The organism is Stappia sp. 28M-7 (genome assembly GCF_014252955.1).
Classification (GTDB): domain Bacteria; phylum Pseudomonadota; class Alphaproteobacteria; order Rhizobiales; family Stappiaceae; genus Stappia.
Window position 1 is genome coordinate 2,213,834 of record NZ_JACMIA010000001.1, and the last position, 55,835, is coordinate 2,269,668.

The 55,835-nt window shown below is 63.8% G+C and carries 56 protein-coding genes and 1 tRNA gene (1 of these 57 cut by a window edge); 28 read left to right on the forward strand and 29 right to left on the reverse strand.

Annotation, left to right across the window (positions count from 1 at the left end):
• The 5 genes from lepB to rpoZ form a co-directional block, all read right to left on the reverse strand.
• On the reverse strand, positions 1–505 hold the 5' portion of the coding sequence (gene lepB / locus H7H34_RS09650) for a signal peptidase I (protein ID WP_067214747.1). The gene continues 248 nt to the left of window position 1, outside the view; the window shows 505 of its 753 coding nt (coding positions 1–505); the start codon lies at positions 503–505; its stop codon lies off the left edge, out of view.
• 225 nt (positions 506–730) lie between these two features.
• The gene (locus H7H34_RS09655; protein WP_185925067.1) at positions 731–1,480 is read right to left on the reverse strand and encodes a pyridoxine 5'-phosphate synthase; all 750 of its coding nucleotides are present in this window, start codon (positions 1,478–1,480) and stop codon (positions 731–733) included.
• Positions 1,481–1,598: 118 nt separating this feature from the next.
• On the reverse strand, positions 1,599–2,192 hold the full coding sequence (locus H7H34_RS09660; protein ID WP_120268081.1) for a DUF2062 domain-containing protein: 594 nt from the start codon (positions 2,190–2,192) through the stop codon (positions 1,599–1,601).
• 49 nt (positions 2,193–2,241) lie between these two features.
• The gene (locus H7H34_RS09665) at positions 2,242–4,455 is read right to left on the reverse strand and encodes a RelA/SpoT family protein (RefSeq protein WP_120268080.1); all 2,214 of its coding nucleotides are present in this window, start codon (positions 4,453–4,455) and stop codon (positions 2,242–2,244) included.
• Between the two features lie 115 nt (positions 4,456–4,570).
• Positions 4,571–4,978 (reverse strand): DNA-directed RNA polymerase subunit omega, encoded by a 408-nt coding sequence (rpoZ, locus tag H7H34_RS09670; protein WP_120268079.1) that lies wholly within the window; start codon positions 4,976–4,978, stop codon positions 4,571–4,573.
• Between the two features lie 453 nt (positions 4,979–5,431).
• On the opposite strand from rpoZ, the gene H7H34_RS09675 reads away from it, so the two are divergent.
• A complete protein-coding gene (locus tag H7H34_RS09675; RefSeq protein WP_120268078.1) occupies positions 5,432–6,025 on the forward strand; it encodes a LabA-like NYN domain-containing protein in 594 nt (197 codons plus the stop codon).
• A 7-nt stretch (positions 6,026–6,032) separates the two neighbouring features.
• The gene (locus tag H7H34_RS09680; protein ID WP_371811375.1) at positions 6,033–6,689 is read left to right on the forward strand and encodes a uracil-DNA glycosylase; all 657 of its coding nucleotides are present in this window, start codon (positions 6,033–6,035) and stop codon (positions 6,687–6,689) included.
• 10 nt (positions 6,690–6,699) lie between these two features.
• Here the strand turns inward: H7H34_RS09680 and H7H34_RS09685 are convergent, their stop codons facing one another.
• The 5 genes from H7H34_RS09685 to H7H34_RS09705 all read right to left on the reverse strand — a co-directional run bounded on the left by H7H34_RS09685 (position 6,700) and on the right by H7H34_RS09705 (position 11,960).
• On the reverse strand, positions 6,700–7,470 hold the full coding sequence (locus tag H7H34_RS09685) for an arginyltransferase (protein ID WP_185925068.1): 771 nt from the start codon (positions 7,468–7,470) through the stop codon (positions 6,700–6,702).
• A 25-nt stretch (positions 7,471–7,495) separates the two neighbouring features.
• Positions 7,496–9,331, reverse strand: a complete 1,836-nt coding sequence (locus H7H34_RS09690; RefSeq protein ID WP_185925069.1) for an SLC13 family permease — start codon at positions 9,329–9,331, stop codon at positions 7,496–7,498.
• 160 nt (positions 9,332–9,491) lie between these two features.
• A complete protein-coding gene (locus tag H7H34_RS09695; protein ID WP_245165027.1) occupies positions 9,492–9,986 on the reverse strand; it encodes an RDD family protein in 495 nt (164 codons plus the stop codon).
• Positions 9,987–10,073: 87 nt separating this feature from the next.
• A complete protein-coding gene (locus H7H34_RS09700) occupies positions 10,074–11,297 on the reverse strand; it encodes a threonine ammonia-lyase (protein WP_185925071.1) in 1,224 nt (407 codons plus the stop codon).
• A 42-nt stretch (positions 11,298–11,339) separates the two neighbouring features.
• Positions 11,340–11,960, reverse strand: coding sequence for a LysE family translocator (locus tag H7H34_RS09705; protein ID WP_185925072.1), 621 nt, complete (start codon positions 11,958–11,960; stop codon positions 11,340–11,342).
• A gap of 101 nt (positions 11,961–12,061) precedes the next feature.
• On the opposite strand from H7H34_RS09705, the gene H7H34_RS09710 reads away from it, so the two are divergent.
• Positions 12,062–13,456 carry an aminotransferase-like domain-containing protein gene (locus tag H7H34_RS09710; RefSeq protein ID WP_185925073.1) on the forward strand — a complete coding sequence of 465 codons (1,395 nt, stop codon included), beginning with the start codon at positions 12,062–12,064 and terminating at the stop codon, positions 13,454–13,456.
• A gap of 27 nt (positions 13,457–13,483) precedes the next feature.
• Here H7H34_RS09710 and hemB read toward each other — a convergent pair whose 3' ends face one another.
• Positions 13,484–14,452: a porphobilinogen synthase gene (gene hemB, locus H7H34_RS09715; RefSeq protein WP_245165344.1), complete on the reverse strand. Its 969-nt coding sequence runs from the start codon at positions 14,450–14,452 to the stop codon at positions 13,484–13,486.
• Positions 14,453–14,723: 271 nt separating this feature from the next.
• On the opposite strand from hemB, the gene H7H34_RS09720 reads away from it, so the two are divergent.
• From H7H34_RS09720 to H7H34_RS09785, 14 genes are all read left to right on the forward strand, one after another.
• A complete protein-coding gene (locus H7H34_RS09720) occupies positions 14,724–15,863 on the forward strand; it encodes an isobutyryl-CoA dehydrogenase (protein ID WP_185925075.1) in 1,140 nt (379 codons plus the stop codon).
• 84 nt (positions 15,864–15,947) lie between these two features.
• Positions 15,948–17,009: an enoyl-CoA hydratase/isomerase family protein gene (locus H7H34_RS09725; protein ID WP_185925076.1), complete on the forward strand. Its 1,062-nt coding sequence runs from the start codon at positions 15,948–15,950 to the stop codon at positions 17,007–17,009.
• 51 nt (positions 17,010–17,060) lie between these two features.
• Positions 17,061–17,471, forward strand: coding sequence for a DUF6163 family protein (locus H7H34_RS09730; protein ID WP_120268069.1), 411 nt, complete (start codon positions 17,061–17,063; stop codon positions 17,469–17,471).
• 123 nt (positions 17,472–17,594) lie between these two features.
• Complete coding sequence (mmsB, locus tag H7H34_RS09735) at positions 17,595–18,491, forward strand: 3-hydroxyisobutyrate dehydrogenase (protein WP_120268068.1); 897 nt, start codon at positions 17,595–17,597, stop codon at positions 18,489–18,491.
• A gap of 265 nt (positions 18,492–18,756) precedes the next feature.
• Complete coding sequence (gene ldtR, locus H7H34_RS09740) at positions 18,757–19,269, forward strand: transcriptional regulator LdtR (protein ID WP_120268067.1); 513 nt, start codon at positions 18,757–18,759, stop codon at positions 19,267–19,269.
• Between the two features lie 431 nt (positions 19,270–19,700).
• Positions 19,701–20,876: a L,D-transpeptidase family protein gene (locus H7H34_RS09745; protein WP_120268384.1), complete on the forward strand. Its 1,176-nt coding sequence runs from the start codon at positions 19,701–19,703 to the stop codon at positions 20,874–20,876.
• A gap of 97 nt (positions 20,877–20,973) precedes the next feature.
• Positions 20,974–21,177, forward strand: coding sequence for a DUF6898 family protein (locus H7H34_RS09750; protein WP_209006189.1), 204 nt, complete (start codon positions 20,974–20,976; stop codon positions 21,175–21,177).
• Between the two features lie 187 nt (positions 21,178–21,364).
• Positions 21,365–22,675 carry a serine hydroxymethyltransferase gene (gene glyA, locus H7H34_RS09755; protein ID WP_209006346.1) on the forward strand — a complete coding sequence of 437 codons (1,311 nt, stop codon included), beginning with the start codon at positions 21,365–21,367 and terminating at the stop codon, positions 22,673–22,675.
• A gap of 85 nt (positions 22,676–22,760) precedes the next feature.
• Positions 22,761–23,237: a transcriptional regulator NrdR gene (nrdR, locus tag H7H34_RS09760; RefSeq protein ID WP_067214791.1), complete on the forward strand. Its 477-nt coding sequence runs from the start codon at positions 22,761–22,763 to the stop codon at positions 23,235–23,237.
• A gap of 19 nt (positions 23,238–23,256) precedes the next feature.
• On the forward strand, positions 23,257–24,381 hold the full coding sequence (ribD, locus tag H7H34_RS09765; RefSeq protein WP_185925078.1) for a bifunctional diaminohydroxyphosphoribosylaminopyrimidine deaminase/5-amino-6-(5-phosphoribosylamino)uracil reductase RibD: 1,125 nt from the start codon (positions 23,257–23,259) through the stop codon (positions 24,379–24,381).
• Position 24,382: 1 nt separating this feature from the next.
• The gene (locus H7H34_RS09770) at positions 24,383–24,985 is read left to right on the forward strand and encodes a riboflavin synthase (protein ID WP_185925079.1); all 603 of its coding nucleotides are present in this window, start codon (positions 24,383–24,385) and stop codon (positions 24,983–24,985) included.
• 203 nt (positions 24,986–25,188) lie between these two features.
• Positions 25,189–25,635, forward strand: coding sequence for a 6,7-dimethyl-8-ribityllumazine synthase (ribH, locus tag H7H34_RS09775; protein WP_120268064.1), 447 nt, complete (start codon positions 25,189–25,191; stop codon positions 25,633–25,635).
• A 2-nt stretch (positions 25,636–25,637) separates the two neighbouring features.
• Positions 25,638–26,165 (forward strand): transcription antitermination factor NusB, encoded by a 528-nt coding sequence (gene nusB, locus H7H34_RS09780; protein ID WP_185925080.1) that lies wholly within the window; start codon positions 25,638–25,640, stop codon positions 26,163–26,165.
• A gap of 315 nt (positions 26,166–26,480) precedes the next feature.
• On the forward strand, positions 26,481–28,616 hold the full coding sequence (locus H7H34_RS09785) for a sodium-translocating pyrophosphatase (RefSeq protein ID WP_185925081.1): 2,136 nt from the start codon (positions 26,481–26,483) through the stop codon (positions 28,614–28,616).
• Positions 28,617–28,758: 142 nt separating this feature from the next.
• Here the strand turns inward: H7H34_RS09785 and H7H34_RS09790 are convergent, their stop codons facing one another.
• Positions 28,759–29,196 carry an outer membrane protein assembly factor BamE gene (locus H7H34_RS09790; protein WP_120268061.1) on the reverse strand — a complete coding sequence of 146 codons (438 nt, stop codon included), beginning with the start codon at positions 29,194–29,196 and terminating at the stop codon, positions 28,759–28,761.
• A 141-nt stretch (positions 29,197–29,337) separates the two neighbouring features.
• Between H7H34_RS09790 and H7H34_RS09795 the strand changes: the two genes are divergently transcribed.
• The 6 genes from H7H34_RS09795 (at position 29,338) to H7H34_RS09820 (ending at position 33,988) form a co-directional block, all read left to right on the forward strand.
• Complete coding sequence (locus H7H34_RS09795) at positions 29,338–29,877, forward strand: ubiquinol-cytochrome C chaperone family protein (RefSeq protein WP_120268060.1); 540 nt, start codon at positions 29,338–29,340, stop codon at positions 29,875–29,877.
• 24 nt (positions 29,878–29,901) lie between these two features.
• Positions 29,902–30,459 (forward strand): YceD family protein, encoded by a 558-nt coding sequence (locus tag H7H34_RS09800; RefSeq protein ID WP_185925082.1) that lies wholly within the window; start codon positions 29,902–29,904, stop codon positions 30,457–30,459.
• A gap of 318 nt (positions 30,460–30,777) precedes the next feature.
• Entirely contained in the window at positions 30,778–31,839 is a 1,062-nt protein-coding gene (plsX, locus tag H7H34_RS09805; RefSeq protein WP_120268058.1) for a phosphate acyltransferase PlsX, read from the forward strand.
• A gap of 2 nt (positions 31,840–31,841) precedes the next feature.
• Positions 31,842–32,813, forward strand: coding sequence for a beta-ketoacyl-ACP synthase III (locus H7H34_RS09810; protein WP_185926494.1), 972 nt, complete (start codon positions 31,842–31,844; stop codon positions 32,811–32,813).
• A 170-nt stretch (positions 32,814–32,983) separates the two neighbouring features.
• Positions 32,984–33,304, forward strand: coding sequence for an integration host factor subunit alpha (locus tag H7H34_RS09815; RefSeq protein WP_120268056.1), 321 nt, complete (start codon positions 32,984–32,986; stop codon positions 33,302–33,304).
• A 27-nt stretch (positions 33,305–33,331) separates the two neighbouring features.
• Positions 33,332–33,988, forward strand: coding sequence for a MerR family transcriptional regulator (locus H7H34_RS09820; protein ID WP_120268055.1), 657 nt, complete (start codon positions 33,332–33,334; stop codon positions 33,986–33,988).
• Between the two features lie 24 nt (positions 33,989–34,012).
• On the opposite strand, the gene H7H34_RS09825 is transcribed toward H7H34_RS09820, so the two are convergent.
• The 12 genes from H7H34_RS09825 to H7H34_RS09880 form a co-directional block, all read right to left on the reverse strand.
• Positions 34,013–34,645: a c-type cytochrome gene (locus H7H34_RS09825; protein ID WP_245165029.1), complete on the reverse strand. Its 633-nt coding sequence runs from the start codon at positions 34,643–34,645 to the stop codon at positions 34,013–34,015.
• A 2-nt stretch (positions 34,646–34,647) separates the two neighbouring features.
• Positions 34,648–35,901: a PQQ-dependent sugar dehydrogenase gene (locus tag H7H34_RS09830; RefSeq protein WP_185925083.1), complete on the reverse strand. Its 1,254-nt coding sequence runs from the start codon at positions 35,899–35,901 to the stop codon at positions 34,648–34,650.
• A gap of 225 nt (positions 35,902–36,126) precedes the next feature.
• Positions 36,127–37,698 (reverse strand): GMC family oxidoreductase, encoded by a 1,572-nt coding sequence (locus H7H34_RS09835; RefSeq protein WP_185925084.1) that lies wholly within the window; start codon positions 37,696–37,698, stop codon positions 36,127–36,129.
• 14 nt (positions 37,699–37,712) lie between these two features.
• Positions 37,713–38,237, reverse strand: a complete 525-nt coding sequence (locus H7H34_RS09840) for a twin-arginine translocation signal domain-containing protein (RefSeq protein WP_185925085.1) — start codon at positions 38,235–38,237, stop codon at positions 37,713–37,715.
• Positions 38,238–38,267: 30 nt separating this feature from the next.
• A complete protein-coding gene (locus H7H34_RS09845; protein ID WP_185925086.1) occupies positions 38,268–38,663 on the reverse strand; it encodes a VOC family protein in 396 nt (131 codons plus the stop codon).
• Positions 38,664–38,830: 167 nt separating this feature from the next.
• Entirely contained in the window at positions 38,831–39,121 is a 291-nt protein-coding gene (locus tag H7H34_RS09850; RefSeq protein WP_120268050.1) for a ribbon-helix-helix domain-containing protein, read from the reverse strand.
• Positions 39,122–39,231: 110 nt separating this feature from the next.
• Positions 39,232–40,113 (reverse strand): DUF930 domain-containing protein, encoded by an 882-nt coding sequence (locus H7H34_RS23730; protein ID WP_185925087.1) that lies wholly within the window; start codon positions 40,111–40,113, stop codon positions 39,232–39,234.
• A 67-nt stretch (positions 40,114–40,180) separates the two neighbouring features.
• A tRNA-Pro gene (locus tag H7H34_RS09860) sits at positions 40,181–40,257 on the reverse strand.
• A 72-nt stretch (positions 40,258–40,329) separates the two neighbouring features.
• A complete protein-coding gene (locus H7H34_RS09865; RefSeq protein WP_120268047.1) occupies positions 40,330–41,598 on the reverse strand; it encodes an O-antigen ligase family protein in 1,269 nt (422 codons plus the stop codon).
• Positions 41,595–43,151, reverse strand: a complete 1,557-nt coding sequence (locus H7H34_RS09870) for an undecaprenyl-phosphate glucose phosphotransferase (protein ID WP_371811376.1) — start codon at positions 43,149–43,151, stop codon at positions 41,595–41,597. The genes H7H34_RS09865 and H7H34_RS09870 overlap by 4 nt, the downstream gene beginning before the upstream one ends.
• Complete coding sequence (locus H7H34_RS09875) at positions 43,148–44,386, reverse strand: glycosyltransferase (RefSeq protein WP_185925088.1); 1,239 nt, start codon at positions 44,384–44,386, stop codon at positions 43,148–43,150. The genes H7H34_RS09870 and H7H34_RS09875 overlap by 4 nt, the downstream gene beginning before the upstream one ends.
• Positions 44,387–44,511: 125 nt before the next feature.
• Positions 44,512–45,069, reverse strand: coding sequence for a polysaccharide biosynthesis/export family protein (locus H7H34_RS09880; RefSeq protein ID WP_120268045.1), 558 nt, complete (start codon positions 45,067–45,069; stop codon positions 44,512–44,514).
• Positions 45,070–45,239: 170 nt separating this feature from the next.
• On the opposite strand from H7H34_RS09880, the gene H7H34_RS09885 reads away from it, so the two are divergent.
• Complete coding sequence (locus H7H34_RS09885; protein WP_185925089.1) at positions 45,240–47,468, forward strand: exopolysaccharide transport family protein; 2,229 nt, start codon at positions 45,240–45,242, stop codon at positions 47,466–47,468.
• Between the two features lie 99 nt (positions 47,469–47,567).
• On the opposite strand, the gene H7H34_RS09890 is transcribed toward H7H34_RS09885, so the two are convergent.
• On the reverse strand, positions 47,568–48,737 hold the full coding sequence (locus tag H7H34_RS09890; protein ID WP_185925090.1) for a GNAT family N-acetyltransferase: 1,170 nt from the start codon (positions 48,735–48,737) through the stop codon (positions 47,568–47,570).
• A gap of 271 nt (positions 48,738–49,008) precedes the next feature.
• Here H7H34_RS09890 and H7H34_RS09895 point away from each other — a divergent pair, with 271 nt between their 5' ends.
• Positions 49,009–50,019, forward strand: a complete 1,011-nt coding sequence (locus H7H34_RS09895; RefSeq protein WP_209006190.1) for a polysaccharide deacetylase family protein — start codon at positions 49,009–49,011, stop codon at positions 50,017–50,019.
• Here the strand turns inward: H7H34_RS09895 and H7H34_RS09900 are convergent.
• Positions 49,994–50,212 (reverse strand): DUF2842 domain-containing protein, encoded by a 219-nt coding sequence (locus H7H34_RS09900; protein WP_371811377.1) that lies wholly within the window; start codon positions 50,210–50,212, stop codon positions 49,994–49,996. The two genes, H7H34_RS09895 and H7H34_RS09900, sit on opposite strands and share 26 nt — an antisense overlap.
• A gap of 219 nt (positions 50,213–50,431) precedes the next feature.
• Here H7H34_RS09900 and H7H34_RS09905 point away from each other — a divergent pair, with 219 nt between their 5' ends.
• On the forward strand, positions 50,432–51,535 hold the full coding sequence (locus H7H34_RS09905; RefSeq protein WP_245165032.1) for a COX15/CtaA family protein: 1,104 nt from the start codon (positions 50,432–50,434) through the stop codon (positions 51,533–51,535).
• Between the two features lie 75 nt (positions 51,536–51,610).
• Here the strand turns inward: H7H34_RS09905 and H7H34_RS09910 are convergent, their stop codons facing one another.
• From H7H34_RS09910 to H7H34_RS09920, 3 genes are all read right to left on the reverse strand, one after another.
• Positions 51,611–52,894, reverse strand: coding sequence for an O-acetylhomoserine aminocarboxypropyltransferase (locus H7H34_RS09910; RefSeq protein WP_120268041.1), 1,284 nt, complete (start codon positions 52,892–52,894; stop codon positions 51,611–51,613).
• 302 nt (positions 52,895–53,196) lie between these two features.
• The gene (locus H7H34_RS09915; protein ID WP_120268377.1) at positions 53,197–53,718 is read right to left on the reverse strand and encodes a CoA-binding protein; all 522 of its coding nucleotides are present in this window, start codon (positions 53,716–53,718) and stop codon (positions 53,197–53,199) included.
• Positions 53,719–53,734: 16 nt separating this feature from the next.
• Positions 53,735–54,565 carry an enoyl-CoA hydratase gene (locus tag H7H34_RS09920; RefSeq protein ID WP_185925092.1) on the reverse strand — a complete coding sequence of 277 codons (831 nt, stop codon included), beginning with the start codon at positions 54,563–54,565 and terminating at the stop codon, positions 53,735–53,737.
• 159 nt (positions 54,566–54,724) lie between these two features.
• Here H7H34_RS09920 and H7H34_RS09925 point away from each other — a divergent pair, with 159 nt between their 5' ends.
• Positions 54,725–55,138 carry a PaaI family thioesterase gene (locus H7H34_RS09925; RefSeq protein WP_185926497.1) on the forward strand — a complete coding sequence of 138 codons (414 nt, stop codon included), beginning with the start codon at positions 54,725–54,727 and terminating at the stop codon, positions 55,136–55,138.
• Between the two features lie 228 nt (positions 55,139–55,366).
• A complete protein-coding gene (gene rplM, locus H7H34_RS09930) occupies positions 55,367–55,834 on the forward strand; it encodes a 50S ribosomal protein L13 (protein WP_120268039.1) in 468 nt (155 codons plus the stop codon).
• The last annotated feature ends 1 nt before the right edge of the window (position 55,835 follow it).

Consider the following 55,835-nt stretch of genomic DNA (forward strand, 5'->3'; position numbering starts at 1 on the left):
TCAGGTCGAGCGTGTCATAGGATACGCCGTTCGGCAGCGTCTCGCGGAAACGCGGCACGCGCCGCACGTTGCCGAATTGGTCGGTCGTGATGAAGTCGTCGATCTGCGTGCGCTCGACTGCCGTGCCGTTGATGTGCAGCACGCCGTCGATCATCTGGATTTCATCGCCCGGCAGGCCGATCACCCGCTTGATGTAGTCGACGGACGTGTCTTTCGGCAGCTTGAAGACGGCAACGTCGCCGCGCTCAGGCTCGGCCGCCCAGATGCGGCCCTCAATCGGAACGAGCCCGTAGGGAAACGAATATTGCGAATAGCCGTAGCTGTATTTGGACACGAACAGGTAGTCGCCGACCAGCAACGTATCCATCATCGAGCCGGAGGGGATATTGAACGGCTGGAACAGCAGCGTCCGCACCACCAGGGCCAGCAGAAGCGCCTGTACAAGCACCTTCACTGTCTCGTAAAGGCCGCCTTCCTTGCTCTTGTTTTCGTCGGACACGCTCATTTTTTCCTTCGTGACGGTCACTGTCCGGTGCCGGCCTGCCGGCTGCAGCACTTTTGGCATGCAATCTCGCCCGAGTCGGGCTTCCGCTGAAGACCGTCCAGGTTCGAGGAGAGGATTCCGCCTTGTCTCCAAGGCTTGTACCGGCTCGCCCGAATTGACGCAATGCAAAGGCATTCGTGTTGCGGAGCGATGAACGCGGCGCGAACAAGCCGCGCCGGTTGCGGGTCAGTCGCCTCTTGCCTTGTCCATCAGGCGGCGCATCTCGCCGATCGCGGCCTCCAGCCCGATGAAGATTGCTTCCCCGACCAGAAAGTGACCGATGTTGAGTTCGGCAATCTGCGGGATGGCGGCGACGCCTTCGACCGTGTCGAAGGCAAGGCCATGGCCGGCATGAACCTCAAGGCCGATCGATGTGCCGTGCTGCGCCGCCTCGCGGATGCGCACGAGCTCACGTGCAGCGCCCTCCGCATCGCCGTCATTGTGCAGGTCGCAGTACCGGCCGGTATGCAGTTCCACCACAGGTGCGCCCAGTGAGGCGGCAGCATCCAGCTGTGCCTTGTCTGCTTCGATGAACAGCGACACGCGCGTACCTTTGTCGCGAAGTGCGGCAATGATTGGCTTAAGATGGTCATGCTGACCGCGGGCATCGAGCCCACCTTCCGTCGTGCGCTCCTCGCGCTTTTCCGGCACGATGCACGCGGCATGCGGGCGCGCTTCGAGGGCGATCTTCAGCATCTCGTCGGTGGCCGCCATCTCGAAGTTGAGCGGCAGGTCGATCTCGTGGCTGAGCCGGGCGATGTCGTGGTCGGAGATATGGCGGCGATCCTCGCGCAAATGCGCGGTGATGCCGTCCGCACCGGCCTTGGCCGCAAGATGTGCTGCACGAATGGGGTCGGGGAAGCGGCCGCCGCGGGCGTTGCGGATCGTTGCGACGTGATCGATGTTCACGCCAAGACGCAGGCGCTTACTGGTCATGAAGAGCTCCCGGGAAGACCGGCTGGGAGAGCCGGAGGAAGGCGATGGAGCGCCACTATGTGGCTTCGACGTCCAGCCTTCAACGGTAAACCGTCATGCGATGGCGGGCTTGCAAGCCTCACGCGTCGGCGTCGCGAGCAGCCCCCTTTACGGCGCCGGGGAGTTTGCGGGAGGAAAGCTTCTGGCGGCGCGTGCGCTGGTAGGCGCGGACGCTGTAGAACACCAGAAAATAGAAGAATGTCGCCGTGAGCAGGCCGAGGGGGACAGCTCCCACCAGCATCGGCTTGATCAGGGGCAGAAGCGTGTCGAGCGACTTTTCCAGGAAGCCACCGTCCAGATGCTTGTCGATGGCCCGATGGTCGAGCTCCTTTGCCTCGCCGTAGATGATCATGGACCCGACCTTGTAGGTCGAGGCCCAGATGAACGGAAAGGTCAGCGGATTTCCGACCACGGTGCCGAGCGCTGCCGCCACCATGTTGCCGCCGACGATGAAGGCGATGACAAAGCTGAGCAGGAAGTGAAGACCGATGAAAGGCGTGATCGAGGCGAAAGCGCCGGCGGCAAATCCCATGGCAATCGCGTGCGGGCTCGCAGTCAGCCGCAGCACCCGCTTTGAGAAGTAGCGGGCAGAGCGCGCAAAACTGTGGCGAGGCCACACGGCAACGCGCAAACGCTCGAGATGGGTCGGCTTGTCACGGCGTTTGAAAAGCATGCCTGGTCTTCAATTCCTTCTGTCTGCCCGTCGGCAAGGGTGGAGCAGGTCAACCGATCTCGCGCGTCACGCTGGACACATTCGCCTGTGTCCTGAGCTGATTCATGATGCGGTTCAGATGCTTCAAATCCCATACCTCAAGATCGATAAGGATTTCGTGAAAATCAGCAGCCCGCCGCAGCATTTTCAGATTGTCGATATTGCCACCCAGCTCCGCGATGGCCGCGGCAATGGTGGCAAGTGAACCTGGCTCATTCAGCGCCGACACATTGATCCGGGCCGGGAAGCGCTCGCGCTTGTCTCCGGCCATGTCCCAGCGGACATCCAGCCAGCGGTCCGTCTCGTCCTCGAACGCCTGCAGGGCAGGCGACTGTATCGGATATATGGTGACGCCGACGCCGGGTGTAAGGATGCCGACGATGCGATCTCCCGGCACCGCGCCGCCGTCGGGCGCGAAGGAGACGGGAAGGTCCCCGGACAGGCCACGAATGGGGAGCGGGCTGGCGCCGTTTCGCGTCTCTTCTCCATCCGGAATGCGGAACTTCATGCCGCTGCCGGCTTCCAGGTCGAACCAGCCGGGCTCGCCCGCCTGAAGCTGGTTGGGCAGGCGGTCGTCCTGATAGTCCGGATGCAGGGCCGAGACGATCTCGTGGGCGCGAATTTCTCCGCGGCCGACCGCGGCCAGCAGGTCTGCAAGGCTGCCATACCCCAACGACGGCAGGGCCCCTTCGAGCCGCTCCTCGCTGAAGGCATGTCCGGCGCGGCGGAAAGCCCGTTCCAGAATATGCTGGCCAAGCGAGCCGTATTGCTGGCGGGCGTTCTCGCGTGTGGCGCGGCGAATGGCCGCGCGCGCCTTGCCGGTGACCGCGATCGTTTCCCAGGCCGGAGGCGGGGTCTGCGCCTGGCTGCGGATAATGTCGACTTCGTCGCCGTTCCGAAGCTCGGTAACCAGCGGCATGATCTGGCCGTTGACCTTGGCGCCGACGCAGGTGTTGCCGATGTCCGTGTGAACCGCATAGGCGAAATCGATGGGCGTTGCGCCGCGGGGCAGGGCGATCAGCCTGCCCTTGGGAGTGAAGCAGAACACCTGATCATGGAAGAGTTCGAGCTTGGTGTTCTCCAGGAACTCTTCCGGCGTGTCGCCCTGCGACAGAAGCTCGATGGTGCGGCGCAGCCACTCGTAAGCGCGGCTTTCGTCGTTGAGCTTGTTGATGTTTCGTCCGCCGAGTTCGCCATCCTTGTAGAGCGCATGTGCGGCGATGCCGTACTCGGCGACGCGGTCCATCGCCGTGGTGCGGATCTGCAGTTCCACGCGCTGGCGGCTCGGGCCGACGACCGTCGTGTGGATCGAGCGGTAGTCGTTCTGCTTGGGCGTCGACAGATAGTCCTTGAAGCGGCCGGGCACGGCCGGCCAGGTCGTGTGCACGACACCCAGGACCCGGTAACAGGCCTCCACGGTCCCGACGACGACGCGGAAGCCGTAGATGTCGGAGAGCTGCTCGAAGGCTATCGACTTCGACTGCATCTTGCGGAAGATCGAATAGGGCCGCTTCTCGCGTCCCTTGACTAGAGCAGCGATCCCGCGCTCCTCTAGCCGCGACATCAGGTCGTGCTCGATGTCGGTGATCAGGCTCTTGTTCTTCTCGCGCAGCGCCGTCAGCCGGTCCGTGATTGTCGCGAACGCATCCGGGTTGAGTGTCCTGAAGGCGATGTCCTCCAGCTCCTCCCGCATGTCGTGCATGCCCATGCGCCCGGCGAGCGGCGCATAGATTTCCATCGTCTCTTCGGCGATCCGCCCGCGCTTGTGCTCCGGCATGTGATGGAGCGTGCGCATGTTGTGCAGGCGGTCCGCAAGCTTCACCAGCAGGACCCGCACATCATCGGCGATGGCGAGCAGCAGCTTGCGGAAGTTCTCCGCCTGCTTGGCTTTCTTGGAGGCCAGATCGAGACGTTTGATCTTGGTGAGACCGTCGACGAGCTTGCCGATTTCCGGGCCGAACAACCGGTCGATCTCGTCGCGGGTTGCCGTCGTGTCCTCGATCGTGTCGTGGAGCAGGGCAACGGCAACGGTCGCGTCATCGAGCCGCAGATCGGTCAGGATCGCGGCCACTTCGAGAGGGTGGGAAAAGTAGGGGTCACCCGAGGCGCGCTTCTGGCTGCCATGCTTCTGCATGGCATAGACATAGGCCTTGTTGAGCAGCGCCTCGTCGGCGTTCGGATTGTACCGCTGGACTTTCTCGACCAGCTCGTATTGCCGCATCATTGCGGAAACGCCTCACACATCGGTGCGGCCGGCCAGTGCCGCTGTCCCAGGGGACGCCGCGACAGGACGACCGCACGACGTCGTGCGGCGGCCGGGTGCCGCCGGACGTCTCCGTTCAGATATCGTCCTTGCGCTCCGGCGGAACAAGGCCTTCGAGGCCGCGCAGCAGGTCTTCTTCGGACATGCGGTCGAATTCGACCGAGCTGTCGTCCACCGCGTTGACCTCGGTGCCGCCCTGATTCTGCGAAGACGTGTTCGGAACCATCGGCACAGCATCGGCCTCCGGCTCGTCCACCTCCACATACTTCTGCAGCGAGTGGATCAGATCTTCCTTCAGATCTTCGGGGCTGACGGTCTGTTCGGCGACCTCGCGCAGCGCCACGACAGGGTTCTTGTCGTTGTCGCGATCGATGGTCAGCGGCGAACCGTTCGAGATCATCCGCGCCCGATGGCTCGCAAGCAGCACCAGTTCGAAGCGGTTCTCGACCTTGTCGATGCAGTCTTCGACTGTCACGCGTGCCATGGGTATGCTCCATTTAAACTGTTATCAGCAAGCGGCGATATGTACTGTGTTGCACCGCAAGACGCAAGCCTTGCGCGATGTCACGCTACAGTTTTGTTTTTTAATCACGTTTCTAATTTCGCCATGATTTCCTGTAGACTCCTTCGCGAAAGCTGCCAAAGCTCAGTTGCCGTTGCGTGGTAAAATGGTGTAGGTGGAAATACTCAAAGGCGGTCGTGTGTGCCGCCCAAAGCAAAAACAATGGGATGCTTGCAGGATTGCATCTCTTGGGCACGGAAACCGGATGGAAATCCGGCTTGTAGGTCGATCCGAAAACGGTGTGGAGTGATGCCTTAATCTCATAACGCGGTGGGCGAACCCGTGTTGAGAGGCAACTCTAGATATTTTCCCGGATGACGTTTTCTTTCCGGGGCCGTCGATCGTCCTGCATTGCAACGAAAGGTATTCTACGAAATGTTCGACCCGCGAGAGAAGGTGGCGTTGTTTATCGATGGCGCCAATTTGTATTCCACTGCGCGCAGTATCGGGTTTGATATCGACTACAAGATGCTTCTTCAGGAATTCCAGAAGACCGGATATCTCCTGAGAGCATATTATTATACCGCACTGATTGAAGATCAGGAATATTCGTCGATTCGCCCTTTGATCGACTGGCTTGATTACAACGGCTATAAGGTTGTGACCAAGCCGGTGAAGGAGTTTGTCGACTCGGCCGGCCGCCGCAAGATCAAGGGCAACATGGACATCGAACTGGCTGTCGATGCCATGGAGATCGTCGAGCATGTCGACCATATCGTGCTGTTCTCCGGCGATGGCGATTTCCGGCCGCTGGTCGAGGCACTGCAGCGCAAGGGACGCAAGGTCAGCGTCGTGTCCACCTTGCAGACCCAGCCGCCGATGATTGCCGATGACCTGCGGCGCCAGGCGGATCACTTCATCGATCTCGCCACGCTGACCAAGAAGGTCGGTCGCGATCCGGCGGAGCGCACGCCGCGTCCTGCTCCGCGTCGCAACGACGTGGAAGAAGACGAAGACGACGATTATTGAGAGGCTGGTGAACGTGCTTCATCTGCCCAACCCGGCAAGAGATTGTCCGTCCTGTCCGCGGCTCGTGGCGTTTCGCGAGACCCACAGGGCGGTACAGCCGGACTGGTACAATGCACCTGTCCGGACATTCGCGGCTCCTGATCCGCGTCTTCTGATCGTCGGGCTGGCGCCGGGGCTGAGAGGGGCGAACCGTACGGGGCGCCCCTTTACCGGCGACTATGCCGGCGACCTGCTCTACGAGACGCTTGTCGATTTCGGCTTCGCGCGCGGCCAGTATGAAGCCCGTCCCGATGACAGTCTCGAACTGATCGATGCGGCCATCACCAATGCCGTGCGCTGCGTGCCGCCCGAGAACAAGCCGACTGGACCGGAAATCCGGACTTGTCTGCCTTATCTGACGCAGACGATCGAAACGCTGCCTTCGTTGGTCGCGGTGGTGGCTCTCGGCCGCATCGCCCACGATGCGACGCTGTCGGCCCTCGGAATGCGTCGCGCTGCCCATGCCTTCGGACACAATGTCCGGCATGAGCTGAGCCCGCACCTCACGCTTTTCGACAGCTATCACTGTTCCCGGTACAACACGAACACGGGCAGACTGACGCGGGAAATGTTCCGCGATGTCTTCACCGCCGTGCGCGCCCACGTGGACGCCCGCGGATCCTGACGGGCGCCCGTCAGTCGGCCGGATCGTCGTCGGGGGAAGATGCGGGAAACCAGCCGCGCGGGCCCAGGTGGTCCTGCGGCTGGTAGCGGGCTTTGTAGTCCATCTTCGGCGAGCCCTTCACCCAGTATCCCAGATAGACGTAAGGCAGCCCGAGCGCCCGGGCCCGCTCGATGTGATCGAGAATGAGGTGGGTGCCGAGACTGCGGCTCTGCGCTTCCGGGTCGAAGAAGGAATAGACCATCGACAGGCCATCGCTCAGCCGGTCGGTCAGCGCTACGGCGAGCAACGGCCCCGTGCCACGGCCGTTGAGGAACGTGTCGGGGCCGCGCTTTCGATACTCCACCAGCATGGTCTCGACATGCGTGTCCTCGATCATCATCGCGTAATCGAGAACGGTCATGTCCGACATGCCGCCATTGGCATGGCGTGCATCAAGATAGCGGCGGAAGAGATCGTATTGCTGGGAGGAGGGCGCGGGCTCGCTGGTCGAGCCGACGATATCGGCATTGCGCTTCCACAGACGGCGGAACGAGCGGGTCCAGCGAAAATCGTCGACCCGCACCCGGATCGAGATGCAGGCGCGGCAATTCTCGCAGGCTGGCCGATAGGCGATATTCTGGCTCCGCCGGAACCCGCCCTGCGTCAGAACGTCATTCAGCACCTGCGCCCGCGATCCCACAAGATGCGTGAAGACCTTCCGTTCCTGCTTGCCGGGCAGGTAGGGACAGGGCGAGGGCGCCGTCAGATAGAATTGCGGTGTGTCGGTCGGATGTCGCGTCAAGTGCGTCCTTCCCGCTCAGCGCGTCTCAGAGCATCGAGAATCCATAATATATGGGCGCGACAAAAGTGAAAGTCAGCCATAGGAGCAAGGCGAGTGGCGTTCCCGCGACGATGAAGTCCGAAAACCGGTAGTGGCCGGGCCCCATCACGATCAGGTTTGTCTGGTAACCGATCGGCGTTGCAAAGGAACAGTTCGCGGCGAAGATCACGCAGGTCACGAAGGCTTCCACCGGCATGCCGCTCTGAACCGCCATGTTCACGGCAATCGGCGTAAACAGGACGGCGGTCGCGTTGTTCGACAGCACGTTGGTCAGCAGCATCACGAGCAGGAAGAGTGCCGACAGCATGATCATCGGTGGCTGGCCGTCCAGCACCATGACGAGAAGATCGGCGATGGTCTTGGCTCCGCCGGTGACCTCGAGCGAGGTCGCCGCGGCAATCGATGCGCCGATCAGCATGAAGATCCGGCTGTCGACGGCGCGCAACGCCTGCCGCACGTTGAGGCAGCCGGACATCACCATTGCGAAGGTCGCCGCGATCGACGCGGTAACGATCGGAACGATGCCGGCGGCGCTCACGATCACCATGATGGCAAAGATCGCCAGCGCTCTCGGCGCCAGGCGTCGTGGCGGCAGCTCCGCCGCCGACCAGTCGAGCAGGAGAACGTCGCGGTTCGTCCGCAGCTTCTGGATGGAGGTGGACTGACCCGCCACCAGCAGCACGTCGCCGGGCTCAAGGCGGATCTCTGTCATCGCCATGCGCGGCATGCGGGAGCGCCGCTGCACGCCCATCACCACGCAATCCGTCTCGCTGTGAAAGCCGCTTTGGGCAATCGTGCGGCCGGACAGGCGCGAGGCGGGTGCAACCACCACCTCTGCCAGGGTGAGCGAGCGCTGCGGCGCGGATGTCTCGATGTCCGAGGGCTCGTCGCTTTCCGTCGCCATTAACGGGCGGCGCTGCGACAGGGCGGTTGTGAGGGCGTTGCGAGTGGCGGCGACGATCACGGTGTCGCCGGGCATCAAGGTGACATTCTCGAATGGCGGCAGGATCGGGCGTTCGCCGCGCTGCACCAGGCGTACGGTCATATCCTTGAGGGCCGGGAACAGGCCGGCGACAGAGGTGACGCCCTCGAGCGGATGTCCGGCGGTGATGCTGATCTGCGCAATGAACTGCTTGCCGGACGAGACCTGCATTTCCTCGGCCATGGAGCGGCGGGGCTTCAGCAGGAACGGCATGACGAACAGCACGTAGAGAATGCCGACGCTCGCCAGGATGACGCCGATGCCGGTGAAGCTGAAGAAGCCGAGCCGGACGTCGCTCGTACGGGCGGCGACATCGGCTACCAAGAGGTTCGTGGACGAACCGATCAGCGTCGTCATGCCGCCGAGAATGGCGATGAAGGAGAGCGGCATCAGCAGGCGGCCGGCCGGCTTGCCTTGGGCTGCCGCGACTGCCGACAGGATGGGCAGGAACATCACCACGACGGGGGTATTGTTCAGGAAGCCGCTGATCACCGCCACGGCGATCAGGATCGGCATGGCTGCCAGCACCGGCCGCTTTCGCGTGGCGTCGACGATGATCTTGGCGGGCTTTTCCAGCGCGTCTGTCTGGAACAGGCCCTGGCCGACGATCAGCAGGCAGGTCACGGTGACGAGGGCAGGATTGGCGAAGCCCGAAAGCAGTTCGGACGCGCCGATCGTGACGGACGGGTCAGCCGGCTGGAAAAACGAGAAGATCAGCAGAAAGGCAACGACGGAGCCGAGCGCCACGACCTCCAGCGCGAGGCGTTCCATCGCATACAATACGACGGTGATCACGATCACCACGAAGGTCAGCAGCATCGCGGGATCGGCAAGCAGCATGCGTCGGGCCCATCTCCTCGGTCGGGACGCGCACGGGCGCGTGCGGCGCAGCGTGCGCCATGTGCTTTTTTAACGGGCCGAGGGGCTTAAGCAAAGCGGCAAAGGGGTCATCCACCGCTCGTCGCCTGAAATGGTTTTGCTTGCGGGCAGGAAATTCCGGTCAATCCGTTGCGCGTCCGCGGTTCACGACCGCGACCCCGAGAACGATGTCGTGCAGCAGGCGCTTCTCCGCATTGAAGAAGCTGACCAGAAGAACGAGCGGCGTCAGAAGACTGACGGAGAACCAGAAAAACAACGCGTGGATGGCCGCGATCAGGATATCCGGCCTGCGGCCGTCCAGCATCCGCATCGTCAGCCCCATGGCGCGCATGCCGGGAGTTGCGCTGTGCGGCCCGCCCAGGGTGAAGCCCACATAGGCGAGGGCCACTCCAGGGCCCAGAATAGGAAACAGCAGCCAGCCTAGGCCGAAGGTGAAGAGGCCGAGAAACAGCAGGAGCAGGCCGCCGGCCAGTGTCAGCGCGATGATGACCGCCGCGTCGATCAGAAAGGCGACGATCCGGTTGGTCCGCACGCTGTCGAACAGGCGCGGGTCGAGCCCGTGTGTGCTGCGTGCCTCGTTCATCTCGTCGCTGCCCTGTGCGTTCCGGTCCTGCATGCGCTCGTTGCTCCTTGCTGACATTGCAGGTGGTGACGATCACTGTCCATGTCAAATGCCGCAGGAAACGTGCCGAGCAACGCCGTGTCAGATGCGCGATTCTCCAAGATCGAGCGTGCGCACCGAGTGTCCGGCCTTTTCCAGTGCGGACAGGATCTTGCCCGCGTGGTCGGGGTCGTAGGTCTCCATCGTGACGTCCAGCGTCGTGCCCTTGGCCGGCACGTTGAGAAACAGCCGATGATGGGAGACCTCCAGGATGTTGCCGTCAAGCCGGCCGATAAGTGTGGAGATCTCGCCGAGGATGCCCGGCCGATCTGCGGTGGTGATGCGAATCGACAAGAGCCGTCCCTCGCGCGCGAGCTCGCGCACCATGATCGAGGAGAGCAGCCGAGGGTCGATATTGCCGCCGCACAGCACGAGGCCGACGCGTTTTCCCGTAAAGCGATCCGGATAGGCGAGGAGGGCGGCGAGGCCGGCAGCGCCCGCGCCCTCTGCCATCGTCTTCTGCCGGGTCAGATAGGCGTTGACCGCACGCTCCAGCGTGGCTTCGTCGACGAGAAGAATGTTGTCTACGGTCTCGCGAACGATCTCAAGCGTCAGGCGCCCGACATTCTTGACGGCGATGCCCTCGGCAAGGGTCGCCCCGCCGCAGGTGACGGCTTCTCCTCGCAAGGCCCCGATCATCGAAGGGTAAAGCGCTGCCTCGACCCCGACGATCTCAATGCCGGGTTTTCGCGCCTTCGCCGCGACCGCCATGCCGGAGATCAGTCCGCCGCCACCGACAGGAACAACGAGGCAGTCGAGGTCGGGCTGGTCGTCGAGCATTTCCAGCGCGATCGTTCCCTGGCCGGAAATGATCGCGGCATCGTCATAAGGATGGACCCAGACTAGGCCGTCTTCTTCGGCAAGGCGTTCGGCCTCGGCCTGCGCATCGGCCAGAACCTCGCCTGCCAGCACCACGCGCGCCCCATAGCTGCGTGTTGCGGCCACCTTCACGAAAGGGGTTGGCTCCGGCATCACGATGGTGGCGGGAATGCCGAGGCGGGCGGCGTGATAGGCGACGGCCTGTGCGTGATTGCCGGCCGACATGGCGATGACACCTCGCCTGCGTTCGCTCTCCGAGAGCGACGACAGCTTCACCAGGGCGCCGCGCTCCTTGAACGCATTGGTGACCTGCAGGTTCTCATATTTGACGAAGACCTCGGCGCCCGTCAGCTGGGACAGTTTCGGGGCGGGCAGGCACGGGGTCCGCATCACCGCCCCCTCGATAAGCGTTGCGGCCTGGGTGATCGTATCGAGGGAAACCTGCATCGGAAGGGCCTGGCACTGCGGAAAAGGTCCGCTCAACTGCCATCAAGCAGGGATCATTTGCAAGCTCAGGATGGTGGAGCCGACCATCAGTCCGGCCAGAGCGATGCGCAGGGCGTTGAGCAGTCTGGTGCCACCAGCATTGCTGCGTAGCCAGCTTCCGGCGAGCAGCCACAAGCCGTTCAGACAGCCGCCGAGGCACAGAAAGGTCAGCGATAGGACCAGCGCATCCGCGAAGTAGCGCTCTGCGGAGACGAACTGGCTGATGCCGGCGATCTGCATCGCATAGGCTTTCGGATTTAGTGGATGCACCCAGAAGCCGCGGCCGTAGCCGGGGATGCGGTCGACCTTGACGCCTCCGCGCACCGGGCTCCGGACGATCACCCAGGCGAGATAAAGGATGTACCCGAGGCACAGAAGCCGAAGGACCTCGAAGACCTCCGGAGCGCTCTTCAGCAGCGCGAAGAGCCCGGCGACGTTCAGCCAGTAGATGACCTGGAAACCAGACATCTGACCCAGCATGAACGGGACGGCAGGGCGCGCGCCGAAGGAGATGCCGTTCGCCATCAGGGCCATGTTCGCGGGGCCGGGAGAACCGACCATGGCGGAGACGAAAAGGGCAAGCAACCCGAACTGGGCAATCGGCATCAGGAGATCGGAGGGCATCTGGCAGCGACTTCATCAGGGCGACCGACGTGGCCGCGGATTGTGTTTCGCCAGCAGAATTGGCTTGAAACAATGCGTGTTACAATCGTAACATTGTTCTTGTGACAATATTGCCCGACATTCCCTCCGGCCTCGACGAACCGGTCACCGTGCGCTCGCTCGAGGCGCATCTGCGCTCGTGCGTCGAGCGCGGTGTTCTCGCCGCCGGTGACCGTCTTCCGCCGATCAGGGAAGCTGCGTGGAAGCTCGGTTGCGCGCCGGGGACCGTCGCGCGCGCCTATCGGGCACTGGAACTTGCCGGTCTCGCGCATGGAGAAGTGGGGCGCGGCACATTCATTACAGCCGGCGACCGAAAACTGGCCTTTCCCCAACCCGGCGCCGGGCTTGCCGGAGGGATCGCCGATCTGGCGGTCAACAGCTTCCTCATCGAGGATGCTTCGTCCCTCATCGGTGAAGCCCTGGCTGTGGCTCAGGCGGAGCTCGCCCGCGGCGAGATGCCTCTTGCCTATCTCACAGCCGGAGAGGACGGGGAAATCCGGGACATTGCGGCGCGCTTTGTCGGTCGGCAGGGTGGAGAGCTGAGTACCGACGGGATCGTCGTGACGGCGGGCACCCAGGCGGCGATTGCCTCCACCTTTCTGGCGCTGACCGAAAATGGCGGCGGGATCGCCTGCGACACGCTGACTTATCCGGGCGTAATCAGCGCGGCGAGCGCTGCCCGCGCGCGGCTCCATCCTGTGAGGATGGATGACGAGGGTATGGATCCGGAGGCGTTCGAGGCTCTGTGCCGGCGCTCCAACATCGCCTGCGTCTTTCTCATGCCGTCGACGCAGAATCCGACCGGACGACGGATGTCCGCTCGGCGCTGCGAGGAACTCGCCGAGGTCGCCGCACGCCATGGCGTGGTGGTGGTCGAGGACCGGATCTACGACTTTCTGGCGGAGGAGGGCATGCGCATCGGCGTGTCAGGCATTCTTCCCGACAGCACGGTCCTCGTTACCGGCCTTTCCAAATGCGTGGCTCCGATCCTGCGCGTCGGCTTCGTTGCGGCGCCGAGGCCGCTTGCCCGCCAGATCCTCGCGGTGGAGAACGCGCTCAGCCTGATGGTGTCGCCACTGCTGACGCGGGCCGCCGCCCATATCCTCTCCAATGACGGGTTCGAGACCCGGCTGGCGCGGATACGAGGGGGCATCGCGGCGCGTGCTGCAGTCGCGCACGAACTCTTCCCGCAGTTGAAGCCGGAGGCGCTGCGGGGCGGGCTTGCCTGGCTGAACCTTGAGGGTGGATGGACTGCCGACGCTTTTGCGGCAGAGGCGGAAGCGCTCGGCGTGCGTGTGGCGCCGGCGCGCTTCTTTGCGGTCGAGCCGCGCGGCGCACCGGAGGCGGTGCGCCTGTGTCTTGGCAGCGTTGCCGGCGAGGATGTCTATCGGCGGGCGCTGGAGGATCTTGCGAGCCTCATGGCGCGCCCGCCGCGCGGGCCTCAGATTTTACCCTGAGGCGCTTGGTGCCGGGGCGCAGCCGGGTCAGTCGAGACCCTTGAGCTTTCGCGCCGCGCGCGGAGCGAAATAGGTCAGCACGCCGTCCGCCCCGGCGCGCTTGAAGGCCATCAGGCTTTCCATCATGGCGCGCTCGCCATCGAGCCAGCCATTGCCGGCTGCGGCCATGATCATCGCGTATTCGCCGGACACCTGGTAGGCGAAGGTCGGACGCTCGAACGTGTCCTTCACCCGGCGGATGATGTCGAGATAGGGCAGGCCGGGCTTGACCATGATCATGTCTGCGCCTTCCTCTAGGTCCAGCGCGACCTCGTGCAGCGCTTCGTCGCTGTTGGCCGGGTCCATCTGGTAGGTGCGCTTGTCGCCGATCAGTGTCGTGTTGGTGCCGACCGCGTCGCGGAACGGACCGTAGAAGGCGGAAGCGTATTTCGCCGCGTAAGACATGATCTGGACGTCCCGATAGCCGGCGGCATCCAGACCGGCACGGATCGCGCCGATACGTCCGTCCATCATGTCGGACGGAGCAATGACGTCGGCCCCGGACTCGGCCTGCAGCAGCGCCTGTGCCACCAGCTGGGCCACCGTCTCGTCGTTCAGGATCGTCTCGCCCTTCATCAGGCCGTCATGGCCGTGGCTGGTATAGGGATCGAGCGCCACATCGGTGACGATGCCGATCGGCAGGCCGGTGTCCTTGATGGCGCGGCAGGCGCGGCAGATCAGGTTTTCCGGGTTGAGAGCTTCCGAACCGTCGGCATCGCGCAACGAGGGATCGGTGTTGGGGAAGAGTGCGATCGCCGGAATGCCGAGCTCGGCGGCTTCTTCTACCTGGCGGGCGATATTGTCGACGCTGTAGCGCATGACGCCGGGCATGGAAGCGACCGGCTGCTCGACGCCGGTTCCTTCGGTCAGGAACAGCGGCCAGATCAGATCGTCCACCGTCAGCGTGTTCTCGCGCACCATCCGGCGCGACCAGTCCGTGCGGCGGTTGCGGCGCATGCGACGCCCCCCGACGATGCTGTCGACATCGTGGGCCTTGGTGGTCGGGTTGGAGCGATGGTGAGCGGTCATCTGAACTTCCCTGCAGGGGTGTTGATCGGGTTGGTCGGACCCTACCACTGTGACGGTGCCAATCGGAAGCCTGCCGGAGGCTGCAACCCTTGGCCGGATTGACGCAGGCCCGGGGGCTGGATAATCCAGCAATCTACCGTCGGGAAGACCGGGGCTGTGCGGCCTCGTGCCGCGACACGGCTCTGGGAGGAGGCTGACAATGGATTTTGCGCTCGGGGAAGACCAGCGTGCGTTTCAGGATGTCGCTCGCCAGTTCGCGCGCGACGAGATGGAGCCTCACGCCAGGGAGTGGGACGAGAACTCGTTCTTTCCGGTGGAGACGCTCCGCAAGGCGGCCGAGCTCGGCTTTGGTGGGATCTATGTCGGCGACGACGTCGGCGGTTCGGGTCTCGGGCGGCTCGACGCGGCGGTGATCTTCGAGGAGCTGGCAGCCGGCTGCACCTCGACGGCGGCCTATATCTCGATCCACAATATGGCCGCCTGGATGATTGACCGCTTCGGCTCGCAGGAGCAGCGCGAGCGGTTCCTGCCCGATCTGTCCTCGATGGCGCGGTTCGCAAGCTACTGCCTGACGGAACCGGGATCAGGGTCGGATGCGGCGAGCCTGCGTACCCGCGCTACGCTTGACGGCGATCACTACGTTCTCAACGGCTCCAAGGCGTTCATCTCCGGCGGCGGCGCGTCGGACGTCTATGTGGTGATGGTGCGCACCGGCGGGGAGGGACCGAAGGGCATCTCCTGTCTCGTGGTCGAGAAGGACACGCCGGGCCTCAGCTTCGGCGCTCAGGAAATCAAGCTTGGCTGGAAGAGCCAGCCGACCGCCCAGGTGAACTTCTCCGATTGCCGGGTGCCGGTGGCGAACCGGATCGGCGAGGAAGGCGAGGGCTTCCGCATCGCCATGGCGGGCCTCGACGGCGGGCGCCTCAACATCGGCGCCTGCTCGCTCGGCGCGGCGCAGAGCTGTCTCGATCGCTCCATCGCCTATCTCAAGGAGCGCCGGCAGTTCGGCCGTCCGCTGGCCGAATTCCAGGCGCTGCAATTCCGTCTGGCGGACATGGCGACGGAGCTGGAGGCCGCTCGCCTGTTGCTCCACAAGGCCGCCACGCTGGTCGATGCGAAGACGCCGGATGCGACCCGGATGGCCGCAATGGCCAAGCGAATGGCGACCGATGTGGGCTTCTCCGTCGTCAACGAGGCGTTGCAATTGCATGGTGGTTACGGCTATCTGCGTGACTATCCGGTGGAGCGTTATCTGCGTGACGTCCGCGTGCATCAGATTCTGGAAGGTACCAACGAGATCATGCGTGTGATCATCGCCAGGGACCTTCTGAAGGATTGACGGGACGGCCGTATTCTTGCGCGCAATGTTCCTTCGCCGTTTGGAATAAGATGAGAGTTCTGGCGAATTTGTTGAGGATACTTGATGAGCGAACCCGAGATCCTGTTTGAGCGGATCGGCCGTGCCGGCGTTGTGACACTGAACCGTCCCAAGGCGCTCAATGCGCTGACGCGCGGCATGGTGCTGGAGATGATCGACCAGCTGGAGCGTTGGGCGACCGACGACGCCGTGCACCATGTGATCGTGCGCGGAGCGGGCGATCGCGCGTTTTGCGCCGGCGGCGACATCCGCAAGATCTACGATCAGGGAATGTCGGGCGATCCGACGCGGGCTGAGTTCTTCGGCGACGAGTACCGTCTCAACGTCCGCGTCAAGCGCTTCCCCAAGCCCTATATCGCCCTCATCGACGGGATCGTGATGGGCGGCGGCGTCGGCGTGTCCGTCCACGGCAGCCACCGCGTCGGCACGGAGCGCACCACTTTCGCCATGCCCGAAACCGGCATCGGTTTCTTTCCCGATGTCGGCGGCTCGTGGTTCCTGCCGCGCATGCCGCAGGAAAGCGGAATGATGGCGGCCCTTTCGGCCGGGCGGCTCAAGCAGGCGGACGCCCTGTGGTCCGGCATTCTGACCCATGGCATCGCCTCCGGCGACATGGAAGCTCTGGCCGGCGAGCTCACCGAAGCCGACGATATCGACGGCACGATTGCTCGCTATGCAGCCCGTCACGACGCTGGCGAGGCCCCGCTTGCCGCGCGTGCAGCCACGATTTCTGAGGTTTTCGGCCGAGGTTCTGTTGCCGAGATCCTGCAGGCGCTCGATGAGCTCGCCGCAAAGGCGGGCGACCCGAATGCCGCCTGGGCCGGGGACCTGGCGGCCGCAATTCGGTCCAAGTCGCCGACCAGCGTGATGCTTGCGTTCCAGCAGCTCCGCCGCGGTGCGACCCTCGACTTCGAGGAGTGCATGCGCCTCGAATACCGCATCGTCTGCCACATCCTCCAGGGCGCCGACTTCTACGAGGGCGTGCGCGCGGTGATTGTCGACAAGGACAATGCCCCGAAGTGGTCGCCGGCCGATCTGGCCGATGTGACCGAGGCGGACATTCTGGCGCATTTCGAGATGCCCGTCGGCGGCGATCTCGACGTGTGATGTGATCTGCCGGGCTCGCCAGGGCGAGCCGGCGGAGCGGAAAGGCTCGTCATGACCACGCTGTTTCTGGATTACCTGAAGAACAGGCCGGCCTGGTCTGTGACGCTCGTGTGGTACTTGCGGGCAATCGCCATCCTGTTGATCTTCAGCGGCCTCATTCACTGGGCGCGCATCGTCGGCATGTCCCCCTGGCGCGGCCAGTGGTTCTGGGAAATGCCCGTCGAATGGCAGGCGGCAACGGTCTTCTTCGGCGTTCTGGATCTGGTTGCGGCCATCGGCCTCTGGCTGACCGTGTCCTGGGGCACGGTGATGTGGCTGACCCGCGCTCTCACCCAGGTGGTGATGCACACGCTGTTTGCCGACATCTTCGGTCGGCGCCCCTACGAGATCGCCTTCTATCTGACGACCATCGCGATCTATCTCATCCTGCTCTACCTCAGCGAGAGAGAGCAGCGACGCTGATCGCGCAAGATTGCGGCCCGGGGCAGGGAGGCCGGCTCCGGTTCGTTGGACACGATGTGCCCGCATGATTTCGCGGGTGGGAGTGACAGTGCCGCCATCGGGGCGGAAAAGGGAGAAATGCTTATGGCAAAGGTCGGGTTTATCGGGCTTGGAAACATGGGTGGTCCGATGGCCGCCAATCTCGTCAAGGCGGGACACGAGGTGCGCGGCCTCGATCTGTCGGCCGAGGCCAAGGCGCGCCTCGTCGAGGTGGGCGGTAAGACGGCGGACAATCTGGCGGAGTTGGCGTCCGACGCCGACGTGATCGTGTCGATGCTTCCGGCGGGAGCCCACGTTCGCAAGGTCTATGCCGGCGAAGATGGCATTCTGGCTCATGCCCGCCCGGGTACGCTGCTCATCGACAGCTCGACCATCGACGTGGAGAGCGCGCGCGCTGTTGCGGCGGCGGCCGAGAAGGCCGGCATGCCGATGGTCGATGCGCCGGTTTCCGGCGGCGTCGGCGGCGCTGCGGCCGGCACGCTCACCTTCATGGTCGGCGGCCCGGATGCCGCGTTCGAGGCCGCTCGCCCCTATCTGGACGTGATGGGCAAGACCATCGTTCACGCCGGCGGCGCCGGCACCGGCCAGGCGGCGAAGATCTGCAATAACATGCTGCTGGGCATTTCGATGATCGGTACCTGCGAGGCGTTCGTCCTTGCCGAGCGTCTCGGTCTCGACGCGCAGAAGCTGTTCGACATTTCCTCTACCGCGTCCGGTCAGTGCTGGTCGCTGACGACCTATTGTCCTGTGCCGGGGCCGGTGCCGACCTCGCCGGCCAACCGCGACTACCAGCCGGGCTTCGCCGCAGCGATGATGCTGAAGGATCTCAAGCTGGCGCAGGAGGCTGCGCATGCCAGCGGCGCGTCCACGCCGCTCGGTGCCGAGGCTGCAGCCCTGTACAATCTTTTTTGTAATGGCGGCGATGCGAACACGGACTTTTCCGGCATCGTCCGGTTCCTGCGCGGCAAGACCGGAGAGTGAATCGTCCATACGCTGGACACTAACGACACTGGAAGGCGCGATGCGGGAGACCGTTTCGCGCCTTGCTTGCTTGAAGCGGCCCTGAAAACCCTGACCTTCGCCAGAAAATATCGTTAACAGACTGTATTTCGTTGCGTCCTGCATCGCATTTGCGCGTTAACCGGAGATTTAGTCTCCTTTTTAAGCGGATTTTAGAGACCGTCCCGTATTGTCAGTCTCAAGGTGACAAAAAACGCACCGCTAACAATACATGAGGCGCAAACAAATGATGACCGCAAAGAAGGCAGTCGACGTCGCGTTGCAGGCTGAAGAGAGCGATGACATCAAGCCGCTCTACCTGGAAGCTTTGACGCTGGTCGAGCGTCTGCATCGGCGACTGCTCGATGTGATCAAGGATGAGTTCGACCGCGAGGGCCGCGCGGATGTGAACAGCGTGCAGGCGCTGCTGCTGTTCAACATCGGCGATGCGGAACTGACCGCTGGTGAACTGCGGACCCGCGGCTACTACCTCGGCTCGAACGTGTCCTACAACCTCAAGAAGCTTGTCGACATGGGCTTCATCCATCACCAGCGCTCGCGCACCGACCGCCGTTCGGTCCGTGTCAGCCTGACGGCGAAGGGCAAGGATGTCGCGGAGAAGGTGAGCGCGCTGTACGAGCGGCACATGCTGTCGGTCGAGCAGGTCGGCGAAATCGGAGCCGACGACTTCAAGGTTCTCAACCGTTCGCTGCGCCGCCTTGAGCGCTTCTGGACCGATCAGATCCTCTATCGTCTCTGATTTTCGGGGAACTCCCGGTCCCTCTTCATCGAAGCCGCCTCGTGCAGATCGTGCGAGGCGGCTTCGCTGCGTCTGGACTTTTTGGCGCCGCGACATGAATGCGCCATAATGGGATGGCTTAGGAACCGTTGCGTCATTCGCTATGGATGAAGCGTGGTCCGGGCAGAGTATTGCCGCGTCGGGCCGGGGCGGGTCTCCTTTGTCGACGGCTGTGAGCATTTGTTAATGCCGGCCGCGTATCCCTGACGAGACCTTTCTGAGCTTGACCTGGGACTGGAGTCGATACGGTGGGATTTGCAGCAACCGACCTCTTCGATGGGCGCCTGCTCGGCCTTAGGGCCGGAGCGCGCGGCGCCGCACTCGCATTGACCGGCCTTTTCGCGTCCGTCGCGATCGGGAACAATGCGCTTGCGCAGCCGGCGCCCGTGCAGATGAGGCTCGAACAGCAGCGTGTCGAATGGAACGACCAGTTCGATACGACGATGCGCAGCCTGCAGGCGGTCGAATCTTCCTTCCCGACCCTGTCTCCCGACACCGCGACCTATGTCGAGACCGCGATCCAGCGCTATTCGATGATCGTGCAGCAGGGCGGCTGGCAGCCTGTGACGAGCAGCCGGAAGGCGATGCGTCTGGGTATGCGCGACGAGCATGTGCTGTCGCTGCGCCGCCGCCTGATGGTCTCCGGCGACCTCGAGCAGACCGCTGGTCTTTCCGACACGTTCGATTCCTATGTCGACGCTGCCGTGCGTCGCTTCCAGCTGCGCCATGGCCTGACGCCGGACGGTGTGGTCGGTCAGACCACGCTGGTTGCGATGAACGTTCCCGCCGATGTGCGGCTGTCCCAGCTCGAGACCAACCTCGTGCGGCTGCGCTCCATGTCCGGCTTCCTGGGTGATCGCTATGTGATGGTCAACATTCCGGCGGCCGAGATCGAGGCGGTAGAGAACGGCCGCGTGCGTTCGCGCCACACCGCCGTCGTCGGCAAGATCGACCGCCAGACGCCGATTCTCAATTCCTCAATCTACGAGCTCAACTTCAATCCCTACTGGACGGTGCCCGTCTCGATCATCCGCAAGGACCTGATTCCGAAGATGAACCAGGACCCGGCGTATCTGGAGAAGAACCGCATCCGGATCTTCGACTGGAAGGGCAACGAGCTCGCCTGGCAGCAGATCAACTGGAACACCGACGAGGCGACCCAGTATCAGTTCCGCCAGGAGCCGGGCGAGATCAATTCGCTCGGTTCGGTGCGCATCAACTTCCACAATTCGCATCAGGTCTACCTGCACGATACGCCGTCGAAGTCGCTGTTCGGCTCCGACTATCGCTTCCACTCGTCCGGTTGCGTGCGTGTTCAGAACGTGCGCGAGCTGATCACCTGGCTGCTGGAAAGCACGACCTCCGACTGGAGTCGTGCCCGCGTCGACGAGACGATCCGCTCCGGTGCTCGCGAGGACGTTAAGTTGGGCACCAAGATCCCGATCTACATGTCCTACGTTACCGCCTGGGCGACCGCGGAAGGCGTGATCCACTTTCGTGAGGACATCTACAATCGCGACGGTGTGCTCATGAGCGAGGCCACGGTCGGAAGCGCTTCCCTGCAGTGATCGACAGACTGTCGCATCGGGACAAGAGCGGGTCGCCTCGGCGCGGGCCCGCTTTTTCCCGGTGGTACAGTCTTGCGAGTGTCGGACGGATGGTGTCGTGACCATTGGAAGGCAGCCGAAAGGCGAGGTCTATTTCGAGTTCTATCCTGTCGGCCGACAGGTCAAGGTGACGGCGATCGACGCTGCGACCGGTATCGAGGTCATCGTGCTTGGCCCGGTGCAGGCCTCCCAGGCCGACCTCCAGCAACTGGCCTTGCGTAAGCTGATGAGGCGCCTCGCCGAAGAGACGCCCGCCCGCTGATTGTACTGTGCGGAACCAGGCTGGCGAGATGTCGCGGCCGGGGCAATGGGCCTTGGTTCCCGCGAATGGCTGTGCTATCTGGCGTGACCTTTTGGTCTGGCCGGTCCGGCATTGTTCCGACGGCGCCAATGGTCGCCATGCGCGATTGATCTCACTTCAGGACTGCTAGAGGGGACCGACGATGTCGATGACTGACACCTCGCTCGACACGGCGATTTATCCGAACTTCTTCACGCGCTCGCTTGCCGATGCGGATCCGGAGATCAACGCTGCGATCACCAGCGAACTAGGTCGCCAGCGCCACGAGATCGAGCTGATCGCATCCGAGAACATCGTTTCTCTGGCGGTCCTCGAGGCGCAGGGCACGATCCTCACCAACAAGTACGCCGAAGGCTACCCGGGCAAGCGCTACTATGGCGGCTGCGAGTATGTCGACGTTGTCGAGTCGCTGGCTATCGAGCGTGCCAAGAAGCTGTTCGGCGCCCAGTTCGCCAATGTGCAGCCGAATTCCGGCAGCCAGATGAACCAGGCCGTGTTCCTGGCGCTGCTGCAGCCGGGCGACACGTTCATGGGCCTCGATCTCAATTCGGGCGGTCACCTGACCCACGGCTCGCCGGTCAACATGTCCGGCAAGTGGTTCAACGTCGTGTCCTACGGCGTGCGTCAGAACGATCACATGCTGGACATGGACGAGATCGCGCGCCTCGCCGAGCAGCACAAGCCGAAGCTGATTATCGGCGGCGGCACGGCCTACTCCCGCACCTGGGACTGGAAGCGTCTTCGCGAGATCGCCGATTCCGTCGGCGCCTATTTCATGGTCGACATGGCGCACATCGCCGGTCTGGTCGCCGGTGGTGCACATCCTTCGCCGCTGCCGCATGCGCATGTGGTGACCACCACCACGCACAAGTCGCTGCGCGGCCCGCGCGGCGGTCTCATCCTGACCAATGACGAGGCCATCGCCAAGAAGATCAACTCGGCGGTCTTCCCGGGCCTGCAGGGCGGTCCGCTGATGCATGTCATCGCCGCCAAGGCCGTTGCCCTCGGCGAGGCGCTGCAGCCCGAGTTCAAGACCTACGCCCAGGCCGTCGTCGCCAACGCCAAGGCGCTTGCCGCCAGCCTGCAGGAGCAGGGGCTCGACATCGTGTCCGGCGGTACCGACAACCACCTGATGCTTGTTGACCTGCGCCCGAAGAACGCCACCGGCAAGCGCGCCGAGGCGGCTCTCGGCCGAGCCAACATCACCTGCAACAAGAACGGCATTCCGTTCGACCCGGAAAAGCCCTTCGTCACCTCGGGCATTCGTCTCGGCACTCCGGCCGGAACGACCCGCGGTTTCGGTCAGGGTGAATTCCGCGAGATCGGCCGGCTAATCGTCGAGGTGCTGGACGGCCTGCGTAGCAGCAACAGCGACGATGGCAATGCCGAGGTGGAAGCCCGGGTGAAGGAAAAGGTGATCGCGCTGACCGATCGCTTCCCGATCTACCCGAACCTTTGATTGCAGGCCGATGCGCTACGGCGCATCGGCACCCAGTCTTGTGGGCCGCCGTGAGGGCGGCTCACTGGTCCGGAGCCCAAAGCGCATGAAGTGCCCCTATTGCGGTTGTGACGACACCCAGGTGAAGGACTCGCGTCCCACGGAGGACAACACCGCAATCCGCCGTCGCCGGATTTGCACCGCCTGTGGCGGTCGCTTCACCACTTTCGAGCGCGTGCAGTTGCGCGAGCTGACGGTGATCAAGCGCAGCGGTCGCCGTGTACCCTTCGACCGGGACAAGCTGATGCAGTCGGTCCGCATCGCCACGCGCAAGCGCCCGGTGGAGCCGGAGCGTCTGGAGCGTATGGTGAGCGGCATCGTTCGCCAGCTCGAAAGTTCGGGAGAGAGCGACATCAAGGCGAGCGACATCGGCAACCTGGTCATGGAAGGGTTGAAGGTGATCGACGACGTTGCCTATGTGCGCTTTGCTTCCGTGTACAAGAACTTCCGGGAAGCCAAGGACTTCGAGGCGCTTCTTGACGAGATGAGCGGGCCCGACGCTGCGGCCTTCGACGAGACCTGACCCTCGGACATACCTGACCATGCCGGACAGCTGGCACGACGATCGTTTCATGGCCGCCGCCGCATCCTATGCGCGGCGTGCGCTCGGCCGCGTATGGCCCAATCCCGCAGTCGGCGCCCTGATCGTGCGCGATGACGGCGACGGCCCCGTCGTGGTCGGCCGCGGCTACACCCGCCCGCCCGGCGGACCGCATGCGGAAGTCGTCGCGCTGGCACAGGCGGGCGAGGCCGCACGCGGTGCCACCTGCTATGTCACCCTTGAGCCCTGTTCCCACCAGGGGCGGACCGGCCCGTGCTGCGTGGCGCTGGCGCAGGTCGGCATCCGACGGGTCGTGATCGGCCTGCTCGATCCCAACCCGCGCGTCTCGGGCCGTGGTGTGGCGATGCTAGAGGCTGCCGGCGTCGAGGTGCGCTCCGGGGTGCGCGAGGAACTGTGCAGCGCCCTCCACGCCGGCCATGTCAGCCGGCTGACGCGCGGCCGTCCGCTCGTGGTGCTCAAGCTTGCGGTGTCGCGCGATGGGTTCATTGGCCGGCGTGGTGCAGGACAGATCGCCATCACTGGCGAGGACGTGTTCCGCCGTGTCCACATCCTGCGCGCCGAGTGCGATGGAATTCTCGTCGGTATCGGCACAGCACTCGCCGACGACCCTTCTCTCAATTGCCGGCTTCCCGGCCTTGCCCATCGCTCCCCGGTGCGCATCATTCTTGATACGAATGCGCGGCTTCCTCTGGATAGCAAGCTCGTCCAGACAGCAGGCGAGATCCCGCTCTGGCTGCTTGTCGCGGCCGATGCCGATCCGGACAAGGTGGAGGCGCTGACGGTAGCCGGTTGCACGGTGATCCGCTTGGCGCGGGCGAAGGGCGAGCCGATCGATCCGCGCACGGCGGTGAGGGCGCTCGGCCAGCGGGGAATCACCAAGCTGATGGTTGAGGGCGGCTCCACTGTTGCGCGCGCCTTCCTGGATACGGACCTTGCCGACGAGGTCATCATCTCGCAAAGCAGTCTCGTGATCGGTGAGGGCGGCATATTGCCCTTCGGTTCGCGCGGTGCGGACATGGTCACCGCCAGTGTCCGGTTCCGCAATGTCGGCACCCGCCGGGTCGGAGCCGACACGATGACCCATTTTGTCCGCGAAAGGAGCTGACATGTTCACCGGTATCGTCACGGACATGGGGCGCATCTCGTCGGTTGAGGCCATTCCGGCCGGCCTGCGCACGCGCATTCTCACTGCCTATGATCCGGACGGGATCGACATCGGCGCTTCCATCGCCTGCGACGGCGTGTGCCACACCGTCACGGCCAAGGGCAGGGACGGTGGAGACAACTGGTTCGAGATCGAGTCGGCGGCCGAGACCTTGAGGCTGACGACCGTTGGCAGCTGGAAGGCGGGCGACCGCGTCAATCTAGAGCGTTCGCTGAAGATCGGCGACGAGCTCGGCGGCCACATCGTCCAGGGGCATGTGGACGGAACGGCAGAGATCCTGGAAAGGGTCGATCATCCGGATTCGGTGTTCTTCCGCTTCCGCGCCCCGGCCGACTGTGCCGCGTTCATCGCCAAGAAGGGTGGTGTTGCCTTGCATGGCACCTCGCTGACGGTCAACGAGGTGGATGGGGACACGTTCACGGTGTTCCTTATTCCGCATACGCTGTCGGTCACCACCTGGGGCGAGCGCAAGGCCGGTGACCGCATCAACCTCGAAGTCGACATGATGGCGCGCTACGCGGCCCGGCTCGCCGAGTATCGCTGAGCGGCTCACCGGTCCCCCGACATCGCTTCAGATGCCCGGTGCGGGCATGGCGGGGTTGACAATCGGCGCTGGACAAAAGCGGCCCGGCATGGTTCCTACCGGCACCTTGTTGCCGGCTCCTCCGGCAGTGCAGCCGGTCCGTTTTGCCGCATCGCGCGCGTCCGGCTCCCGGCTTGCCATGACATGAAAGCGAAGAGAGCGACATGACGACCCCTCGCATCCTGATCATCGACGCCCGCTTCTACGACGACATTGCCGACGCTCTGGTTGCCGGCGCCATGGAAGTCCTCGAAGGGCAGGGCGCAGACGTCACCCGCGTCTCCGTGCCCGGCGTGCTCGAGATTCCGGCCGCTCTCGCCATGGCGCTCGCAGCCATGGAGGCAGGGACCGCAGACTATGACGGCTTCGTGCTGCTCGGCTGCGTCATCCGCGGCGAGACCTCGCATTACGACATCGTCGCCAACGAGTCGGCCCGTGCGGTGATGGAACTGACCATCGATGCGGCGCTTCCGCTCGGCAACGGCATTCTCACGGTCGAGAACGGCGAGCAGGCCTGGGCCCGCGCCGACCCGGCGAAGAAGAACAAGGGCGGTGCCGCTGCGCAGGCTGCGCTCGACATGATCGCGATCAGGGACCGTTTCGGAATCTGACAATGACTGAAGACAACGAAGCCCGGACGGAGCCAGTTGTCCGCCCCGCCAACAAGCGCGGGGCGGCGCGGCTGTCTGCCGTCCAGGCACTTTATCAGATGGATGTCGGCGGCTCGAGCCTTGCCGATGTGCTGGCCGAGTTCGAGGCGTTTCGCCTGGGCGCGGAGCTCGACGGCGAGCAGTATCGCGAGGCGGACGCATCGTGGTTCCGCGATCTCGTGAAGGGCGTCGTTGCGGAGCAGCGGTACCTCGACCCGGTGATTCATCGCTCTCTGGTGGCCGGTTGGCCGCTCCGTCGTATCGACACGACGCTGCGCGCGATCCTGCGTGCCGGTGCCTTCGAGCTGATGCGTCGCAAGGACGTGCCAGCCCGTGTCGTGATCAGCGAATATATCGACGTTGCCCGGGCCTTCTACGAGGTGGAAGAGCCGCGCATGGTCAACGGTGTGCTCGACAAGCTGGCACGTGAGTTCCGCAGCAGCGAATTCGACAGCCCCGCCAAGCCGGAGGAGGCGGAAAAGGAGGACTGAGTCCCGTTTTCCGCCCCGGTATTTGAGTGAAGCAGCCACGGCGATCCGCCGTGGCTTTTTCTTTGGTTTTACACGTGAATCTTCCCTAGCGGAAAATCGTCGTACCCTCGCCTCCGCGACCTTGTTTCCGCAGCGTTAGAAGGTCCGTCTCGACCTGAAGCCGCTCCCCGCATTTGCGGCTTAAAGCAGGGCCTGTCCTTCCGACAGGGTGGAAACTCGTCCTTGACGGGACGCACAGGACAGATACCGTTCTTCCCGCAGGACCGCATAACAATCCAAGGAAAGGTCCTTCCGCGTCCTTCATTGGGGGGAAGAATGCTCGAGCTCGTAATAGTAATTTTGTGTGGTCTGCTGTCCGTTGCATACGGTGTGTGGGCCATTCAGTCTGTCATGGCTGCCGATGCCGGCAATGCCCGTATGCAGGAAATCGCCGGTGCGATCCAGGAAGGCGCGCAGGCCTATCTCAACCGTCAGTACACGACCATCGCCATTGCCGGCGTAGTCATCTTCGCGCTGGTTTTCTGGCTGCTCGGCATCCTGGTCGCCATCGGCTTTGCCATCGGCGCGATCCTGTCTGCCGCCGCGGGATATATCGGCATGCACGTCTCGGTGCGCGCCAATGTCCGTACCGCGCAGGCCGCCAGCACCTCGCTGGCCGCAGGTCTCGAGATCGCCTTCAAGGCCGGCGCCGTCACTGGCATGCTGGTCGCGGGCCTCGCCCTGCTGGGTGTTGCCGTCTACTTCGCCATTCTCACCGGCGTGCTCAACTACGACGCTCAAAGTCGCGTGGTCATCGACGCGCTGGTCGCCCTCGGTTTCGGCGCCTCGCTGATTTCGATCTTCGCCCGCCTCGGCGGCGGCATCTTCACCAAGGGAGCGGATGTCGGCGGCGATCTCGTCGGCAAGGTCGAGGCCGGTATTCCGGAAGACGATCCGCGCAACCCGGCGACCATCGCCGACAATGTCGGCGACAATGTCGGCGATTGCGCCGGCATGGCGGCCGACCTGTTCGAGACCTACGCGGTGACGGTCGTTGCGACCATGGTGCTCGCATCGATCTTCTTCACCGGCGCGGCCGCGCTCGAACTGATGCTCCTGCCGCTGGTGATCGGCGGTGCCTGTGTCGTGACCTCGATCATCGGCACGTTCTTCGTCAAACTCGGCAGCAACAACTCGATCATGGGCGCCCTCTACAAGGGCTTCGTCGCCACAGCCGTCCTATCGGCAGTGGCGCTGTTCGGCATCATGTTCTTCTGGCTGGGCTTTTCCACCGAGTTCACCACCTCAGGCGGGCTGACCTTCTCCGGCCGGCACTTGTTCTACTGCGGCCTGCTCGGCCTGGTGGTCACCGGCCTGATCATCTGGGTGACGGAATACTATACCGGCACCGACTATCGGCCGGTGCGCTCCATCGCCCAGGCCTCGGTCACCGGCCATGGCACCAACGTCATCCAGGGTCTGGCCATCTCGCTCGAGGCGACGGCGCTTCCTGCCCTCGTGATCATCGCGGGCATCCTTGGCGCCTTCAATCTGGCGGGGCTCTTCGGCATCGCCATCGCAGTGACGACGATGCTGGCGCTCGCCGGCATGGTGGTCGCGCTCGACGCCTTCGGCCCGGTGACCGACAATGCCGGCGGCATTGCCGAAATGGCCGGCCTGCCGAGCGAGGTCCGGGTGACCACCGATGCGCTCGACGCCGTCGGCAACACCACCAAGGCCGTCACCAAGGGCTACGCGATCGGCTCGGCCGGTCTTGGCGCCCTGGTGCTCTTCGCGGCCTATACCGAGGACCTGAAATACTTCGCGGCCAACGCGGCGCCCGGGTCCTATTTCGACGGGGTCGTGGTGGATTTCTCCCTGTCCAACCCCTACGTGGTGGTTGGCCTGCTCTTCGGCGGTCTGCTTCCCTACCTCTTCGGCGGCATTTCGATGACGGCCGTTGGGCGCGCCGCCGGTTCGGTGGTGGAGGAGGTGCGTCGGCAGTTCCGTGAAAAGCCGGGCATCATGGAAGGCACGGAGAAGCCGGATTACGGCCGCGCCGTCGACATGCTGACCAAGGCGGCGATCCGCGAGATGATCATCCCGTCGATGATGCCGGTCCTGTCCCCGATCGTGGTGTTCTTCGTGATCACCGCCATCGCGGGCAAGGCGCAGGGCTTTGCCGCCGTCGGCGCGATGCTGCTCGGCGTCATCGTCACCGGTCTCTTCGTCGCCATCTCGATGACGGCGGGCGGCGGAGCCTGGGACAACGCGAAGAAGTCGTTCGAGGACGGCTTCGTCGACAAGGACGGCGTCAAGCACATGAAGGGGTCCGAGGCACACAAGGCCTCGGTCACCGGCGATACGGTAGGCGATCCCTACAAGGACACCGCCGGCCCGGCGGTCAACCCGATGATCAAGATCACCAACATCATCGCGCTGTTGCTGCTGGCCGTGCTGGCACACAGCTGAGGTTGCGGCTTGGGGCGCCGTCTGCTGGCGGCGCCCTCTGCACGCGAACCGTCAGCCTTTCGAGAATGCAAAACGCCCGCAGCCTTGGCTGCGGGCGTTTTCGTTGTGTCTGGCAGGAGCCGGGCGCACTGGCCCGCGTCTGCTAAAGGTTGAGGCTCGGATTTTGCGCCCCGCGCAGGATCTGCGACAGGAAGCCGTAATCGGCACCGCCCGTGCGGGTCTTGCGGCTGAGGATGTCGACGACCTTGCCGTCTTCCAGGCTGTAATAGGCCGTGTCGCGGACAAAGCCGTCCTCGTCGAAATAGACGGCGACAACACGCTGTTCCACGGTTTCGGGCGTGAGGAACGCGGTCGTCTCCTTGACCTGCGAGATATAATAGTAGGCTTCGCCGTCGAGCCGCGAGGAGGTCGAGGGAGAGCCGAGCAGCAGCTCCACCTGTTCGCGACTCGATCCCACCTGGATGTCGCGCACCCGCTCCGGCCGGATGACGTGGCCATGGTTGATGGTGGTGGTGAAGCAACCGGCCAGCGGCAGCGCCAGGACGCCCACCAGCACTGCTCCGCGAATCCATGTCTTCATGTGAAGCGTATCCTGTTGCTTTCTGGCAGCTGTCACGGCCGGAAGGCAGCCGCGTGCCGTTTTTGTCGCTCCGCGCATCCTTGGCAAAGTCCCTAACCTGCGTTAGGCCACTTGGCAACCTTCGTCCAAGCGAGGCAACACATGGTCTTCGGTCTCTTTCGCCGGCGTCAGCGTCCGGAAGTGCTCGCCGCATACACTGCGATCGTGGCGCAGGCGCGGCAGCCTTGGCTCTACAAGCGGTACAATGTGCCCGACACGGTCGATGGCCGCTTCGAAATGATCATGCTGCACATGATTCTGGTTCTCAATCGGCTCAGAGGCGAGGGGGATGTCGCAGCCGACTTCTCCCAGCAGCTTTTCGACACTTTTTTTGCCGATATGGACGGGTCGCTTCGCGAAATGGGCGTTGGCGATCTGGGGGTGCCGAAGAAGGTGAAGAAGATGGCCGAGGCCTTCTACGGGCGCGCTGGTGCTGTTGCCGAAGCCCTGGCGTCCGACGGCCTCCAGCAGCTCGAGAGCGTCGTCGATCGCAATGTGTTTGCCGAAGCGCCCGATGCGGCCGCCGCACATGCCATCGCCCGCTACCTGCGCGGCGCCGCCGACGAGCTGGCACGGCAGGACGCCTCGGCTATCATCAAAAACGGGCCCGTCTGGCCTGGCGAGCCGACGGACATCGGCTGAAGCAGGAGGCAGACAGAGACCGACATGACCCTTGCAGAATTTCCCTTTTCGCACCGGCAGGACGTCCAGCACCTGACCGTGAAGCCGCTCGTCGTGGAATTGCGCCCGGACGCTGCGCAGTTGCAGCGCATTGCCGAGGCCTACTCGCTGGTCGGGCTTTCCGATGTCCTGGGTCGGTTCGAGCTTCGCAGATGGCGGCGCGAGGGCGTCGCCGTGGAAGGCGCGCTGAAGGCGCGGGCCACGCAGACCTGTGTCGTTACGCTGGCTCCGGTCGAGCAGGTGATCGACGAGACCTTCTCGATGCGCTTCGATCCTGACGCGGATGCCCTTGCCGGCGTTGCCGAGGACGGCGAGATCGATGTGGACGCCTTTGCCGAGGATCCGCCGGACCTGCTGGAGGGCAGCAGGATCGATCTGGGGGCCATCCTGTGCGAGCAGCTTGCTCTTGCACTCGATCCGTTCCCGCGCGCACCGGGCGCCGAACTGCCGGACGGCTACGGCGATGCCAATGACGACGAGGTGGATGACAAGCCGCCATCGCCCTTCGCCGTTCTCGAGCGCTTTCGTAAGCGTGATGAGTGAGTACAGGTGTCCGGCCGCCGTGGTGGATTGCCAGAAAGCTGTTGTCTCGCCGTTGTAAACGGGTATGTTCCCAACGCTTCAAATGATGGGGATGTGCTGGCCGTTGGTTGTCGAAAGCCGCGCTGGCGCCCTCCATCGGTGAGATGCGGGACCTTGTGAGACGACCCGACGGGCGGCGCAGGCGACAGAAGAAGATGGCGGCATGACGGCCGTCCCGGCCCTGGTCGAGGGCTGGAGAATTCGGGACAGCAGTGCCGATCGGCAGTGTCTCGCGCTCGAGTGGACGAGACGCGCGCGCCGATCCAGAAGACACGGACAATGGCTCAGACGGTTCGAATCTCGCTGGATGCAATGGGCGGCGACAGGGGGGCGGAAGTCGTCATACCCGGCGCTGCGTTGGCGCTTGAGCGGCGCCCCGACATCAGCTTTTCCATCTACGGCAACTCGGACATCGTAGCACCGCTGCTGCAGGCGCATCCGCGCCTGCGCGAGGCCTCGACCCTGCATCATTGCGAGGTCTCCGTCGCGATGGACGCCAAGCCCAGTCAGGCTCTGCGCCAGGGGCGCTGGAAGTCGAGCATGTGGCGCGCCATCGAGGCGGTGAAGACCGGCCATGCGGATGTTGCGGTTTCCGCCGGAAACACCGGCGCGCTGATGGCCATGTCGAAGTTCTGTCTGCGCACCATGGCTAACATCGAAAGGCCGGCCATCGCGGCGATCTGGCCTACGATGCGCGGCGAATCCATCGTTCTCGACGTCGGTGCTACCATCGGCGCGGATGCGCAGCAGCTCATCGATTTCGCGCTGCTCGGCGGCGCAATGGCCCGCATCCTCTTTTCGATCGAGCGCCCGACTGTCGGCCTGCTGAATATCGGCGTCGAGGAGGTCAAGGGCCTGGAGGAGGTGCGCACCGCCGGCCGGCTCCTGCGCGAGGCCAACCTGCGTTCGCTGACCTATGCCGGTTTCGTCGAGGGCGATGACCTCGGCAAGGGTGTCGTCGACGTGGTGGTGACCGAGGGCTTTGCCGGCAATATCGCGCTGAAGACGGCAGAGGGAACCGCCCGCCAGATCGGCAGCTATTTGCGCTCGGCGATGAACCGGACCTGGCGCGCGAAGCTGGGATACCTTTTGGCCAAGGACGCCTTCGACCGTCTTCGCGAGAAGATGGATCCGCGCAAGGTCAACGGCGGGGTGTTTCTCGGCCTGAACGGGATTGTCATCAAGAGCCATGGCGGGACCGATGCGGAAGGCTTTGCAGCCGCTGTCGAACTGGCTTACGACATGGCCCGTAACGACCTGATGAACAAGATTTCTCAGGATCTGAAGAGTTACCATCGCGGCCGGTTCGAGCCGCGCGACGGATCGGAAGGTGATAAGTGACAGTGAAGCGATCCATCGTTCTGGGGACCGGCAGCTATCTTCCTGCCCGCAGGCTCACCAACGACGATCTGGCCAAGATGGTGGATACTTCGGACGAGTGGATTGTCCAGCGCACGGGTATTCATGCGCGCCACATCGCGGCTGAGGGGGAGTTTACCTCCGATCTTGCCGTCGCTGCCGCGCGCAAGGCGCTTGAGGCGGCCGGGTGCCAGCCGACTGACATCGATCTGATCATCCTCGCCACCGCCACGCCTGACAACACTTTCCCGGCAAGCGCCGTTACCGTGCAGCACAAGCTGGGAATTTCCGGCGGCTTCGCTTTCGACGTCCATGCGGTGTGCTCTGGCTTCGTCTACGCCCTGGCGACAGCCGATGCCTATCTGCGCGGCGGCATGGCCCGGCGCGCGCTGGTGATCGGCGCGGAGACCTTCTCCCGCATTCTCGACTGGGAAGACCGCACGACCTGCGTGCTGTTCGGCGACGGCGCCGGCGCCATCGTTCTGGAGGCAGGCGAGGGCCAGGGGACCACGGCCGATCGCGGCGTGCTGACCTCGCATCTGCGCTCCGACGGTGCCCATCGCGACAAGCTGTATGTGGACGGCGGACCGTCGTCGACCCAGACCGTCGGCCATCTGCGCATGCAGGGCAAGGAAGTGTTCCGTCACGCCGTCTCGATGATCACCGACGTGGTGGAGGCGGCCTTCGAGGCGACCGGCACGGATGCTGAGGCGCTCGACTGGTTCGTGCCCCATCAGGCCAACCGCCGCATCATCGACGCGAGCGCCAAGAAGCTCGGTATCGATCCGGAGAAGATCGTCGTGACCCTCGAGGATCACGGCAATACCTCGGCAGCTTCGATTCCGCTGGCCCTGGACCAGGCGGTGCGCGATGGCCGCGTCCGCCGCGGCGATCTGATCATGCTCGAGGCAATGGGCGGTGGCTTCACCTGGGGTGCGTCGCTGCTGCGCTGGTAACCTGCGCAAAGGCTTGAGCCCTGTGCACTTTTACGAACTGCAGCCCCGTCAGACTGTTGACCGTGTGCGCGCGAGCCAATAGGCTGTTGAGCGGGTTCGGTGGGCCCCGAAGGGTCAAAGAAAACAATCCCTGACACCGTCGAGCCACGAGGTTCGGCCAAGGAGGGACTATGAGCGGCAGGACAGTAACGCGCGCCGATCTTTGTGAGGCGGTTTACCAGAAAGTCGGCCTTTCCAGATCGGAATCCTCAGAGCTCGTCGAAAAGGTCCTGTCGGAGATCGCGGATTGCCTCGTAGCGGGGGAGTCGGTGAAGCTTTCTTCCTTCGGGTCTTTCGTCGTCCGCTCGAAGGGTGAGCGTATCGGCCGGAATCCGAAGACAGGCGAGGAGGTCCCGATCCTTCCCCGCCGGGTGATGGTTTTCAAACCGTCGAACGTGCTCAAGAAGCGCATCAACGAGACCATGATGGGAGCGTCCGAGAACGGCGACTGAGACAGCGCCAAAGGACGATGAAGCACCATTTCAGCTACGGTCGAAAAAAGCCCTGATGCCTTTCGCACGATCAGCGAGGTCGCGGACGACCTCGATCTGCCTCAGCATGTCCTGCGTTTTTGGGAAACCCGTTTCTCGCAGATCCGCCCGCTGAAGCGCGGCGGCGGCCGGCGTTACTATCGCCCGGACGACATCGATTTGCTGCGCGGCATCCGCCACCTCCTTTATGGCGAGGGCTACACGATCAAGGGCGTGCAGCGGATCCTGAAGGAACAAGGCCCTCGTTTCGTCATGCAGGTCTGGCGCGAGGATGGGATTGCTCTGGCTGCTCTCGCCGCACAGCAGGTGAGCGAGGATGAAGCCGAGGCGGCACCGCCGCCGCGCGCCGCGCAGGCCCGGCCGCAGATCGCCGCCGAGGACGATCCGCGAGCAACCCACAAGGCCGAGCCTCAATTTTCCGCCGATGAAGACGATGCTGAACCGCTGCCGCGGGGGATCATCGCCGATGGCGTATCTCCCGCAGACATGCCCCAGGCGCGCGCCGGCTTCCGGCTGATGGAGAGACTGCTGGGAGACAGGGCCGAGGGGCCGTCCGGCAACCTTTCCAAGGACGATATTCGCCGGTTGCAGGCAACGCTGTTCGAGCTTCTGGAGTGCAAGCGGATCCTCGATCAGGCGCGTTAGGCTGAGGCGCGCCCGCCTCCGCGTCTATTGTGCTGGCGGCGCGATCTCCAGTTTCACCGCTGCGTACCAGTCGGCAAAGGCTCGGATATCTTCATCCGTCAGGTCCGCTGCCACAGCCGACATCACCTCGTGCTTGCGCTTGCCGAGGCGAAACGCCTTGAGCTGCGTGTCGATGTAGATCGCGCTTTCACCCGCCAGGTTCGGCACGTCCTCCATTTGCCCGATACCGGCTTCCCCGTGACAGGCGCTGCATTGTGCTGGTGCCGCCTCCGCTGAGGCGCCCGCCGGCAGCGTTGCGCTGGCCTGGTGCGATCCGTACCACGCGGCGAGATCTGCAATCGCGGTATCGTCGAGCGACTTGGCCACAACGCTCATCATCTCGTGCACGCGCCGGCCGTCCCGGAAGGCTTCGAGCTGCGCGCGCAGATAGGCCTGCGGCTCGCCGCCGATATGCGGCGCGATAGGAATGCGCGCCATCCCGTCGAGGCCGTGGCAGGTCCGGCACATGCCTGCGCGTTTTCGCCCGGCCGCCGGGTCGCCCTTGACGGTCTCGGCAAGGGCAGGGGAGGAGCCGAGCACCTGGACGGGACCAATCCCGCCCAGGCCCGGACCTGCGAGAAGCGCTGTACAGGCCAGCGCCATCGCCGATCGTTTCATGCTCAGTTCCCTTCGTAGGAGATGCGGTACAGGGCTCCGGCAAGGTCGTCGGACACCAGGATCGAACCGTCCCGCAACTGCGCGACATCGACCGGCCGGCCGAGATATTCGCCGTTCTCGTCGATCCAGCCCTCGGCGAAGGGTTCGGTGGTTGCGTTGCCCTCGCCATCGATGAAGGTCACCATCACCCGGGCGCCGACCGGTTCCGTCCGGTTCCACGAGCCGTGCTGGGCGGAGAAGATCGCGTTCTTGTACTTCTCCGGAAACTGACGGCCCGTGTAGAAGGACATGCCGAGATCCGCCGCATGAGCCACGGTCTCGACCGCAGGCATTACCACGTCGACCGGCACTTCCTGGCCGGCATACTCGTTGGTGCGCACGCTGCCGCCGCCATACCAGGGATGTCCGAAATGCTGCCCGGCTGCCGTCTGACGGTTGATCTCGCCCGGCGGGATGTCATCGCCCATGCCGTCCACCTGGTTGTCGGTGAACCAAAGCTCGCCGGTTTCGGGATGGAAGTCGTGGCCGACCGAGTTGCGAATGCCGTAGGTGTAGACCTCACGCCCGGTTCCGTCGGTGTTGATGCGGATCATGCCGCCGATGCCGTGCTCCTTGTAGAGGTCCAGCTTTTCGGCAGGCGCCACGTTGAACGGCTGGCCCAGCGAGATGTAGAGCTTGCCGTCGGGGCCGATCTTGCACACCCGGGCGGTGTGATTGTAGCTCTCCTCCGTTGCCGGGACGAGTTCGCCCTGCTTGACGACGTTGAAGGCGGCGACGTCCGGGCTCTCGTAGAAGAATTCGGCCGCCGGATAGACCAGAACGCGGTTCTGCTCGGCGATATAGAGGAAGCCGTCCTTCGAGAAGCAGGGACCGTTCGGGATCGCGAACTTCAAAGACGGGGCGAAGTTTTTCACCTCGTCGGCGACCCGGTCCTTGTTGCGGTCGGTCACGGCCCAGACCTTGTCCTTGCGCGTGCCGACGAAGGTGACAATGCCCTGCGGGCCGACGGCCATATGGCGCGCGTCGGGCACCACGGCGTAGAGATCGATCTTGAACCCGGCCGGAAGCTTGATGCGCTTCAAGGTTTCGCGAATGCCGTCGGCATAGGCGCCGCTCTGCTCCACGAAGGTGAATTCCGTGGTGCCGGTGCTCTGGAAGTTCGACAGTTTTTCGAGGTTGTCCGGCACCGGCGCCTGCGCGGCGGCAAGGGATGTCACGGCCAGCAGGCCGATGCTTGCAAGCAGGAAAGTCTTCATGGGTTTCCTCCGGAATAGGCAGCCGCCTCCACGGCTGCGGGGTTCGGGATCTTCGCCCCGATTGGTGCTCACAAAGATCCCGGATGCGGTTCCCCTGAGGAAGGAGAGCCTCATCCGGGCAGGTGAGTGGGAGATATAAAATCATACATATGATAAATCATGCAATCATTCCGGGAGGCAGCCCAGGCTACATGCCGAGCCGCCTTCCGAATGTGCCGGCGCGAGCTAGAGCGTGCCGCGCGACATCTCCGAGGCGATGTGGTCCGCCTGGCGGATAGCGAGAGCCACGATCGTCAACGTCGGGTTTTCCGCCGCGCCCGTGGTGAACTGGCTGCCGTCCGATACGTAGAGGTTCGGCACGTCATGGGTCCGGCCCCAACGATTGACTACGCCATCCCTCGGGTTCTCCGACATCCGGTTGGTGCCGAGATTGTGGGTGGAGGGATAGGGCGGGGTCGGGAATGTGCGTGTTGCACCGACCGCCTCGTAGATCGCGATGCCCTGCTTGTAGGCATGGTTGCGCATCGCGATGTCGTTGGGATGGTCGGTGAAGTGCACGTTCGGTGCCGGCAGCCCATACTGGTCCTTGAGATCGTGGTTCAGGGTGATCCGGTTGGTCTCCTGGGGCATGTCTTCGCCGACGATCCAGAGCCCGGCCATGTTCTCGTAGGAGTCTAGCGCCGTGGTGAATTCGCGTCCCCAGGCACCGGGATCGAGGAACGCAGCCATGAACGGCAGCCCCAACGACAAGGTCTCCAGCTCGTAGCCGCCGACGAACCCGCGGGAAGGGTCGTGCCGCGCCTCGTCCTGTACGATGCCGGCCATGGTCGTGCCCCGCCACATGCGCACCGGCTTGTCGAACACCGCATAGACCGAGCCGGTCATGTGACGCATGTAGTTGCGCCCCACCTGGCCGGAGGAGTTGGCCAGCCCGTCCGGAAACAGGTTGGAGGCGGAGTTGAGCAGCAGGCGGGGGCTCTCGATCGAATTGCCCGCCACGCAGACCACGCGGGCCTTTTGCAGGTGCTGGTTGCCGTCCTTGTCGGCATAGAGCACGCCTGTCACCTTGCCGGCCGCGTCGTGTTCGATACGCAGCACATGCGCGCGCTCGCGCACCTCGAGATTGCCGGTGGCCTCGCCGCGCGGAATGTCCGTATACGCGGCCGACCACTTGGCGCCCCACTTGCACCCCTGGAAGCAGAAGCCGGTCTGCTGGCAGGCGTAGCGATCATCACGCTCGGCCGAGTTGATGGCCATTCGTCCGGTATGGACTTCCTTGTAGCCGAGCTTGCGGGCACCGGCCTCGAGCACCTTGAAGTTGTTGTTGCCGGGCAGTCCCTCACGGCCGCCGGTGCGCGTGACGCCCAACTTCTCCTCCGCTTTCTCGTACCAGGGCTCCATCTCGGCGAGATCGATCGGCCAGTCGAGAAGGTTGGCGCCCTGCACGTTGCCGTAGGTGGTGCGGGTCTTGAACTCGTGCGGCTGGAACCGCAGCGAGGCGCCCGCCCAGTGTGTGGTGGTACCGCCGACCGCCTTGACGATCCAGGCCGGCAGGCCGGAAAAGTCCTTGGCGACACGCCAGTCGCCGGAGGTCGAGCGCGGATCAAGCCAGGCCAGCTGTCCGAAGCTCTCCCACTCGTCGTTGATGTAATCTTCCGGCAGGTATCGCCCGCCGGCTTCCAGCGCCACCACGCTGACGCCCTTCTGGGCCAATTCGTTGGCCAGGACACCGCCGCCGGCGCCTGTCCCGATGACCACGACGACGCTGTCGTCATTCAGGTCGAATGGTGCGGCCATGACAGTCTCCTCCCTCAGAGCCAGTTGATGTCGTCGAAACCGCGGTCGATGTACCCGCCCTGCGAGTAGCTCTCTCCCTCGTATCCGAACAGCGGCCAGACGGCCTTCTGGTTGTAGAGCCCGGTCACCAGCCCACCTCGGACGGCCTGGAAGAAAGCGCTCTCCTCCATCGAGCGCAGGATGTCGGCGCGCTCGCGCTCCCAGCCCACGGCGAGATATCCCGCGTGGCCCTTGCCCTGGGCCGCCGCATCGAGGGCGGCGATGCCCGCCTCGATCATTTGCGCCTTGTCGGCCGCGTCATATCCCTTGACCGCCGCCACGTAGTGTTCGTCGGGAATGCGGTCGTGCGGGTAGATGTCGCGCGCCATCTGCACGAGCGTCGCCATGGTCTGCGGCTTCAGATGGGCGACCTCCATTGCCCATGCCGCGTTGCTGGCGGCGAAGAAGCCCGGCCCGATGACGAACGCTGCGCCTGCTGCCGCGCTGCGCGCCAGCAATTGCCGTCTGGTCATGTTCCTGTGGGTCAGTGTTTCGGTCATTTTTCCTCCCTCCCGAAACGGTTGCCCCGTTCAGCGATAACGGCCGTGGCGCTGCAGCACCTCGATCTGGTAGCCGTCCGGATCCTGAACGAAGAAGAAACGGGCCAGCAGCGCGCCGTCGCGGTTGAACTCCACGATCTTGCGCGGAGCGAGCCCCGCCTGTTCGAAGCGGGCGTGTTCCGCATCGAGGTCGTCGACACAGAAGGCGAGGTGCCCGTAGCCGCTACCGAGGTCATAGGGCTCGGTGCGCCCCTTGTTGACCGTCAGCTCGACCTCGAAATCCGCGTCGTCGTTTCTGAGATAGATGAGAATGAAGTCGTCGAACTCGAACCTGTCGGCGATGTCGAGGCCGAAAGCGGTCTTGTAGAAGCCGACTGAACGCACTTCATCGATCACGCGGACCATCGCGTGTATACATTTCGCCACGAGTATTCTCCCGGATCAGTCCTGACGGTGGTGCCGGCAGGTTTCTTCAATCGGACATTTTCTGCCGCAAGACCGCGGTCAGATGGGGGTGCCCAGTTCTTCCGATGGAGAAAGGATGCGTCCGGTGTTCACTTCGCGGGTAGTAAAGTTTTACTACAGTCGTTTTTTTACTCAGCCGCCTCCAGATGCAGCTGTGGCAGGGTCTGCCGCAGGCGCACGAGGCAGGCACAGCGCAGGAGGGACGTGAAATTGCGCGTCTCTCCGCGCAGTTCCAGCACCTCTGAGTGGAGTTTCGAGATGAAGGCCGGCGTGCTGACGCCTTCGCTCTGCGCGATCTCGTCGATGATTTCCCAGAACGAGCGCTCCAGCCGGATGCTGGTGCTTTGTCCATTCAGTCGCAGTCGGCGCGTTTCGGGTTCGTAGTCGCCCGGGTCCTGCCCGGCAAAGAGATGGCACATATGCGTTCCTCCCACGTGTCGGCCGGAATTGTCTTCTCCCGATCCTTGACGGGTATGGTAGCGCCGTTCGCGCCTTGCACAAGTAGACCTCAGCACAAGCTGCAGGGCGCTCAGTGGACCGGGCCGCCTGTGGGGAGGTCTAGGTCGTCGCGCTCGGGGCGGGTGATTTCCGCGCCGAGCAGATAAGAGAATGCCGTCACCCCCATCAGGTCGCTCGCAACCTCGCAGCGAAACGACAGGTCGTACCAGCGGTCGCGCCCCTGGATCGCGGCTCCCTTGGCCTCGAGTTCGAGCCCGGACAGCGTGGCCTCCTCGCGCGCTTCCGCAATGGCATAGTCGAATCGCCGTGCGGGGTGTTCGCGCCGCAGCTGCTCGACGGCTTCGTAGGTGCATAGCTGGAATATCCGCTCTTCCGGATCGGCCAGCGCCAGGTCGGCGAGCGACGCGCGGCCGAGCGCCGTGTCCCGAAGCCGCGAGGTGTAGAGCGTCTGGGCCTCGACCATTTCGCGCTTGCGCGAAGGGGCCAAGCTCAGCCGATCGGTCGCCTTGCCGGACGGGGAGGGCGGGCTTGCGGGCACGCGAGGCTCGGGGGGCGTTTCGGCACGCACCGCCGGCTCCGGGCGCGTGATGGGTGGCGCCGGTGATTGCGGTTCTGGCTCGTCCCTCGGAGGCTCAGGTCGGGTCAATGATGGCTGCTGTGCTGCGGGGTCGCCTTGCTGCGGCACCGCCCGCACGCGTGCCGAGACCAGAACGACCTCGATCGCATCATCGCCGGCAACGCCGAACGGCTTCGGCGGATCGGCAAAGAGGATCAGGATAAGGACGGCAGCGACATGCAGAACCAGCGACAATGCGAGGCCCACCGGGTGCCAGCGGCTGTCTGGCGGGCAGTCGGCATCGGCGCAGCGGTCCGCAAGCAGAGCCTGAAAGGCGCCCGTGTGGCCGTCGGTTGACGCTGAACTGTCAGGAGATCCCGGAATATTTGGCTTCACACGGCGCGCTCGCCAGGATCCCGGCCGCTGCAGGCGTGTCGTGCAATCGGCTGGATTGCAAAAAAAATGGTCGGGCAGGCCGGATTTGAACCGACGACCCCTTCACCCCCAGTGAAGTGCGCTACCAGGCTGCGCTACTGCCCGACTGCCCGCTGTCGCGAGCCCGTACTTCCTATCCGCTTCGCAAGAGGCACGCAAGCGCTTAAGGCCCTGCACTCACCGCTGATGCGCGACCCGTGCACCGGCTGTGGAGAGACGGCGCCCGGCCGAGCTTCTCCAGGCGTATTCGCAGGCGATAAGTCCCCAGGCAAGGCCATACAGAAGGTAGAGATGGCGCCAGCGGTCAGTGTCGATGATCGCCGACATCAGCATGTGCCCGAGCAGGACAACGAACACGCATTGCGCCGCCCAGGTCCAGGGGCGCCGCTGGAAGATCAGCGGAAAGAGGCGGATGGCGGTGAAGGCGACGAGCGATAGATAGGCAACGCCGCCAAGCCAGCCATAGGTGGTGAACGCCTTCAGATAGGTGTTGTGCTCGTCCTCAGGAAAGAAGTTGCGGAACTGCAAGGGACCGAGGCCGAAGGGGTTGTCGAGTACCATCTGGAAGCCGAGCGAGTAGCGTGCGAAGCGACCGAGGCGCGCGGTGTCGTAGTCCTGCACCAGCTTGGCACGCTGCAACAGCATACCGGAGATGGAATCGACCGACAGCGCGACGGCGATCATGGCCAGCAGCGCAAGAGCGCCGGCGATACCGATGAGGATCAGCCGGCTGCGCTCGCCGCGGTCCTGCGTCATCGAGAACAGGATCACGTAGAGCCCGGCTCCCGAAAAGGCTGCAAGGCCCCAGGCTGCGCGCGAAAAGCTGAGCAGGATGCCGAAGCTGAGCACCGCGAGGACGGAAAGGGCGATCAGGGAGCGGTTCAACGGACGGGTCAGCACCGCATGCAGTGCGACTGCCCAGGGGAGCACCAGGAACGGGCCGAAGACGTTCGGATCCTGGAACGTGCCCTTGGCGCGGCCATAGAGAGTGAAAAGGCTGCCGGGCAGGACACCGAAATACCCACCGATGCCGAGAATCGCGACGATGACGGCACTGGCCGTGTAGGCATTGGCGATGGTCGCAAGGCGTGTCGGATCGCTGGCGGTCACGGCAGCGAAGAAGACGGCGGTCAGGGCCAGAAAGCCGGTCACGGCGATGTACATGATCGCCTCGCCGAAATCGTCCGACATCAGCGTCGCCATGAGGCCTCCGCAGATGAACAGGACCACCAGCAGCAGCAGAGGGCCAACGGCGGGGGAAAACCTCGGGCCGGAGAGCAGCCAGCCGGAGAGCACCACGACCATCGCAAGCTCGTAGGGCGCTGGCTCGCGAAGCACGAAACCGCCGAGAAACGTGACCACCCACAATGCGAGCGTACCGATGAGGCGCGTGTCGACCCGCAGGCCCGCACCACCGGCAAACCCGCTATGGGTGGCCGCACTCAATAGGCGTTCTCCGACTTGAACAGGGCAAACGGCGTTGCCAGCAGGATCCTGAGGTCGAACAGGATCGACCAGTTCTCGATGTAGTAGACGTCGTACTCTACGCGCTTCTGGATCTTCTCCGGCGTGTCCACTTCGCCGCGCCAGCCATTGATCTGGGCCCATCCGGTGACACCCGGCTTTACCTTGTGGCGTGCGAAGTAGCCGTCGACGACCTCGTCCCAGAGCTTCTCGTTGGTGTGGGCATTGACCGCATGCGGACGCGGCCCGACCAGCGACAGGTCGCCCTTCAGCACGTTGAAGAGCTGCGGCAGCTCGTCCAGCGACGAACGGCGGATGAAGCGGCCGACACGGGTGACGCGCGGGTCGTTGCGGGTCACCACCTTCTTCGCGCCCGGATCCGCCATCTCGTGATACATCGAGCGGAACTTGAGAACCTCGATGACTTCGTTGTTGAAGCCGTAGCGCTTCTGGCGGAAGAGGGCGGGTCCCTTGCTGTCCAGCTTCACCGCCAGGGCGGTCGCGATCATCACCGGCGACAGCAGCACGAGCATCAGGCTGGCGACAGTCAGGTCGAAGGCACGCTTGGCGATGCTGTCCCAGTCGGCCAGCGGCTTGTGCACCACATCGACGATCGGCACGGTGCCGATGAAGGACGAGGCGCGGTCGCGAAACGTGAGCTTGTCGGTATGGGCCGACAGTCGGATGTCGACCGGCAACACCCAGAGCGTCTTCAGGAAGTCGAGCAGCCGCTTTTCCGCGCGCAGCGGGATCGTCACGATCAGCATGTCGATGCGCGCGATGCGGGCGAACTCCACCAGGTCGCTTACCGTCCCGAGCTTGGGGTAGCCGGCGACGATGTCGGGCGAGCGGTCGCCCTTGCGGTCGTCGAACAGACCGCAGATGCGAATATCATTGTTGGGCTGGCGCTCGATCTCGTGAATGAAATCGGCTGCCACCTGACCGCCGCCGACGATCACGGCCCGGCGTTCCAGCCGGCCCTCGCGCGTCCATTTGCGCACGAAGATCGTGACAAGCGTGCGGGCCGTCAGCAGCGTTGCAAGGCCGAACCCGTACCAGATGATTAGAAGATCCCCCGGCAGGCCGCGCATGACGTTGCCGAAAGTCTTGGCCATGAACAAGGTGACGAAGACCAGGGTCCAGGCGATGGTCATGCGCGCGGCCTGCGCCACCATGTTGCGCATCAACGGGATCTGGTAGCAGTCCGAGGCTTGGAAGAAGGCAGAGGACAGCAGCAGTGCGGTGCCGACCGGCAACAGCGCAGTGGAAGACGCGAGCGGCACGCCTCCAGAATGCAGGGACGCGAAGCCGAAGGCGCTGACGATGGCCAGGTCGGCAAGGCGCACGGTGCCGCCCAGAACGCTCGGCGAGATGACCGAGGTCTGCAGACCGTTGGCGATCTTGATGGCCAGCGGAGACAGCTTGCTGTTGTTCAGCTGCGCGGAGTTTTCAGCATCGCTCTCGGCGCTGCTGGGCATGACGTTGTGCAGAAGCTGCGCGGTGTGGTGCGGGGGCACGTCCTTTGCCTCCTTCATTCATGCCTGCCCGGCGATCCGGCTTCCCGGTTCGCCAACGCGCTGGCAGATACCAGCGTCGACGTCTCCGGGCTCCGTCCAGCCTTGTCCTGCCGCTTTGCGCCTCGTGTTTCCAGATAGAGCGAGGTGATGCGGTCGTTCATCAGTTCGACATTGAACGTTTCCGAAAGGCATTTGCGCTGCCCTTCCGCCCGCCGGCGCATGGCGTCCGGGTCGCTGAAGGCGGCGGCCATGGCCGCGGCCAGTTCGTCCACATTGCCGGGCGTTACCAGCTTGTCGGCATAGCGGCCGAAGATCTCGGGAATGCCGCCCACACGTGTTGCGATCAAAGGCACTTTTGCAGCCACCGTTTCCAGAACGATATAGGGCATGGCCTCCGCACGGGAGGGCACCACGACGCAGCGTGCCTGACGGAAGGCATCGCGTGCGGGCTTGGCCCCGAGGAACGTGACACGCTGCTCCAGGCCGAATTCGCGCACCATCGCTTCGTAGCGCGGACGATCTTCGCCTTCGCCGACGATATGCGCGCGTGCCGTCATCCCATAGGTTCTTTCCAGCTGTGCCAGCGCCTGGATGAAAAGATCGGGCCCCTTCAGGTCGCGAAGCATGCCGATGAACATGAAGTCGGCCGCATCCGCCTGGGGCGGTACTTCGGAGAATTCCTCGGGGGCCAATCCGTTATAGACGACGCGGGCTGCGACCTTCGGTTGTGCGACCTTCGATTCGTACGCAGAGTACTCGTAGTCGGAAACGAAGACGAGCCCGTCGGTGAACCGCTCCTGCAACCGCTCCAGCGCGAAATAGATTCGCCCCTCGATGCGCTGCGGATCGTAGTGAAGGCTGCCGCCGTGCGGGCAGTAGATTCGCGTGACCTTGCGCCCGCGAAGCCGCAGAAAGGTGCCGATCGCACGCGCAAAAACGCCGCCCTTGGCGCCATGGCCATGCAGGACGTCCGGCTTCAGGTCGCGCACGTGGCGGAAAAGAGAAAAGGCTGCACCAAAGTCGGCGGGGGTAACCTGCCGGCGCATCGGAAAGCGTGCAATGCCGAGGGCGAGTTGCGGAGCGAGCCGGGCGATGGCCTCGGCCTCGAAGGCGCCGCCGGTGGAAGCGTCGCAGATCACTCCGACCTGGTGGCCGGCACGTGTCTGGGCCAGCGCCAGATCCGAGATGTGCCGAAAGATGCCGCCGATCGGGGCGCGAACGATGTGAACGATGCGCAAGGGCGCGGCGGTCATCTGGAAACTCCCTGGCTCAACGCTTCAGCGCGCCTGGATTATCTTCCAGGTCACGCTTGAAGAACGTTAGCAGACAGGGATGAGTCGCTGGTTAATCCGCGAAAGGAGCGAAGGTCGCGCGATGATTAGAAGAATCGCTCCCGTACATAGATCGTGTCGCCGGGCCGAACGGGGTCGGTGATCGGCACGCGGCCGCTGATCACCTCGCCATTGATCTGGCGCGTGATGTCGACCGAGTTCTGCTGCCCGCGAGGCGTGAAGCCGCCGGCAGTGGCGATCGCGTTCTGCGCGGTCATGCCCGCGACATAAGGGTACTGGCCGGCATTGCTGACTTCGCCCATGACGAAGACCGGGCGGTAGGTGGCGACCTCTACGGACACGTCCGGATCGCGCAAGTACCCGTTTTTCAAGCGGTTTGTGATCTGCGCCTCGAGTTCGCGAACCGTCAGGCCACGTGCTGCGACGCTGCCGATGAGCGGCATCGCGATATAGCCGGCCTGGTCCACCGTATAGGTGTTGTTGAGGTCCTGCTGACCGAACACGATCACTCGCAGCACGTCACTGGAATCAAGACGGTAGGGCTTGGTGAGAATGTCGTGGAATGCCGTGGGGGGCTGGCGGTATCCGCTGCAGGCGGCGACCGTCAGAGCCAGGCAGAGGACGGCGATGAGGCGCGTGAACATTCCGATCTCCTGAAGCGATTGCGCCATTCTTTTCCGCAACGTGGTTAACTTGCGGTGAATCACGGCGGCTTCGGTGTCGTCTTTCAGGTTTACGGTATCGACCGGAGGTTAACTCTCCGCTTACCATGAATCGTCATCATCCTCGCAGACATCCTTCCGGAGTAGCGAGCATGAATCAGCCGCACGCACCTGACGTCCGCCCGCCCGGCGTCGACGAGCGCGTCGAGATCGACCTTTCGGCGATCCTTACGGCATTGCGTCGTTCGCTCCGCTGGATCGTGCCGCTCGTCGTCGGGGCGGTGATCCTGACATTCGTCATTCTCCAGTTCGTTCCCGCGCGCTACCGCGCCGAATCGAAAGTGCTGATCGAGACTTCCAACATCGTCTATCCCGGCGACGTGCGCGGGGCGGAAGAGGAGAGGGCGTTGCTCGACACCGAGGGCGTCGCCAGCCAGGTCGAGCTGCTGCAATCTCGTGACCTGATGCGGCGCGTCGCTCAGCGGCTGGATCTCGCCAGTGTTCCGGAGTTCGAGGCCGGCTCCAGCAGCCTGGTTCGCGAGATGTTCGTTGCGCTCGGGCTGATGCGGGATGGCGACAGCAACACCCGCGAAGAGCGGGTCCTCAAGGTCTTCTACGACAATCTCGAGGTTTTTCGCGTCGACGGCTCGCGCGTCATCTCTGTTCGCTATGTCTCCCGCGATCCTGAACTCGCTGCCCGGGTCGCCAACGCGGTTGTCGAGGAATATCTGGATCTGCAGTCGTCGGTGAAGCGCGAGACGACCGATATCGCTGCGGCCTCTCTCGAGCCGCAGATCGAGCGTCTGCGCGAGGAGGTCCAGGCGGCGCAAAAGCGCGCGGAGGATTTCCGCTCGAAGAACGACCTCCTGCTGGGGGCCGACAACCAGACGCTCGACCGCCAGCAGCTCGGCGAGATCGGCACTCAACTGTCTGATGCCCGCGCGGCGCAGTCCCAGGCCGAGGCGCGGGCCAAGCTGATCCGCAGCCAGCTTGCCGGTGGCGGGTCGCTCGACGGAATGCAGGACGTGCTGAATTCGCAGCTGATCCAGCGCCTGCGCGAACGCCAGGTGGAGCTGCAGGCTCGTATCGCCGAATTGTCGACGACACTGCTTCCCAACCATCCGCAGATTCGCGCGTTGCGGTCGCAGCTCGACGATTTCGAGCGGCAGATCCGCCAGGAAGCCGGGCGCGTGGCCGCGGGCCTTGAAAACGAGGCAGGTATCCAGCAGGAGCGGGTGGCTTCTCTGCAGGCGACGCTAGAACAGCTGAAGACCCGCGCTGCACGGTCGAACGATGATCAGGTGCGTCTGCGGGATCTGGAGCGGGAGGCGGCGGTCAAGGCAACCCAGCTCGACCAGTTGATGACCCGCTACCGCGAGGCGGACACTCGGCGCAATGCCACCGCCATCGGCGCCGATGCGCGCGTCATCTCCCGGGCGACGGTTCCGCTGGAGCCGTTCTCTCCCAAGGTGCCGCAAACCGTCGCCATAGCCGCATTCGTGTCGCTCATGCTCTCGGCCATTGCCGTCATTCTCGGTGTTTTCGTCTCGGGGCGGGCGTTTGTCACTCGCGTGATCGAGACCGGAGAAACTGCAAATCCGGTTGCCGCCCCTTCGCATTTGGGCAGCGGCGCACGGCCGTCCACCGAAGCTGCGGGCCTTCCGACATACCGTGCTGGCGCCTCGACGTTCTCCTATGGATGGTCTGCTCCCGTTTCTGCTCAGGCCGCAACGGCGGCTTCGACCGATGTTGAAGACGACACGCTGCAGGATGCCGAGGCAGTGGCAACGCCCCCCGCCTCCGGGCTCGATGGACCTGCCGCGGCGCCTTCGGCTGCGCGCCCCCGCCGTGTCGCGGTGCTCAGCGTCGACAGCGACGAGATCTCGCAGAGCGTGACGTTCCGTCTTGTCCGCGCCGCCGCAGAGGAGGGCGTGATGCCGCTGTTTCTCGAGGTGCGACCTGACCTTGCCGATCCGGAGGCCGTTCCCGGCTTTGCGGAACTGCTGGACGGAACGGCCTCTTTCGCCGGCGTCATCTACCGGGATGCGGCGTCCCGCGCTCATGTGATCGAGGCCGGACGCCGCGCGATAGATGACGAGCTCGCCCAGAACGAACGGTTCGAGATGCTGATGGAGGCGATCGATCACACCTATGATCAGGTGTTCTTCGACCTCGGGCTGATCGACGATTCGCTGATCAGCGCCCAGATCCTGGCGATGGCCGATCAGGTCGTGGTGGCCTCGGGCGGATCCCCTGCCGATCCGGAGATGGAGGACGCCATGCGCATGCTTGAAGATCAGACCGGCGCGCCGGTGATCGTCGAGACGGTGAATGACGGAACCAAGGGCAGCGGGACAGGCTGGGCCGACATGGCGGCCTGACCGGGTAGCGGGAATGCTGCCTGGAACCAGGCTCCAAAACAAGAAAGGCCAGGCGTTTCGCCTGGCCTTTCTTGTTGGATGAACCGCTTGGACGGCTGCTTAGCCCTTCAGCTTGCGCATGGCGCGAACCACCTGCCAGAGCGCCGGCTTGTTGCGGATCTGGCGCTTGAGATTGCGCACCTGCTTGATCCCGCGCTGCGCAAGGTGCCCGGTGAGCGTAACCGGGATCTCCACATCCATCAGCACTTCCTTGTCGGCCCATGCGGTCTTGTAGCGCTCCGCTCCAAGGCCGAAATCGAAGGTGTGGGCCCCAAGCCGGCAGGCATCCGCAATCACATGATTCAGCAGGATGTCGCCGGGGCTGCAGGCCGCCACCTCTTCGTCGATGCTGTTGGTATAGGCGTGGTATCGGCCATACTGCACGCCGCAAAGGTAGGTCGCGCGGATGCGTCCTCCCGCTTCCAGCGCGTGGATGGTGACATGCTCGGAGTGATCGCGGATCGCGCCCCGCAGCTGGTCCGTGAGAAAGCCTCGAACGTCGGCCGGCTCGAAAACGTTGGGGATGCCTTGCGAGGCTTGGCGTGCACTGCGCTGCGAAACCAGCGTGTCCAGGAAGTGCAGGGCCGTTTCCTCGTCCGCTGCCTTGCGCCAGACGAGACCGCCCAGTTCCGCGAGCTTCTTTTCCTTCACCCGCAGTTTCTTGCGGGCGCTGGCGCTGCGGCGCTCTTTGTAGAGCGCCTCGAAATCGGACTGCAGCGGAAAGGCGTGAACCGCGTTCAGGCTCTCGGTGGCATGCCGGTCGATCAGCGGATGGACGCGATCATCCATGGTGGCCGGAACGTATTTGAGGTCGAAGAGATCGATACGGTGCTCGCGCCCGATGCGCAGCAACGCCTTGCGCAGGCTCTTGCCGTGAATGCCGGCAAAGACATCCCGCCGCCAGAGACCGCTGTTCTGGTTGCCGTGAAAGTCGCCGAGGAATCGGCCGAGCCGAACGGCGCCGCCACATGCCTTCATCACGGCGAGCGGCAGGAGGAACGCGGGCTCGCCCTCGATCTCCCCTACGACAATGACCGCCTCGATGCCGCGTGGGCGCCCCACATGATCATACCAGGAGGCGAGCCACTCGTAGCTGGTGAACAGCGTGCCGAAGGCGTTCTCCTCCAGATGGCGCCAGGCGCAGGCGGCATCCGCCGGGTTGCGATGCGTGCGTACGGCGAACTCGCCATTTTCGAGCATGGCATCCAGCCTCATCGCTTCAATGTCCATCGTATCCCAGTCATCCGACCGGAACAGTCCGACCGACCTGATCATTGCGTTCCCCATCCGCCATGCTCTCGTCGTTGTTGACCTGATTGCCACTCGTTCGATTGTCGACCTGACTAGCAAGGAGTTCTAAAGAAAACGTCGATATGCTTCCCCCAGTTGAAAAAACCGGTACGTATTCGCCGGAAAGAGGCATTTTGAGAAGATGGATCTGCGGCGTCACCTATTGGCTGGAGGCTGCAAGCTCTTGCACTGGAGCGGGGTGGGCCGTCTGTTGTCGCCATTCACCGGCGGCCGGGGCGTCATTTTCACACTGCACAGCGTACGGCCGGCCGAGGCGCCGAAGGGCTTTGCCCCCAATGCCCATCTCACAATCACACCTGAATTTCTCGACCGCACGATCCGGCAGATCCGCGCCGCGGGCATGGAGATCGTCTCCCTGGAGACAGCCGTCAAACGCATGCGCGAGCCGAACTACGACGGCAAGCGCTTCGCCGCGCTGACCTTCGACGACGGGTACCGCGACAATCTCGTTCATGCCTGGCCGGTGCTGAAGCGCCATTCGGCGCCTTTCACCATTTTCGTGACCTCGGGCTTTGCCGATCGCAGTTCTGAGATCTGGTGGGAAGCGCTCGAGAGGATCGTCACGACGGCGGATGAAGTGGAGGTGCCGGTGGGCGCCAGCATGCGCCGCTTTTCCGCCCGCACCGACGCGGACAAGGAGAAGGTGTTCTGTCACCTCCTGCACTGGTTCACGCGGGATCTTGGTGAAGATTCCCAGCGCCTGGAACTGCGCCGGCTGGCAACCATCCACGGGATCGACCTGCCAGGACTTGCAGAGGAGCTGATCCTGAGCTGGGACGAATTGCGCGACATGCTGCGCGACCCGCTATTTTCGGTCGGGGCGCATACCCACGATCACTATGCGCTGGCGCGCCTGACGCGCGATCGCATGCGACGGGATGTTGCCAAGGGGCTGGAACGTCTCGAACAGGAGCTCGGCGTTCACCCCTGCGTCTTCGCCTATCCCTATGGGTACGAGGCGGCGGTCAATGTCCAGTCGATGGAGGTAATCCGCGAGCTCGGCTTTGCTGCTGCCGTCACGACCCGTCCCGGCGTTCTGTCCCCGGACCTGGAGCCGATGGCCCTGCCGCGCATCTCGCTCAACGGCTATTTCCAGAGCGCGGCGATCGTTTCGCAATACCTGACCGGTGCGCCGTTCCCGGTCTATAATGCGGCGCGCCGCCTTCGGGACACGATCAATCCGCATCCCGCCTGCGGCTGATCCGGAAGCCGTGCTCCATCCACCAGATGATGGCGCCGGCCGGAATCGTCCAGGCAATGCCTGCGATACCGAAATATAGCAGCTGCACAACGCGCGACGAGTGTTGCAACGTCATGTCGCCGATCACCATCGCCGTAAAAGCGTATGAGATCACGAAGATGACCAGCACCAACATGCCGATGAATTTACGCACGGGGTTTCGCATCTCGTCTCCGGACCGGTGGGGCAGGGGCATTGTGCCCGCCTCTCGACATTGGGCGGGTAGGGGCGTGCTTGTCAGCGTCGCATGAGTGCATGTGTCACAGCGCCCCCGCTCGTCAAGCCCTTGTCTTCCGCGCCCCGTGCCTATAACCCCGCTCAGGCTTGCGGCACGCTCTGTGCCGCCTCCCATATCACGGCACGGTAACTCCCCATGTCCGACACGATGGCAGCCCCGCTCTCCGCTCCGCTGGACGATGCCACCGCTCGTATCGCCTCCGACCGGAAGGCCATTCGTTTCTGGCTCTACGCGATCTGCGTGCTGATTTTCGCCATGATCGTGGTCGGCGGTGCAACCCGCCTCACCGACAGCGGCCTGTCGATCACCGAGTGGAAGCCGATCCACGGCGTCATCCCTCCGCTTTCCGTCGCAGAGTGGGAGGAGGAGCTGGAGAAATACCGCCAGATCCCCGAGTACCAGCTGATCAACAAGGGGATGTCGCTTGAGGAGTTCAAGTTCATCTTCTGGTGGGAATGGGGGCATCGCCTGCTGGGTCGCGTCATCGGCCTTGCGTTCTTCGTACCGCTTGTCTGGTTCTGGTGGCGCGGGCGGATCGAGCGATGGCTGCTGCCCTGGCTCGTCGGCGGATTCGTGCTCGGGGGCATGCAGGGCGTGGTCGGCTGGTGGATGGTGGTATCGGGCCTCGCCGAGCGCGTCGATGTCAGCCAGTATCGCCTTGCAACGCACCTGACGCTGGCCTGCCTGATCTTCATCTATCTCTTCGCCCTGGCCCGATATCTCGCGTTGATCCCTGCGGATCGCGCCTCCGCTAGCCCGCAGGCGTCGCGCCCGTTCTCGGGGGCGGCAAAGCTCATGCTCGGCCTGCTTGTGCTGCAGATCTTTCTCGGCGGGCTGGTCGCCGGCCTCAAGGCGGGCCTGTCCTTCAACACATGGCCGCTGATGGACGGGCAGTTCATTCCCTCGGGCCTGTGGACCATGGCTCCGGCTTGGATCAATCACTTCGAGAACGTCCTGACGGTCCAGTTCCAGCATCGCATGACCGCCTATCTGATCGTCGGCTTTGCGCTCTGGGCCATGTGGGCGGTCTATCGGAGCGAGGCCGCGCGCCATCTGCGAGGGGCAGCGCATGCCGTCGTGGCTATCCTCTTCGTCCAGATGCTGATCGGCATCGGCACGCTGCTCGGTCACGTGCCATTCTGGCTGGCGCTCTCCCATCAGGGCTTCATCGTGATCGTGATGATGGCGGTAGTGGAGTTCTGGGCGCGGGCGCGCTTTGCCGAGCCGGTTCGCACCTGACACAACCGATCAATATAGCCACAAAAAAGCCGGGCGTGATGCCCGGCTTTTTCGTTTCTGGGAAGCGACGTTCGCTCAGACCGTGGCCAGCGCCTGGTCGAGATCGGCGATGATGTCTTCTGCGTCCTCGAGGCCGATCGAAAGGCGCACCACGTCCGGACCGGCACCTGCCGCCGTCTTCTGCTCGTCGGTGAGCTGACGGTGGGTGGTGGATGCCGGGTGGATGATCAGCGAGCGCGTGTCGCCGATATTGGCGAGATGCGACAGGATCTGGCAGTTCGACACAAGCGCAACGCCGGCCTCATAGCCACCCTTGACGCCGAACGTGAAGACGGCACCCGCGCCCTTCGGCATGTATTTCTGCTGCCTGGCGTGGTTCGCATCGCCCGGCAGGCCTGCATAGGAGACCCATGCCACCTTGTCGTGGCTGGCCAGATGCTGGGCCACCTTCAGCGCGTTGTCGCTGTGGCGCTGCATACGCAGCGGCAACGTCTCGATGCCGGTCAGGATCATGAACGAATTCATCGGCGAGATCGCAGGGCCGAGATCGCGCAGGCCGAGCACGCGGCATGCGATGGCGAAGGCGAAGTTGCCGAAGGTCTCGTGCAGCACCATGCCGGAATATTCCGGGCGCGGCTTCGACAGCATCGGATAGCGGTCGGTCGACGACCAGTCGTAGCTGCCGCCATCGACGATGACGCCGCCCATGGAGTTGCCGTGGCCACCCATGAACTTGGTCAGCGAGTGCAGCACGATGTCGGCGCCGTGCTCGATCGGACGGCACAGATACGGGGTAGCCAGGGTGTTGTCGACGACGAGCGGGACGTTGTGAGCCTTGGCGACCTTCGAAATCGCCTCGAGATCGACCACGACGCCGCCGGGATTTGCAAGGCTCTCGACGAAGATCGCTCGGGTGCGGTCGTCGATCAGCGCCGCAAAGCTCTCCGGATCGGTTGCATCGGCCCACTTCACTTCCCAGCCGAAGCTCTTGAACGAGTGGTTGAGCTGGTTGATCGAGCCGCCATAGAGCTTGTTGGCGGCAACGATGTTGTCGCCCGGCGTCATCATCGTATGGAACGCAAGCAGCTGCGCCGAGTGGCCGGACGCCACCGCAAGAGCCGCCGTACCGCCTTCCAGTGCTGCCACGCGCTCTTCCAGAACCGCAGTCGTCGGGTTGGTGATGCGTGTGTAGATGTTGCCGAAGGCCTGCAGCCCGAACAGCGACGCAGCGTGATCGACATCGTCGAAGACGAAGGACGTGGTCTGGTAGATCGGCGTCACCCGCGCGCCGGTGGACGGGTCGGGCTGCGCACCGGCATGGATTGCCAGCGTCGAAAAACCGGGAATGCGGTCGCTCATGAATTCCTCCGTGACTGCAAATCGGCGGCATACTGGCCGATGCCCGCAGGCAGGTCAAAGGAAAGAGATTTCAATTCAGGTGGCTGGCGGAAACGGCTTTTGCCAGACGGGGTTATTTGCGCTGCGACGTCGGTCGCTATCGCAGCCGTCCGTATCCACGCTGGTGGAGCCGCGGTCCTCTACGTTTCCGAAGGACCGGCGTCTGCCGTAGCGGCCCTTCCGGCTGCCTGCGATGATCGTCGCGAGACCGCAGCGACAAGCGATATGATCGCGACGAGGGCGGCAGGCCCAGGAGAACAAGCTCAGTCCTTCCGCAACCCGCGGTGCTGGAAGCCGCCTTTCAGCGCCGGGCGTTTGGCCGAAAGCGTGCGCGAGTTGACCCCGGTCCAGCCGATTTCGCCTGACAGGCGTCCATATTCGATCTTCGGGCAGCGATCCATGACGACGCGCACGCCGGCGGCCTCCGCGAGCTTGGCCGCCTCGTCGTTCCTCACAGACAGTTGCATCCAGATGACCTTGGGAGGCGGCGAAAGCTGCAGCGCCTCCTGGGTCACCGCGAGCGCGGCGTCCGAATTGCGGAAGATATCGACCATATCGACGGGCGAGGGCACCTCCGCAAGGCTGGCATAGACCGTCTGGCCGAGGATCTCCTTGCCCGCCTGGCCGGGATTGATCGGAAAGACCTCGTAGCCTTTCGACAGCATGTATTTCAGGACGAAATAGGACGGGCGGACGGTGTTCGGGCTCGCGCCGACCATGGCGATGGTCTTCACGTCGTCAAGGATCGCGCGGATGTAGCTGTCCGGATAGGTGTCGTGCTGGATGTCGCTCACTTTTTTCTCACTCACCGGTCCATTCGGGCGTGCGCTTCTCGATAAAGGCGCCGATACCTTCTTCCGCATCGCGCGCCAGCATGTTCTCCACCATCACCTGTGCGCAATGGCGATAGGCATCGGCGAGCGACATTTCCGCCTGGGCGTAGAAGGCTTCCTTGCCGTACTTCAGCGTCAGAGGCGACTTGGAAGCGATGGTTTCGGCGTATTTCGCCGTCACCTGCGCAAGGTAGTCCGCCGGCACGACCCGATTGACGAGCCCGAACTCGCGCGCCGTCGAGGCATCGATGATCTCGCCGGTCAGCAGCATCTCCATTGCCTGCTTGCGCGAGACGTTGCGCGACAGGGCCACCATCGGGGTGGAGCAGAACAGGCCGATATTGACGCCAGGCGTGCAGAAGCGGGCGCGGTCGCTGGCGATGGCCAGATCGCAGGAGGCGACGAGCTGGAGCCCGGCCGCAGTCGCCACACCGTCGACCTCGGCGATCACCGGTTTGGGGTGTGTGACGATGGTCTGCATCAGGCGGGCGCAGCGGTTCATCACCTCGGTGAAATAGACGCGGCCGCGGTCGGACTGGCTACGGGCGGCGGTCATTTCTTTCAGGTCATGGCCGGCGCAGAACACATTGCCTTCGGCCCTCAGCAGGATCACTCGCACGGCGATGTCATCGGCCGCAGCATCCAGCGCGTCCTGCAGTGCTGCCATCATCTCTTCGGAAAGCGAGTTGCGCCGCTCTGGCCGGTTCAGCGTCAGGCGCAGCACTCCGCCGGACAGTTCCCGGGCGATCGGCCCGTTCTCCCTGGTCGTTGTTGCTTCGGCGGCTGTTGCATCGGTCATGGCGTAGTCTCCCTGTCTTTCTCCGTTATAGGGCAAGCCGAAAGCCCCACAAAGGGACCTTCGTTCCCCTTGTCACTTGTCGCTTTTTGCGGCTTACGTTAACGAAAGCGTCAAAAGAGAAAACTCTATAGGGAAGGAACCAGATCCGTGCAGCCCATCATGACCGTCGCCCAGCTCAACGACTTTCTGGACCGCGAATTCCCGCAGATTCATGTGGACGGGCGCATCTATGAAATCGAGGCGGTGGCTCCTGGCGAGGCCGTGCTGTCGGTGAAGGCCTCCGAAAAACATCTTCGGCCGGGCGGTACGATCTCCGGCCCCACAATGATGGCGCTGGCCGATCTCGCCGCATATGCGGTGATCCTGGCGCATATCGGCCCGGTCGCGCTTGCGGTCACCACCAATCTCAACATGAACTTCCTGCGCAAGCCGGAGCCTGGCGATCTCGTCGGCACCTGCCGGTTGCTCAAGCTCGGCAAGCGGCTTGCCGTCACCGAATGCGCCATTACCGGTCGGGCAGGGGGCGATATCGTTGCCCACGCAACGGCCACCTATTCGATTCCGCCCCGCTGAGGCGGCAAAAAACGCTCGATTTTGTGTGGTATTAATATACCGTTTTTATAGCGTATTGTTTTTGCTTATGAATTTATGGCAAAGCGAGTTTCAAGTGCATTGACAGTGCGTGCGAAGGCGCGTACATCCTGCGCCGACAGGAAGCGGGCCCGTTTCGGGGCCCGTTTTGCTTGACCTCGGGCGTTCCGCACTGATCGCGGCGCCCGCGACCAAAGACGGACCACAGCCATGAAGACCTATTCTGCCAAGACGGCCGAGGTCGAGAAGAAGTGGATCTTGATCGACGCAGAAGGCGTTGTCGTCGGCCGCCTGGCCGCCTTCATTGCCAACACGCTGCGCGGCAAGACCAAGCCGACCTTCACGCCTCACATCGACTGCGGTGACAATGTCATCGTGATCAACGCTGACAAGGCGGTGCTGACCGGCAAGAAGTACTACGACAAGAAGTACTACTGGCACACCGGCTTCCCCGGCGGCATCAAGGAGCGCACCGCCCGCGCCATTCTCGAGGGTCGTTTCCCCGAGCGTGTGCTTGAGCAGGCTGTGAAGCGCATGATGCCGGGTGGCCCGCTGAGCCGCGCCCAGCTCAAGAATCTCCGGATCTATTCCGGTGCCACGCATCCGCACGAGGCCCAGTCGCCGGTTCCGGTCGACTTCAAGGCTTTCAACGCGAAGAACGACGGAAAGAGGGCCTAAT

Excerpts from the sequence above, each read along its gene's own strand:
- H7H34_RS09655 (WP_185925067.1), bottom strand. The coding sequence starts at position 1,480 with ATGACCAGTAAGCGCCTGCGTCTTGGCGTGAACATCGATCACGTCGCA.
- H7H34_RS09660 (WP_120268081.1), bottom strand. The coding sequence starts at position 2,192 with ATGCTTTTCAAACGCCGTGACAAGCCGACCCATCTCGAGCGTTTGCGC.
- H7H34_RS09665 (WP_120268080.1), bottom strand. The coding sequence starts at position 4,455 with ATGATGCGGCAATACGAGCTGGTCGAGAAAGTCCAGCGGTACAATCCG.
- rpoZ (WP_120268079.1), bottom strand. The coding sequence starts at position 4,978 with ATGGCACGCGTGACAGTCGAAGACTGCATCGACAAGGTCGAGAACCGC.
- H7H34_RS09675 (WP_120268078.1), top strand. The coding sequence starts at position 5,432 with ATGTTCGACCCGCGAGAGAAGGTGGCGTTGTTTATCGATGGCGCCAAT.
- H7H34_RS09690 (WP_185925069.1), bottom strand. The coding sequence starts at position 9,331 with ATGCTGCTTGCCGATCCCGCGATGCTGCTGACCTTCGTGGTGATCGTG.
- H7H34_RS09695 (WP_245165027.1), bottom strand. The coding sequence starts at position 9,986 with ATGCAGGACCGGAACGCACAGGGCAGCGACGAGATGAACGAGGCACGC.
- H7H34_RS09700 (WP_185925071.1), bottom strand. The coding sequence starts at position 11,297 with ATGCAGGTTTCCCTCGATACGATCACCCAGGCCGCAACGCTTATCGAG.
- H7H34_RS09705 (WP_185925072.1), bottom strand. The coding sequence starts at position 11,960 with ATGCCCTCCGATCTCCTGATGCCGATTGCCCAGTTCGGGTTGCTTGCC.
- hemB (WP_245165344.1), bottom strand. The coding sequence starts at position 14,452 with ATGCGCCGCAACCGCCGCACGGACTGGTCGCGCCGGATGGTGCGCGAG.
- H7H34_RS09720 (WP_185925075.1), top strand. The coding sequence starts at position 14,724 with ATGGATTTTGCGCTCGGGGAAGACCAGCGTGCGTTTCAGGATGTCGCT.
- H7H34_RS09725 (WP_185925076.1), top strand. The coding sequence starts at position 15,948 with ATGAGCGAACCCGAGATCCTGTTTGAGCGGATCGGCCGTGCCGGCGTT.
- H7H34_RS09730 (WP_120268069.1), top strand. The coding sequence starts at position 17,061 with ATGACCACGCTGTTTCTGGATTACCTGAAGAACAGGCCGGCCTGGTCT.
- mmsB (WP_120268068.1), top strand. The coding sequence starts at position 17,595 with ATGGCAAAGGTCGGGTTTATCGGGCTTGGAAACATGGGTGGTCCGATG.
- ldtR (WP_120268067.1), top strand. The coding sequence starts at position 18,757 with ATGATGACCGCAAAGAAGGCAGTCGACGTCGCGTTGCAGGCTGAAGAG.
- H7H34_RS09745 (WP_120268384.1), top strand. The coding sequence starts at position 19,701 with ATGAGGCTCGAACAGCAGCGTGTCGAATGGAACGACCAGTTCGATACG.
- glyA (WP_209006346.1), top strand. The coding sequence starts at position 21,365 with ATGACTGACACCTCGCTCGACACGGCGATTTATCCGAACTTCTTCACG.
- nrdR (WP_067214791.1), top strand. The coding sequence starts at position 22,761 with ATGAAGTGCCCCTATTGCGGTTGTGACGACACCCAGGTGAAGGACTCG.
- ribD (WP_185925078.1), top strand. The coding sequence starts at position 23,257 with ATGCCGGACAGCTGGCACGACGATCGTTTCATGGCCGCCGCCGCATCC.
- H7H34_RS09770 (WP_185925079.1), top strand. The coding sequence starts at position 24,383 with ATGTTCACCGGTATCGTCACGGACATGGGGCGCATCTCGTCGGTTGAG.
- ribH (WP_120268064.1), top strand. The coding sequence starts at position 25,189 with ATGACGACCCCTCGCATCCTGATCATCGACGCCCGCTTCTACGACGAC.
- nusB (WP_185925080.1), top strand. The coding sequence starts at position 25,638 with ATGACTGAAGACAACGAAGCCCGGACGGAGCCAGTTGTCCGCCCCGCC.
- H7H34_RS09785 (WP_185925081.1), top strand. The coding sequence starts at position 26,481 with ATGCTCGAGCTCGTAATAGTAATTTTGTGTGGTCTGCTGTCCGTTGCA.
- H7H34_RS09790 (WP_120268061.1), bottom strand. The coding sequence starts at position 29,196 with ATGAAGACATGGATTCGCGGAGCAGTGCTGGTGGGCGTCCTGGCGCTG.
- H7H34_RS09795 (WP_120268060.1), top strand. The coding sequence starts at position 29,338 with ATGGTCTTCGGTCTCTTTCGCCGGCGTCAGCGTCCGGAAGTGCTCGCC.
- H7H34_RS09800 (WP_185925082.1), top strand. The coding sequence starts at position 29,902 with ATGACCCTTGCAGAATTTCCCTTTTCGCACCGGCAGGACGTCCAGCAC.
- plsX (WP_120268058.1), top strand. The coding sequence starts at position 30,778 with ATGGCTCAGACGGTTCGAATCTCGCTGGATGCAATGGGCGGCGACAGG.
- H7H34_RS09815 (WP_120268056.1), top strand. The coding sequence starts at position 32,984 with ATGAGCGGCAGGACAGTAACGCGCGCCGATCTTTGTGAGGCGGTTTAC.
- H7H34_RS09825 (WP_245165029.1), bottom strand. The coding sequence starts at position 34,645 with ATGAAACGATCGGCGATGGCGCTGGCCTGTACAGCGCTTCTCGCAGGT.
- H7H34_RS09830 (WP_185925083.1), bottom strand. The coding sequence starts at position 35,901 with ATGAAGACTTTCCTGCTTGCAAGCATCGGCCTGCTGGCCGTGACATCC.
- H7H34_RS09835 (WP_185925084.1), bottom strand. The coding sequence starts at position 37,698 with ATGGCCGCACCATTCGACCTGAATGACGACAGCGTCGTCGTGGTCATC.
- H7H34_RS09840 (WP_185925085.1), bottom strand. The coding sequence starts at position 38,237 with ATGACCGAAACACTGACCCACAGGAACATGACCAGACGGCAATTGCTG.
- H7H34_RS09850 (WP_120268050.1), bottom strand. The coding sequence starts at position 39,121 with ATGTGCCATCTCTTTGCCGGGCAGGACCCGGGCGACTACGAACCCGAA.
- H7H34_RS09870 (WP_371811376.1), bottom strand. The coding sequence starts at position 43,151 with ATGAAGGAGGCAAAGGACGTGCCCCCGCACCACACCGCGCAGCTTCTG.
- H7H34_RS09875 (WP_185925088.1), bottom strand. The coding sequence starts at position 44,386 with ATGACCGCCGCGCCCTTGCGCATCGTTCACATCGTTCGCGCCCCGATC.
- H7H34_RS09880 (WP_120268045.1), bottom strand. The coding sequence starts at position 45,069 with ATGTTCACGCGCCTCATCGCCGTCCTCTGCCTGGCTCTGACGGTCGCC.
- H7H34_RS09885 (WP_185925089.1), top strand. The coding sequence starts at position 45,240 with ATGAATCAGCCGCACGCACCTGACGTCCGCCCGCCCGGCGTCGACGAG.
- H7H34_RS09890 (WP_185925090.1), bottom strand. The coding sequence starts at position 48,737 with ATGGACATTGAAGCGATGAGGCTGGATGCCATGCTCGAAAATGGCGAG.
- H7H34_RS09905 (WP_245165032.1), top strand. The coding sequence starts at position 50,432 with ATGTCCGACACGATGGCAGCCCCGCTCTCCGCTCCGCTGGACGATGCC.
- H7H34_RS09910 (WP_120268041.1), bottom strand. The coding sequence starts at position 52,894 with ATGAGCGACCGCATTCCCGGTTTTTCGACGCTGGCAATCCATGCCGGT.
- H7H34_RS09920 (WP_185925092.1), bottom strand. The coding sequence starts at position 54,565 with ATGACCGATGCAACAGCCGCCGAAGCAACAACGACCAGGGAGAACGGG.
- H7H34_RS09925 (WP_185926497.1), top strand. The coding sequence starts at position 54,725 with ATGACCGTCGCCCAGCTCAACGACTTTCTGGACCGCGAATTCCCGCAG.
- rplM (WP_120268039.1), top strand. The coding sequence starts at position 55,367 with ATGAAGACCTATTCTGCCAAGACGGCCGAGGTCGAGAAGAAGTGGATC.